The sequence below is a fragment of the Dysgonomonas sp. Shenzhen-Wh21 genome (assembly GCF_043392705.1).
Taxonomy (GTDB): Bacteria; Bacteroidota; Bacteroidia; order Bacteroidales; family Dysgonomonadaceae; genus Dysgonomonas.
In genome coordinates this window covers 1-57,671 of sequence record NZ_JAIXHZ010000068.1, presented here as the reverse complement: position 1 = coordinate 57,671, position 57,671 = coordinate 1, and the positions used below count along the sequence as shown (strand labels likewise).

The 57,671-nt window shown below is 38.2% G+C and carries 33 protein-coding genes (1 of these 33 running past the window's edge); 15 read left to right on the top strand and 18 right to left on the bottom strand.

The features are described 5' to 3' along the window. Together LDB17_RS04050 and LDB17_RS04045 are read right to left on the bottom strand one after the other, a co-directional pair. On the bottom strand, nucleotides 1–18 hold the 5' end (the start) of the coding sequence (locus tag LDB17_RS04050; RefSeq protein WP_353846905.1) for a DUF3408 domain-containing protein. Its footprint begins 408 nt before the window's first position; the window shows 18 of its 426 coding nt (coding positions 1–18); its start codon is at nucleotides 16–18; its stop codon lies off the left edge, out of view. Continuing rightward, nucleotides 2–787 (bottom strand): ParA family protein, encoded by a 786-nt coding sequence (locus LDB17_RS04045; protein WP_252636701.1) that lies wholly within the window; start codon nucleotides 785–787, stop codon nucleotides 2–4. The genes LDB17_RS04050 and LDB17_RS04045 overlap by 17 nt, the downstream gene beginning before the upstream one ends. A gap of 1,172 nt (nucleotides 788–1,959) precedes the next feature. Here LDB17_RS04045 and mobA point away from each other — a divergent pair. Genes mobA through mobC form a run of 3 tightly spaced genes read left to right on the top strand, consistent with a single transcriptional unit; the run spans nucleotide 1,960 to nucleotide 5,645 of the window. Beyond that, nucleotides 1,960–2,388: a conjugal transfer protein MobA gene (gene mobA, locus LDB17_RS04040; protein WP_252636700.1), complete on the top strand. Its 429-nt coding sequence runs from the start codon at nucleotides 1,960–1,962 to the stop codon at nucleotides 2,386–2,388. Next, nucleotides 2,378–3,613: a conjugal transfer protein MobB gene (mobB, locus tag LDB17_RS04035; RefSeq protein ID WP_252636699.1), complete on the top strand. Its 1,236-nt coding sequence runs from the start codon at nucleotides 2,378–2,380 to the stop codon at nucleotides 3,611–3,613. Before mobA ends, mobB begins: the two co-directional genes overlap by 11 nt. 28 nt (nucleotides 3,614–3,641) lie before the next feature. Beyond that, nucleotides 3,642–5,645 carry a conjugal transfer protein MobC gene (mobC, locus tag LDB17_RS04030; RefSeq protein ID WP_252636698.1) on the top strand — a complete coding sequence of 668 codons (2,004 nt, stop codon included), beginning with the start codon at nucleotides 3,642–3,644 and terminating at the stop codon, nucleotides 5,643–5,645. Nucleotides 5,646–5,740: 95 nt separating this feature from the next. On the opposite strand, the gene galB is transcribed toward mobC, so the two are convergent. The 16 genes from galB to LDB17_RS03950 form a co-directional block, all read right to left on the bottom strand. After that, entirely contained in the window at nucleotides 5,741–8,188 is a 2,448-nt protein-coding gene (galB, locus tag LDB17_RS04025) for a beta-galactosidase GalB (RefSeq protein ID WP_252637008.1), read from the bottom strand. A gap of 79 nt (nucleotides 8,189–8,267) precedes the next feature. Next, on the bottom strand, nucleotides 8,268–9,449 hold the full coding sequence (locus LDB17_RS04020) for an anaerobic sulfatase-maturation protein (RefSeq protein ID WP_252636697.1): 1,182 nt from the start codon (nucleotides 9,447–9,449) through the stop codon (nucleotides 8,268–8,270). A gap of 32 nt (nucleotides 9,450–9,481) precedes the next feature. Beyond that, a complete protein-coding gene (locus tag LDB17_RS04015) occupies nucleotides 9,482–11,257 on the bottom strand; it encodes a glycoside hydrolase domain-containing protein (RefSeq protein ID WP_252636696.1) in 1,776 nt (591 codons plus the stop codon). A 119-nt stretch (nucleotides 11,258–11,376) separates the two neighbouring features. Continuing rightward, nucleotides 11,377–13,644: a beta-N-acetylhexosaminidase gene (locus tag LDB17_RS04010; RefSeq protein ID WP_252636695.1), complete on the bottom strand. Its 2,268-nt coding sequence runs from the start codon at nucleotides 13,642–13,644 to the stop codon at nucleotides 11,377–11,379. Between the two features lie 74 nt (nucleotides 13,645–13,718). Continuing rightward, a complete protein-coding gene (locus LDB17_RS04005; RefSeq protein WP_252636694.1) occupies nucleotides 13,719–16,049 on the bottom strand; it encodes a glycoside hydrolase family 20 protein in 2,331 nt (776 codons plus the stop codon). 66 nt (nucleotides 16,050–16,115) lie between these two features. Beyond that, nucleotides 16,116–16,871, bottom strand: a complete 756-nt coding sequence (locus tag LDB17_RS04000) for a creatininase family protein (protein WP_252636693.1) — start codon at nucleotides 16,869–16,871, stop codon at nucleotides 16,116–16,118. Between the two features lie 71 nt (nucleotides 16,872–16,942). After that, a complete protein-coding gene (locus tag LDB17_RS03995; protein ID WP_252636692.1) occupies nucleotides 16,943–19,174 on the bottom strand; it encodes a beta-N-acetylglucosaminidase in 2,232 nt (743 codons plus the stop codon). A 14-nt stretch (nucleotides 19,175–19,188) separates the two neighbouring features. Then, complete coding sequence (locus LDB17_RS03990) at nucleotides 19,189–20,787, bottom strand: sulfatase (protein ID WP_252636691.1); 1,599 nt, start codon at nucleotides 20,785–20,787, stop codon at nucleotides 19,189–19,191. Then, nucleotides 20,784–23,837: a glycoside hydrolase family 2 TIM barrel-domain containing protein gene (locus LDB17_RS03985; protein WP_252636690.1), complete on the bottom strand. Its 3,054-nt coding sequence runs from the start codon at nucleotides 23,835–23,837 to the stop codon at nucleotides 20,784–20,786. The genes LDB17_RS03990 and LDB17_RS03985 overlap by 4 nt, the downstream gene beginning before the upstream one ends. Before the next feature lie 128 nt (nucleotides 23,838–23,965). Beyond that, nucleotides 23,966–25,360: an arylsulfatase gene (locus tag LDB17_RS03980; RefSeq protein WP_252636689.1), complete on the bottom strand. Its 1,395-nt coding sequence runs from the start codon at nucleotides 25,358–25,360 to the stop codon at nucleotides 23,966–23,968. A gap of 118 nt (nucleotides 25,361–25,478) precedes the next feature. Then, nucleotides 25,479–27,380 carry an alpha-L-fucosidase gene (locus LDB17_RS03975; RefSeq protein ID WP_252636688.1) on the bottom strand — a complete coding sequence of 634 codons (1,902 nt, stop codon included), beginning with the start codon at nucleotides 27,378–27,380 and terminating at the stop codon, nucleotides 25,479–25,481. 259 nt (nucleotides 27,381–27,639) lie between these two features. After that, the gene (locus LDB17_RS03970; RefSeq protein ID WP_252636687.1) at nucleotides 27,640–29,523 is read right to left on the bottom strand and encodes a RagB/SusD family nutrient uptake outer membrane protein; all 1,884 of its coding nucleotides are present in this window, start codon (nucleotides 29,521–29,523) and stop codon (nucleotides 27,640–27,642) included. A 13-nt stretch (nucleotides 29,524–29,536) separates the two neighbouring features. Continuing rightward, nucleotides 29,537–32,992, bottom strand: coding sequence for a TonB-dependent receptor (locus tag LDB17_RS03965; protein ID WP_252636686.1), 3,456 nt, complete (start codon nucleotides 32,990–32,992; stop codon nucleotides 29,537–29,539). Between the two features lie 226 nt (nucleotides 32,993–33,218). Continuing rightward, nucleotides 33,219–34,160, bottom strand: coding sequence for a FecR family protein (locus LDB17_RS03960; protein ID WP_252636685.1), 942 nt, complete (start codon nucleotides 34,158–34,160; stop codon nucleotides 33,219–33,221). 64 nt (nucleotides 34,161–34,224) lie between these two features. After that, nucleotides 34,225–34,788, bottom strand: coding sequence for an RNA polymerase sigma-70 factor (locus LDB17_RS03955; RefSeq protein WP_252636684.1), 564 nt, complete (start codon nucleotides 34,786–34,788; stop codon nucleotides 34,225–34,227). A 75-nt stretch (nucleotides 34,789–34,863) separates the two neighbouring features. Further along, on the bottom strand, nucleotides 34,864–35,613 hold the full coding sequence (locus tag LDB17_RS03950) for a FadR/GntR family transcriptional regulator (RefSeq protein ID WP_252636683.1): 750 nt from the start codon (nucleotides 35,611–35,613) through the stop codon (nucleotides 34,864–34,866). Nucleotides 35,614–35,914: 301 nt separating this feature from the next. On the opposite strand from LDB17_RS03950, the gene LDB17_RS03945 reads away from it, so the two are divergent. From LDB17_RS03945 to LDB17_RS03890, 12 genes are all read left to right on the top strand, one after another. Further along, on the top strand, nucleotides 35,915–36,832 hold the full coding sequence (locus LDB17_RS03945) for a dihydrodipicolinate synthase family protein (RefSeq protein ID WP_252636682.1): 918 nt from the start codon (nucleotides 35,915–35,917) through the stop codon (nucleotides 36,830–36,832). Between the two features lie 18 nt (nucleotides 36,833–36,850). Further along, nucleotides 36,851–38,041, top strand: coding sequence for an AGE family epimerase/isomerase (locus LDB17_RS03940; RefSeq protein ID WP_252636681.1), 1,191 nt, complete (start codon nucleotides 36,851–36,853; stop codon nucleotides 38,039–38,041). 40 nt (nucleotides 38,042–38,081) lie between these two features. Continuing rightward, nucleotides 38,082–41,357: a TonB-dependent receptor gene (locus LDB17_RS03935; protein ID WP_252636680.1), complete on the top strand. Its 3,276-nt coding sequence runs from the start codon at nucleotides 38,082–38,084 to the stop codon at nucleotides 41,355–41,357. 18 nt (nucleotides 41,358–41,375) lie between these two features. Beyond that, nucleotides 41,376–42,965 carry a RagB/SusD family nutrient uptake outer membrane protein gene (locus tag LDB17_RS03930; RefSeq protein ID WP_252636679.1) on the top strand — a complete coding sequence of 530 codons (1,590 nt, stop codon included), beginning with the start codon at nucleotides 41,376–41,378 and terminating at the stop codon, nucleotides 42,963–42,965. A gap of 121 nt (nucleotides 42,966–43,086) precedes the next feature. Continuing rightward, on the top strand, nucleotides 43,087–44,721 hold the full coding sequence (locus LDB17_RS03925) for a sialidase family protein (protein ID WP_252636678.1): 1,635 nt from the start codon (nucleotides 43,087–43,089) through the stop codon (nucleotides 44,719–44,721). Next, nucleotides 44,718–46,721 (top strand): family 20 glycosylhydrolase, encoded by a 2,004-nt coding sequence (locus LDB17_RS03920; RefSeq protein ID WP_252636677.1) that lies wholly within the window; start codon nucleotides 44,718–44,720, stop codon nucleotides 46,719–46,721. The genes LDB17_RS03925 and LDB17_RS03920 overlap by 4 nt, the downstream gene beginning before the upstream one ends. Continuing rightward, nucleotides 46,718–47,374, top strand: coding sequence for a GDSL-type esterase/lipase family protein (locus tag LDB17_RS03915; RefSeq protein WP_252636676.1), 657 nt, complete (start codon nucleotides 46,718–46,720; stop codon nucleotides 47,372–47,374). Before LDB17_RS03920 ends, LDB17_RS03915 begins: the two co-directional genes overlap by 4 nt. A 1-nt stretch (nucleotide 47,375) precedes the next feature. After that, nucleotides 47,376–50,546, top strand: coding sequence for a cyclically-permuted mutarotase family protein (locus LDB17_RS03910; RefSeq protein WP_252636675.1), 3,171 nt, complete (start codon nucleotides 47,376–47,378; stop codon nucleotides 50,544–50,546). A 7-nt stretch (nucleotides 50,547–50,553) separates the two neighbouring features. Beyond that, nucleotides 50,554–51,792 carry an MFS transporter gene (locus tag LDB17_RS03905; RefSeq protein ID WP_252636674.1) on the top strand — a complete coding sequence of 413 codons (1,239 nt, stop codon included), beginning with the start codon at nucleotides 50,554–50,556 and terminating at the stop codon, nucleotides 51,790–51,792. Nucleotides 51,793–51,820: 28 nt separating this feature from the next. After that, the gene (locus LDB17_RS03900) at nucleotides 51,821–53,209 is read left to right on the top strand and encodes a Gfo/Idh/MocA family protein (protein WP_252636673.1); all 1,389 of its coding nucleotides are present in this window, start codon (nucleotides 51,821–51,823) and stop codon (nucleotides 53,207–53,209) included. 181 nt (nucleotides 53,210–53,390) lie between these two features. Next, nucleotides 53,391–56,828 carry a glycoside hydrolase family 2 TIM barrel-domain containing protein gene (locus tag LDB17_RS03895; protein WP_252636672.1) on the top strand — a complete coding sequence of 1,146 codons (3,438 nt, stop codon included), beginning with the start codon at nucleotides 53,391–53,393 and terminating at the stop codon, nucleotides 56,826–56,828. Nucleotides 56,829–57,077: 249 nt separating this feature from the next. Further along, nucleotides 57,078–57,560 (top strand): hypothetical protein, encoded by a 483-nt coding sequence (locus tag LDB17_RS03890; RefSeq protein WP_252636671.1) that lies wholly within the window; start codon nucleotides 57,078–57,080, stop codon nucleotides 57,558–57,560. Nucleotides 57,561–57,671 lie beyond the last annotated feature (111 nt).

The following is a 57,671-nucleotide window of genomic DNA, read 5'->3' as shown; positions in this document are numbered from 1 at the left end:
ATTATCTTTCTTGCCCATCTGCTTTCAGTTTTATCAGTTCTTCAATCTCATCGGCCAGCAGGTCCAGATTGGTATTTTTTAGCAGTTGCTTGTCTACAGGAAATAGTGTACTGCGAAAGACAGGTCTGACCTCTTCGGTCAGTTCGTGCCGGAAACGCTTACGGTCGGGTATGGTTGTTTTCAGTGTCTGCAACCCCAGTTCACCGATTAATTTATTGAAGGTATCGTACAGGTCGGTTCGCTCGCGGGCATCGACCTGATTCCAGAGAAGGTACAATCCCTGAATATTACTCTTCCCGGTGGAGATCACATTGTCATTGAGCAGGGATGCAAATTCCAACGAACTCTGTAATACCATCCGGTCGGCAGTGATCGGAGTAATAATAAAATCTATCATGGACAGAGTTTTTATGACCCCCTCGCTATTAAGCGTACCGGGTAAATCGAAAAACAGTATATCCAAATCTATCGGAGACTCTTCGATCATTTTCTCGGCTGCAACGATAGCATCAGCAGGGAAACTTTTAAGGATCGGATAGGGTTTCCTGTTCTGTGTTTTCAACTGGTTGTAAGCCATCAGTTTGTAATGGTCGATTGTACTTGCGATCTTCCGGTCCCGGTCTCGCATATTATAAGTGCTGAACTGCGGGAAGTCACAGTCTATCACTCCTACATTATATCCTATAACATAATGGAAATATCCGGCGGTCAGTACCGTCAGGACAGTTTTACCTGCTCCGCCTTTTTGAGTGGAGAAAGCAACTAATAAGGTCTTTTTTTCTTTCATTTGGTAATGAATTAGTTAGTTAATAAAATGGATATTTAATATGATGAATAATTACAACAGTGTATTGTCATAGCAGTCGATAGGCTCATCGGTACTCAAAGGGTTATCGGGCTATCAGGTTATCTGCTTATTAAAGGATATAATACCGTAAGTATCTGCATATCTGTATTCGCTTATATCCGGTTCAACAGCAATGTGTAAATACGATTTCCCGCTGATACAAAGAGCCACATTATAACTTCACAACTTCATGACTTCTTAACTACAGTACATTTCCACTTCTATACTTTTTTGCCAATACGGCAATTCGTCAATACGGGTAAGCTGATATCCGATACATTATATAGCCGTCTGCCCAAAGTAATACTTCTGTTCTTTGCTAATGAAATGGTTATCTGAATCAACCGTTTGGCAAATAAATAATAAAGATTCCATAAAACGCTCATTTTCAGAATAGGTGGCAGTGTTTGGCGTTCATATGGTAGTCTGTCATTGGAAAAGGGAGAGAAATATTCGGAGAAGAATCGATTTTAAGCCAGCTACTTTTTTGTAAAATAGCCTCGAAAAGGACGTCTCGTTTTTACCATTTTATTGTTGCTTTATATTCGAAATCAGAGTAAATATTGTAACCCCATTTCATTTGAAAGCCGGAAGTATCAAATCAACATATCTAAATATCTATTTTGGGGTGAAATGCTTATCAATTTCTACTTTCTCCTTATCTGACAGTTCTAATTTCCCCTTTTGGCAGTGTTTGGCGTTCATTGTCTACCCCTGATTATTAGCACACTAATAATGAAGCCTCTAACTTTGTCCCCGACAGAACAGTTTTCGGTTTTTATAGCATGCAAAGAAAAAAGAATGGCAGAATTGAGGTATCTGCATTTATAAAAATCACTCCTATTCTGCTTAGCTAAAAGTCATCCCCTTTTAGCTACAACGACAATCCGCCAGCGAGCGGATTTTTAATGTCGTCAGACATTAGCAAGATGTGTTTTGAGTACCCTCAAAACTGTTTCAAGGCACTTGAAACCATCTTGCCCACTCCTTTGAAAAGTCGGGGGGAATCTTACTCCGAAGTCGCAAGATTTGAAGTTCTCGATTGAATGTAAAATAATGAGGCTATCTGTATAGCCTTTGTATAGTCACTAATTATTCAAACTATCCAATGTATGAAAACAAACAAACGCAGGACCGGACGCTTGCCCAAGCAAGATCCGGCGAAAAGAAAACATGTATTCTACCTTAATGAAGCCGATGAAACTCGCTTCTTATCTCTTTTTGAGCAATCGGGAAAGACGGCAATGGCTCATTTCATTACCTCCTGTATCTTCGATAAGCCACTAAAGATCGTCAAAATTGACAAGGGAATACACGATTATTACATGCGATTGACCACATTCTTTGGTCAATTTCGGGGAATTGCCAACAATTATAATCAGATTGTACGATCACTAAATGTCAATTTCACAGAGAAAAAAGCACTCGCTTTTCTCTATAAGCTGGAACAGGCAACCATCGAATTGGCTCAGTTAAATAAAAAAGTAATTGCACTTACTGCCGAGTTTGAAGCTAAATATCTACAGTATCATGATCGCTAAGATTAACAGCGGGACTTCACTCTTTGGGGCTTTATCCTACAATCAGGAGAAAGTAGAACAAGGCGAGGGGAAGATACTTTTCGGTAATCGTATCATTCAACAAGTGGATGGCACATATAATATGTATCTGAATATAAAATCCTTTGAACCTTATCTCGAAGCCAATAAGCGAACCGAAAAGCCGGTTCTGCATATCTCACTTAATCCCCATCCCGATGACAAGCTAAGTAACGAGCAGCTAAGCAGTATTGCACAGGAGTATATGGACAGGATGGGCTATAGTGATCAACCCTATCTAGTGTATAAACACGAAGATATCGACCGCCACCACCTACATATTGTTTCTGTACGGGTAAATGAGAACGGCAAAAAACTGGATGACTCTTATGAAAAAAGACGTTCAGAGAAGATTTGTAAGGAACTGGAACAAAAATATAATTTGATGCCTGCCGAGAAACAAAAACAGTCCGATACTTATTCTCTAAAGCCCATAAATATCAAAGAAGGTAATATCAAAAAACAAGTTTCCAATATTGCCAAATCTTTAATACGAGACTATTACTTTCAAAATATCAATGAGTATCGGGCATTGCTTACTATATATGGTATAACGGTAGAGGAGGTGAAAGGCGAGGTTCGAAACAAAACCTATAATGGGCTAGTATATTCAGTATTAGATAAGAAAGGCAAAAAGGTCGGCAACCCATTCAAGGCATCTCTGATTGGTCGGGAGGTTGGTTACAATGCTTTGCAGAAAAGAGTGGGTATATCCAAAGATATGCTAAAGGACAAGAAAGCATATAATCGGACAAAGCATATAGTGTCTGCTCTAATAAAAGACAGACCCTCTCGCAAAGCGTTTGAAAAAGAGTTGGCGAGGAATAGTATCTCAGTATTATTCCGAGAAAATGATGATAAGCGTATTTATGGTGTAACCTTTATTGACCACGGGGAAAAAGCAGTATTTAATGGCTCACGTATGGGTAAAGAGTTTTCGGCAAATGTATTTCATAATCTATTTTTCGGCAACAAAAATGATAATCACATTGAGAATAAAGATCAGAACAAAGGTTTTATATACAATCATTCTCAGGAACAAGGCAGTTCCGTTGAATCCCTTGCCGGACTTTTCTCTATGGAACAACATGGTGATGACTATGAAGAGATTGCCTTTTCTAACCGGATGAAGCGTAGGAAGAAAAGACCTCGTGGTCCAAAAATATAATCAAAGTATCAATTAAAATTTAGAAATTATGCAACAAGAAGATGATTTGAGAGGTTTAGCCAAAGTGATGGAGTTCATGCGGGCCATCAGTATATTATTTGTAGTCATTCATATATATTGGTTCTGCTACCAATCCATTCGAGAGACAGGTATCAATATAGGAGTCGTAGATAAGATTCTGCTCAACTTTCAGAATACAGCTGGCTTATTTTCAAATATCCTTTGGACAAAGCTGTTTGCTGTTGTGTTTCTGGCATTGTCTTGTCTGGGAACGAAAGGTGTAAAAGAAGAAAAGATTACATGGAGCAAGATATATGTATTTCTGTTCTTTGGCTTTATCTTCTTTTTCCTTAACTGGTGGATATTGACCCTGCCTCTGCCTTTGGTAGCTGATGCAGCTTTTTATATTTTGACGATGACAGTTGGATATATTTTATTATTAATGGCTGGATTGTGGATGAGCCGTTTGTTAAAAACGAATTTGATGGAAGATGTCTTCAATCTGGAAAACGAATCTTTTATGCAGGAAACACGATTAATGAAGAATGAATACTCAGTGAATTTGCCAACTCGCTTTTTCTACAAGAAGAGATGGAACGATGGGTGGATCAATGTGGTCAATCCGTTTCGGGCATCGATCGTGTTAGGGACTCCCGGTAGCGGAAAGTCGTATGCAGTGGTAAATAATTACATTAAACAGCAGTTATCCAAAGGCTTTAGCATGTATATTTACGATTATAAATTCGATGATCTAAGTACCATAGCATACAATGAATTACAGAAGAATCTGGATAAGTATGAAATCCCACCTCAATTTTATGTTATCAATTTCGATAATCCGGCAAAGAGTCACCGATGCAATCCCATAGTTCCGGAATTTATGACAGACATATCGGATGCTTATGAATCAGCCTATACGATTATGTTGAACCTCAATAAAACGTGGATACAGAAACAAGGGGACTTCTTTGTCGAATCTCCAATAATTCTACTCGCTGCTATTATTTGGTACCTGAAAATCTATCAGAATGGAAAATATTGTACTTTTCCCCATACCATTGAGTTTTTGAATAAACGTTACGAAGATATTTTCCCTATTCTGACATCTTATCCACAATTAGAAAACTATCTTTCGCCTTTTATGGATGCTTGGCAAGGAGGTGCTGCTGATCAGTTGATGGGGCAGATTGCATCCGCTAAAATCCCTTTATCCAGAATGATTTCGCCACAGCTCTATTGGGTAATGACCGGAAATGATTTTACGCTGGATATCAACAATCCTCAAGAGCCGAAGATATTATGTGTGGGAAATAATCCTGATAGGCAGAATATCTACTCGGCAGCATTGGGTTTATACAACAGCCGTATAGTGAAACTTATTAACAAAAAGGGGCAACTAAAATCGTCAGTTATTATTGATGAGTTACCGACTATGTACTTTAGAGGATTGGATAATCTAATAGCTACAGCACGTAGTAATAAAGTGGCTGTATGTTTAGGTTTTCAGGATTTTAGTCAGTTGTATCGTGACTATGGCGATAAGGAAGCGAAGGTAGTTATTAATACCGTGGGTAATATATTCTCCGGTCAGGTTGTTGGTGAAACCTCCAAAACGCTTTCGGATCGCTTTGGTAAAGTATTGCAGAAACGCCAGTCACTCACTATCAATAAGCAGGACACATCCACTTCTATCAGTACGCAACTAGATGCTTTGATTCCTGCTTCCAAAATATCGAATCTTACTCAGGGAATGTTTGTAGGCTCGGTGTCCGATAATTTTGATGAGCGGATTGAACAGAAAATATTTCATGCTGAAATTGTGGTAGATAATGCAAAAGTAGCTACTGAAACCAAAGCTTATCAGAAAATACCGATTATTACTAATTTTATAAATGAAGATGGTGTTGATAGGATGGATGCGGAGATTGAGAATAATTATCGGCAGATAAAGCTAGATGCTAAAATGATTGTGGAAAGAGAGCTAGATAGGATTAAGAAAGATGACAGTCTGAAGCATTTAATAAAGAACTGATAACTATCTATGTAATGAAGCAGAGATTAATTCCCTGCTTCATTACATAAATTGTGCAGATTATGCACTAGTGCTTAATAAAAGAGCCTGCAATTTTATTTCACCTGAATCTCTATATTACTTTTTGGAATTCCTTTCATTGAAGCTTCTAATACTATCTTTCCTGCCTTATCGGAAGATTGTACAATAGCAACTAACATTCCATTGAAAAGATGCATCTGTGGCTCATGAAATAAGTCTAATGACACACTATTGCCATTTGCTCCCGCTCTGTAACTACCGGCACCGTTAACTTTAAACTTAACCAAATCTTGTGCATTAGGACACAAGTTACCATCTTTATCTACCACCTTTACAGTAACAAAAGATAAGTCTTTACCATCTGCTTTTATGACAGATCGATCAGCCTCCATTTCTATGTGATGTGGTTTGCCTGCAGTATGAATCTCCTTCTCTGCTACAGCTTTTCCACTTTTGTCATAAGCAATAACCTTCACTGTTCCAGCCTCATACTTAGTATACATCCACATTAAGCGATAACGTTCTTGACGTTTGAAGTCTTTGCTGTCGCTATTATGGACTGTTACTGAAAGATCTTTTGTTCTCACACCTTGACTTTTACCATTTATAAACAATTCGGCAGAAGGATAATTGGTGTATACAAAGACAGGAGTAACCTCTCCTTCGCGTCCCTCCCAGTTCCAATGCGGAAGAATATGTAATGTTTCTTTCTCTCTGTTCCAATGGCTTCTATACAAGTAGTATCTGTCTTTTGGAATACCTGCCATATCAACAATTCCAAAGAGTGAAGAGTGACTTGGCCAATCGGTATAATACGGAGTGGGCTCTCCTAAATAGTCAAATCCAGTCCATACAAATTCGCCGATACAATATGGTAAATCTTCATGTTGTATAAAATCGTCCTCGGGCAGGTTAGACCATCCACAATGTTCTACATCGTAAGATGACGATTGATGGTCTGCATACTTTTTCATCTGCTGACGCTCCACAGGGAACTTATATACTCCGCGAGAACTAACTGTAGAGGTAGTTTCGCTACCTAAAATTATACGTTGAGGAAGCTTCTTATAAGCCTCTTGGTATTTGTGTGGACGATAGTTAAAACCAAGTACTTCCATCACTGCCCCAAAGTTATTATTCATCACAGCATCAGGAGCATCCATTCCTTGCGTTACAAAACGAGTAGGATCTTCACGTTGACAAATATTTTGTAACCATAACGATAGTTTCGATCCTTCATCACCTCTATATTGATCTGGTACTTCGTTACCTATGCACCACATCACTATACTTGGGTTGTTACGGAATTGATGAATAAGATTTATCAAGTCTTTCTCTGCCCATTCGTCAAAAACGAGATTGTAGCCGTTCTTCATTTTGGGAGCTTTCCACTCGTCAAACGACTCTGCCATTACCATCATCCCCATTTCATCGCAAGCTTTTATCAAGTCTGGTGCAGGCATATTGTGCGATGTTCTGATCGCATTTGCACCCATCTCTTTCAAGATGCGTATTTGGCGACGAATAGCTGCATCATTTACAGCTGCACCCAATGGTCCTAAATCGTGATGCATACACAACCCCTTGAAGACTGTTCTTTTTCCATTCAAGAAAAAACCTTTATCTGGTATTATTTCTATGGTTCTGATTCCAAATGAGGTTGTATATTCGTCTTTCAAAACATCACCTTCGTAAAGTTTAGATACAGCCTTGTATAAGTTTGGGTTTTCGGTATCCCATAATAGAGGATTTTCTACCACTAAATCTTGTTCAAGAATTTTATTGTCGAATTTCGTTAGTGATTTTTTGTTTGATGCTACAATCTTATCATTCTTATCCAAAAGTTCGGTTATAATGCTATAACTACTTGCAGACTTTCCGGTTGGATATTCAACTTTAGTTTTTATATTTACTTTTGCAAAGTCATTCTCAACAATAGGAGTTGTCAATTGTGTACCCCAAGTCGGAATATAAGCATCCTGATTAATGACTAAATGCACATTGCGATATAATCCTGCTCCAGGATACCAGCGAGACGATTCGGGCTTATTTTCCAATCGCACAGCCAAAGAGTTTTTACCCTCGCTTTTCAGACATTTAGATACATCAAAGTGAAAACTATTATAACCATAAGGCCAGTGTCCGACTTTGGTTCCATTGACATACACTTCGGCATTACTCATAGCCCCATCAAAAATAAGCGTAGCAGTTTTGCCTTTCGTAAAGTCCGGAGTTTCAAATTCTAATCTATACCAGCCTACTCCCACAAAGGGAAGTCCACCTGTACGACCAGCGTGTTGCTCTGCTTTGGTTTGCCCATCTTGAACAATAGCCATTTCTTGCATGTCATTGTCACTACTGAAAGGACCATAGATTGCCCAATCGTGAGGCACAGTTACACTTTGCCACTTGCTATCATTAAAATCCGAAGTGTTAAAATCGGGGTTGTCTTCTCTCGAAAACTTCCATCCTTTCTCAAAGATCAACTCAGTACGCACTTGTGCTTGTGCTGTAAAAAACATTCCTCCCAGAAGAGTCAGGAGGCAGTGAATAACTAATTTCTTCATGTTTTATTTTGATTTAATTATTATTTTTCTTTTTCTATAGTCTGTTCTTAATCCATTCCATCACATTGGCAGGAGGACGTTCATTCGATAATTCATTCTTCATGAAATCCATATAAGGAGCTATATGATCATAGAATTTATAAAACCCTTCGCATAGGTAGTTGAGTCCTGGCTCTCCGTCCATAGTATTGATGATACGATTCTTCGGACATTCGCCATTACAAGCAAATTGATATTTACAAGACTTGCACTGCCGGGGTAATAAATCATATTTATCATTGCCAAACTTTATTTGCTCAGGTGAGTGCATCATCTCTATAAGTGTTTTGCTATATATATTTCCTAACTTATACTTGGGATATACAAAATGATCGCAGCTATACACATCACCGTTGAATTCCATCACTCCTGCGTGACCGCATTTTTTCGCAAAAATACAAACCCCTGGCTCTACTCCAACCCAGTTTGCCAGCATGGCATCAAAAATTTGAATATATGTTTTACCTACATCTTGTTTGACCCATTCATCAAATATTGTAATCAAGAAATCGCCCCATTTATCAGCCGGAACATTCCAAGGAGCCATCTCTCCACCTATACGTTCTACGATGGGAGAAAACTGAATAAACTGAACGCCCAAACTTTTAAAGAAATTATAGAAATCAAGTGGATAGTTTACATTATAATCATTAACAACAGCCAAAATATTGAATTCAACTTCATGCTTTTTCAACAACTCGATCCCTTTCATCACTTGATAAAAAGAGGGGCGTTTATCTTTTGTTTTTCTATACTTATCGTGGCAATGTTGAGGCCCATCCAGAGAGATACCTATCAGGAAATCATTATCCTTAAAAAACTTACACCATTTATCGGTTAGCAACGTGCCATTGGTTTGTAGCGCATTCTGTATTCTATGGTTCCTTCCATATTTTTTCTGAAAGTAAAGAGCCTTCTCGTAAAAACCAATATTCCGCATCAGAGCTTCACCACCATGCCATGTGAACAAAACATCCGGCATTGATTGAGAATTGATATATTCTTCAATAAATTTTTCGAGCAAGCGATCAGACATTGTATAATTCTTGTCTTCCGGATACAGTTCTTTTTTTTCGAGATAATAGCAGTAATTACACCTCAAGTTACAGATGGCTCCAACAGGCTTCAGCATCACATAAAGAGGCTGTGCAAAAGGTGCAAATGTGGATTGTTTCATATATTTGAAGACTATTTTAATTCTTGATTCTACTATTCGGACAATTTATTTAATAATGCTTTCGCTGCATTCAAGTCTGTATTCCATGTATCGGTTCGCTCTACAGTGCCTAATTTGGCTATAGCTGCATTGAGTCTATCTAGTTTACTTCTATCTGCTCCAATGTTGCTTTTAAGCAACTGTTTCTTTATGATTCGTATTTTCTCATAATCCTGAATACCCTCTACCAGTCTTTCGTAGCGTATCGAACTTCGAGCCTCAGGATATACAATGTACGTATCTCCGGCAGGCCACGTGCGGAAACGTGAGTCGGTCTCAGGGTTCTCTACCCATGAATTGAAAGCCCAACGTAAAAAACCGTCAAAGTTATTGGCAGCAGTAAACCAACCTATATAAGCCGATTCGGCACTATCAGAAAAAGTGAATTGATTGGGAAAAGGATGTGCACAACATATATAAAAAGTCGTGATAAGTCCTTTTGCTCTTCGTTGTTCTATATCTTGCAAATCTACGGGACTTTCGGCACCCACACACATATCTTTGATAAAAGGATATTTTTGGTAACTTTTGTGATTGTCGGCCAAGGCTACCCCCAATTCGGGAGCGTATTTTTTCAATGCATCCAATGTCGCTTTCATCGCTTCGGGGCTGCGTTCGTCCATCGCAATGTTAGTTATTTCGAGCCAACCTTTTGCTTTTAGATGCTTGACAAAATCCGGCAAAAATGGCCCCCACATTTGTTCAAATTCAGATGAACCCGGTTGGGCTATTACGGTAACTGTTTCTTGCGATTGGGCGTCCTTGTAATGTAGTTCGTCATTCCATGGTGCCATAGAATAACAATTTATCATTTTCTTTACACCCATATCCATCATGAATTGTACCCATCGGTCAAATATAGAATAATCATAAGTCCAAGTACCATCGGTGTTTTTCGTCCATACAATCATGTCTTCATAGGCATCGAAACATTGATGATTCCATGGGTCTTTATTTATATTGGCTGTAATAACTTTTTGTCCGGCATCAGCCAGCATTTGCATCACAGGCTTCATCTTTTCGAAATGCTCGTCACTCCATGGTTTCAGGTTGAGAACTCGAGCTACCGCACTTGGGTGCTGCCATTGGTCTAAATGAAATTGCCACTCGGAAGGTGGTGGAAGAGTTTTATCCAATACCTCCATTTGTAATTCAAAGTTTTGAGTTTTATGACCTTGTGCATATAAACTAATATTTCCGGTATAACTTCCCGGCTGTGCTGTACGTGGAATTTCAACGGTAATCCATACTGGTCTTACCGTTTTGGCTTCTATGTCAAAACAGTCTAAGTTGTCAAGCATATCGGGTGCTAAAGAGGCTGCATAGTTTTCCGGCTTACGATGGCCGCAACCGTCGGCAAATTCGTCGGTCATCACATATCGGACAAAACGAGCTTTGGCTATTTCTGACGGAAGGGTTTCTTTTTCCGACTCGAAATCGCCAAATTCTAACTCAACCTGATTTACATCAGATGCCGACCATAATAATAGCTGAGCTGAAAGTCTTTCGCCTTTCCATCCTGTGATTTTTTGGATAGCTACGCTTCCATTTATAACGGGTATTTCAGACTTTGGATACTTGTTGTCGATACTGACAAATGAGGCTAGTAAACTTTCATTTGCTACGCTACTCCAGTCTGAAAGAGTATCCTTGGTCGGATCTTTCATTTCCTGGAATGTATGACAGGTTTTAACAGGTCTTTGTTTTGTGCAATTAGTCAATACTAATAACAGGCATAATGCTATTATAGATAAAAATAGTTTTTTCATAAATATCTTATTTTATTAAATCAAGATCGAAAATCTATCACACACTCCTCGTAAGTGATTATATTATAGTATATTACAATTGGATACATACCATTAGATACTTTCATTTACTATGGTGGTCAATTTATAATTAACTCATCTGTGAATATAAACCCACTCTTATTTTTGGCAAATACTTTTAAGTACCTTACTTTTTGCTGCTGCAGCGTCCCACTAAATTTCTTGAATACAAGTCTGTCATGCTCCCGCGGAATATTATTATCTATTTTTAAAAGGGGTGTAAAGTTTTCACCGTCATTTGATCCGAATATCTCAACATAAACAGGCATATATACTCCGGGGCCGGTCAGCTGCATAAAGTTAGCCGAAAAGGCATTTACTGTTGTTTCATTTTCAAAATCAATAACTACTTCCATATCTGAAGTGAATCCTTGCCAGAGCCCGTCGCTATAGGTAGAACTCCCTACAAGCACATCAGTCAGAGCGGTTTCTCCTCCGGCAGGATATGATGTCCATTTTTTTAGATAGGTGACTTTTTTACCTGCAGCTAAGTGAAATCCTACATCTTTGGTAAATAAATGTTGTGGCTTGTCATCTTTAAAAATAGCGGCATTGAGAGTCTTGGAATTTTCTACAACTATAGTATCAAGGTAGAGCTGAGAATTGGTATCCGGAATACTGCCATCCAAGGTATACCGGATTTCAGGATTTATCTGCTCAGTTTCGAAATGTATTTTCACAACTCTTTTTGTCGTGTCGATAACCTGAAACATATCTAACTCATAACCAGGCTTGCGATAATTGACACCCAGATAATCTAATTTTACAAATTGTGCCGCCAGGCGTTGCTTGAAACCATCCCAATTTCGACTTTTCGAATCGGACCATAGCACCTCGGATAATGCTATTGCCCGTGGAAAGGCCATATACTCCATGTGGCTGTAGTCGGGAATATATTCAGCCCATAAGTTGCCTTGGCCGCCTATAAATTTAGAGGCTAAAGAATCGCAGGGAACCACATTGAAACTATATACTTTCCGCAGAGGAAGATAACCTCCGATAGCTTCAGGTTCGGTAGTAGGATCTGCCTGATAACTATCGAAGTAGCAATGAGAGCCGGGCGTCATAATAACATTGTGTCCTTGCGAAGCCGCTTTTATTGCTGTTTGGGGATCTCTCCAAAGCATCACAGTAGCATCTTTAGCCAGTCCGCCATCTATAATTTCATCCCATCCTATAAGTTTTCGTTCGTTTGCAGTCAGATACTGAGACACCCGTTTAATAAAATAACTTTGAAGTTCATCTATATCTTTCAAATTTTCCTTTCGTATTCTCTCCTGACATTTACGACAAGTCTTCCATGCTGTTTTAGCTGCCTCATCCCCTCCTATATGTATATATTCGGATGGGAAAAGTTCAAGTATTTCGTCCAACACATCTTCTATAAAGCTGAATGTTTCTTCGTTTCCAGCACAAAAATCACTGTCTTTATACGGAATACCTGAGCACGATAAGTGAGGATAAGCAACAAAAACTTCTTCTGAATGAGCCGGCATTTCTATTTCGGGTATAATGGTTATATACCTGTCTTTGGCATAAGCTACTATATCCTTTATCTCCTCTTGTGTGTAGTAACCGCCGTAAGCTCCGGGGGTACCTTCGTCCACAAATTTCCGTCCTCCTTCGAACCAAAACTCTTTCCATGTTTTTTGTGCCCTGAATGCTGTTTTTTTGGTCAGCAACGGATACTTTTTTATTTCGACACGCCAGCCTGCACCATCTGTCAGATGCCAGTGAAAAGTATTGAACTTATACATAGCCAGCATATCTATATATTTTTTCACCTCTTGGGCAGTCATAAAATTGCGGGAAACATCGAGGTGCATCCCTCTGTAAGAGAATTGAGGCTTATCGTTAATTGAGACAGCCGGAAGGACAAAACTCTCAGGCAGTTCCTTACTCTCGTATACTTCCGGGGGCATCATTTGTAATAAAGTTTGTATCCCGTAAAAGATACCCCTGCCGCTGTTTGCTTTTATCGAAACCTGTTTTTCACTAATATCCAACGTATAGGCTTCCGCTCCTTCTATTGCAGGGTCGATAGTCAGGAAAACTGCGTTATCGGTTTTCCCTTCTACTCTTAATTCAATCGGAGAATAGGAAGATGTATTCAATATTTGTTGGAAATGCTCTCCACATTGCCTAAGGTCGGCATCACCCTCTGACAGAACAATAGAGGTCTGCTTGTCCCATGTAAATTGACCGTTTTTTGATATTATTTTTTTCGGTATGGGGATTACGGGTACCTCAGACCGTCCGATATCCTTATTAATGCATCCGGTCAGAAGGATGCAGATTAAGAATAAAAATGTAAATATATTTTTCATCTGACTATATAAATTTGGTAAAATATAGGGCAAACCCTTCTACAATATATTAAGAGAATCTATGGTCACTAATCTTAATTAACTCGAATCTCATCTATAAACATGAAAGCCGGACTTCCTGCACCTGAATGCCAAGCAGGTAATTTATTTGTTTTACCTATTTTGATTTTTATATACCGGCCATTTACAGGTAAAAATGAGGTTTTGATTTTTTTTACTTCTTCGGTATGATTATCGGAAAGAGGATATTTTTCGGCTGATATAATTTTATAATTTTCACCGTCATCAGATACTGAAATCGTTAAACTCTCCGCACCAAAGATCCAATCACCGGTGCAAATATAAGTTCCGACTTCCACCTCGGATATCCCGGTCGTTTCTCTCAGGTCTATCAGTGCTTCAATATCATTATTGTAAAAACCAATCCAAGAGCCATCTTTGTAGCCGTTATTATTGCCTTGGATACCATCTACAAGAGCCGATACGCCAGAGAATGTATAAGAACGGTGTGGCTCAACGTTGAGTTGTATTGGTTTCATTGTTGCCTTGTTGATGTGAAACTCCTGACTGTAAACTGGTGTCTGTATATTGGGTCTTATGGCTATGGCTTTTACATTTACGGATTCTGAAAAAGATAGTGTTTCTACATATTTATTGCTTTTCTGGTTAGGCGTTGTTCCATCAAGTGTATAGTAAACAGGTGCATCATCTATGGTGGACAGGCTCAATTCTATAACTCCCTTATCGCTATTACTCTTTGTTTTAGCATTGATGTCGAATATCGACTTAGAATAGTTATAGCCTTTTCTATCATACAGTTTTATCATTTTGAATAAACGATTCAGAAAAGAATTGTAATCTTTCTTGTCGGACATCGTCCACTGCACTTCCGACAGGGCATCTATACGCGGCATTATCATATACTCTACTTGTTGGGTCGAAGGAATATATTCAGTCCACAGGTTAGCTTGTACTCCGATGATATGTTTTGCCTCGTTTTCACTTAAATTAGAAGGTACAGGTTCAAAACCATAGACCTTCTGCAACGGGATATATCCACCTATCGATAAAGGTACATTTTCGATATCCGTAGTTTGATAATAATCGAAATAAAGATGAGAATTGGGAGTCATAATGGCATCATGCCCTTCTTTGGCAGCAGCTATTGCCCCTTCTATACCACGCCATGACATAACGGTGGCATTAGGAGCCAGACCACCTTCCAGTATTTCATCCCAGCCTATTATTTTACGTCCTTTATCATTCAACATTTTTTCGACACGAGAAATAACATAGCTTTGAAGCCGGTCTTCGGCCGAATGATTTTTATCTGCTTTCAGATTCTCTTTTTTTATTTTTGCCTGGCATTTCGGACATTCTTTCCATCTGCCTTTCGGACATTCGTCTCCTCCGATATGGATATATTCTGAAGGGAATATTTCGATAATTTCTGATAATATATTATCCAGAAAAGTGTATATATCTTCGTTGCCCGCACAGAGAACATCGTCAAATACGCCCCATTCTCCAATAACCTCATACGGTCCACCCGTACAACCCAGATTCGAATAAGCCGTTAGTGCTCCCAGCATATGTCCCGGCAGGTCTATTTCTGGAATCACTGTTATAAAACGATCTTGAGCATACTGTACTATTTCTTTGGCTTCTGCTTGCGTGTAAAATCCTCCATAAGGCTTTCCGTCGTACTTACCCGAATTACGACCAATAACGGTTTGTTTTCTTATCGAACCTTTTTCTGTCAGTTCGGGATACTTCTTTATTTCGATACGCCAGCCTTGATCTTCGGTCAGATGCCAATGAAACTTATTCATGTTATGCAAAGCCATGATATCAATATATTCTTTAATGAACTCTACAGGGAAGAAGTGTCTGCCGACATCCAGATGCATACCTCTATAGCCAAAACGGGGATAGTCCTCAATGCTGACAGCAGGAAAAAGAATATCTTTACCTTCTGCATCAGCACAAATAGATTTCCGTAGTGTTTGTATACCATAAAAGACTCCTGCTCCGGAAGCTCCGTTTATAGTAATTCCGGCATTTGTTATATTCAAGGTATAGGCTTCTTTATTTTCATGTTCAAGTTCAGACTCCAGCAAGATGGTGTTTTCATCTTTTTTTGTGTCCGAAACCGTCAGCGTTTTACCTGTAGAAAATTGAATGAATTCAGACAGAAAACGGGCTATTCTCTCCAGCTCTGCATTGCCTTTCGGAAATACTATCACGGTAGAATTATTCAGAACAAAGGCTCCTCCTTCTACAATTTCAGTTTTCTGCGGAAGAGGAATTATTTCATAATCAGCTTGTGATATTTCTTTTGCCCCACATGCCGTTAGTATAGTTAGTAGAATAGTGTATAAGATTAATTTGGATTTTTTCTTCATAATGTATAATATTATCTGAAATAAGAAATCGGTTTAACTAAAATATAGAAATCGTGAGATTAAGTATCAATAGATATCTTCTTTAACTACCTCTATAAATAATTGGGATAGTTTATCTGTTACTACATTTGCATATTTTTCTCCTTTTCCGGCTGTTGCTTTATGAGGATTACCAATGCCTGTGTCTTTTGATACTTTCATCCAATTTCGGGGAGTCCAACCTGTTCCTGAACGAAGAGACTTCGAACAGAAAGGAGTGTAAGTTCCATCTCCAGCCAATGTTAAATCTACCAGCTGAGGATAATAGTGCATCATTACAGATGTTTCCATTTCACCGGCATGGTCATCTTTTTCTTCAAAATAACCGGCTTGAGGTTCTATAGCGAACAAATCGCTGGAAATGATAAGAAAATGAGGGTAATCAACAGCCAGATCTCTTATCATATTTTTAAAATTATTCCCGCCATGACCATTAACAATGAATAATTTTTGGATTCCCTGATAGTCCAATGAGGCTACAATATCAGTGAGTATAGCTTTTTGAGTTTCGTAACGGGCATGCAGGCAGAAAGGTTGTTCCCGTTGCCCCGGATTTTGAGAACCCAATGGAATGGCAGGGAGTACCATCCCTTTTATTTTTTCTTTATTATATGCTTTTATAACTGAGTCTATTGATATACCATGAGACATATAACAATCAGTCAAATAAGGCAGATGGTAATTATGTGGTTCGGTTGCCCCCCAAGGGAGCACTGCAAAATCATATTTCTGATCTTTGGTTTCATGATAAATTGCTGAGAGCAAATCAAACTGTGAATTCATAACTGTTTTATTTTAGTGATATAATCGTTTTTTACAGGTATCAGAGTCAGTTCTCGAATAAAAATAACAATTTAGTGTACAAACTCTATTTCGCATCTATTGAACTTAATCTCTTTTGCCTGTCCTTTATTTACCAGTTTCAGATATTTGATGCCTGATTCTGTTAGTTTCAACTGTTTGTTTAATTCTATAGGTTGATCATAAACAATCCATTGGTTTCCATCTTGAGATGTTTCTACAGTCCATTCCGAAGGGTCTTTATCTTCCATATTGATTCGGATTGCAGAAAATAAGTAAGAATCATTGGACTCGACCAAGATATAATCTCCCGTTTTCCATCTGATTATTTCATTAACGGGAGGGATAATAACTTTATTCAGTTTTGTTTGTAGTAAAACATTCTTCAGTTGAGTCACAGATGTTTCCATCTTGAAAGGTGAATATGAGCTTTTATCTTCCAAATTGGCATTATATGTCAGATTGTATTGTTTTACAATTGTTGTAAAAATATTATTTATCAAAGGAGTAATATGAAGAGAAGCTGTTTTTACTCCCGGCTGATACGGATTCTGGTTATATTTCTGATCTATATTAAAGTTGATTTTATTCAATGCTTGTGTCAACTTATATTTCCTCAAAAATCGGATTTTTTTATTTTCTTTCAGTGCTTTATACATATCCATTACAGCAAGCCCTGTCTCTCCGACATTTTTAAACTGCATAACCCAAGGCTCTATTTCCGAGAGCAAAGTTTTGTTATCCTCGCTAGCCATAAGTATATTGGATGCTTCTACTATAGAAACAAATTCAGAATAAAGCGTATCGTAATTTTTGCTGTCAATCTTTCCACTCTGACTCAGCGTATTGTTCACTGAGTTTATTATTGGTAAAATATGCACTGACTCTTCTCTTCGATATAAATGACCGTTGGCTCCCAAATCCGAGTTATGCTTGGCAAACTTCTTTAAAGCTTCACTGTTATTGGGTATTAATAACGATATAGCTTCACCCCAGCTTTTATCAGCATCGTATTTTTTCATATTCCAAGTATAGGAGGCTACGCTGTAAATTGCAATTTTGGAAGCCTCGGCACGCTCCATCGGATTGCATACAAAGCCTGACATCAGATGGGCAATATCCGTATCATTTCCATATACACATCCCATCAACAGATGATCTCTTACATAATCGCTGACAGGAAAATTCCACCACACAAATGCCGGACGATCAATCAGCGGGTTAATCCACTCCAACGATGTGCGATGGATATCCGTGCAAACCCGATCCCCTGTCCACATGATGTGTATGTCATCATCCAACTCTTTACCCAGAGTAGGCAGATAGCCCTTCTCTACATTTGACCAGCTCTTATTATATTCGGTAGGGCACATGATCAATGGCTTTATATCTTGCTTAGATTTGATAAAATTTCGATTGACATAATTGAGCAGTTCTGCTTGTTTGTCTGCCTTTGTACCTTCACCGCTTATATCATCAAAAAAGACAGCAAAAGAACGCACTCCCAGATCATACATTTTCTCAAATTTCACAATTAGGCTGTCTCTATCCGATTGATTCCATTTAATATCTTTTCCGGGATGAACAGCCCATACAAAATCTACATTGTTAACGTTAGAGCAATCTACCAAGGCCTTGATAGCAGTTGCTTCAACATCAGGGTATGGATAACGCCAATGCGGAGAGCTATGATAGGGATCGTCTTTTGGACCGTAGATATAAGTATTTAATTTGTTTTCACCATAGAATTTGATCTGAGACAGGCGTGCCTCAAAACTCCAGGGCGTGCCGTAGAAGCCTTCAACCACACCTCGATACGCAACGTCGGGCCAATCTCTTATCTCTACAACAGGAATCGAGTCCGATTCTAAAAGTTGAGATAAGGTTTGCAGACCGTAACGAACACCTCTTTCATCTGCACCCGCTACAACGATACGTTTTTCATTAATGGATAGGTAATAGCCCTCGGACTGTAGAGGTATGTTCTTAGAGAAAGGTTTTACAGATTTATCTCCTTTTATCCCGACAATAGCAGGGTAACTTTTATGGGCTACGATGTTTGTGAATAATGTTCCGACCTTTGCGGCAACAGCATCAGCCTCGGGTATATCTTTCACTATCTGAACCGATGAGGGAGTTTTGATGAGTCTTCCGTCCAATTTTATCTCCTGAACTGTTGGATGTATATTTTGTGAAAATACAGGCATACAGGCATACCACAATAAAAGTGTAAATATCAAAATGGATAGCCTGGCGGTATTTATAAGTATTGCTTTAGAAAACATATCTAGCTGATTTATTAATTTCCTCCTAACTTTATTTTTTCTTCTATAGGGTCATCATATAGTTTTTGCAAACGGGCTAATTCTTTTTTCATATCTGCTATTACTATGTCGTACCCGGGGGTGTTGTACAGATTATTCATTTCGTGTGGATCGTTTTGCAGATCATACAGTTCCCACTCATCTATATCATTATAGAAATGAATAAGTTTATATCTGTCGGTACTTACTCCGTAATGTCTTTTCACAGCATGCTCTGCCGGATACTCGTAAAAATGATAGTACAGCGCCTGTCTCCACTCTGTGGGATTTTCTCCTTTGAGCAGAGGAAGATAAGACTCACCCTGCAAATCTTCGGGGAGAGATGTTCCGGCTAATTCGAGGAAGGTGGAAGCATGGTCGATGTTTTGTACCATTTGGTTAATAATCCGATGTTTCCCTCCCGGGAAACGTACCAACAGCGGGGTTCTGTAAGATTCCTGATACATAAACCGCTTGTCGAACCATCCGTGTTCGCCCATATAGAAACCCTGATCGGAGGTGTAGACTACGATGGTGTTTTCGAGCAACCCGTTCTCTTCCAGATAATCGAGTACACGCCCTATATTACGATCTACCGAATGGATTACACTCAGGTAGTCTTTCATATATCTTTGAAATTTCCAGTTTGCAAGTTCCTTTCCCTGTAATTTTTTGTCTTTAAAATCTTTGATAATAGGCTGATAATACTTGTCCCATACGGCCTTTTGAGCTTCATTCATTCGCCCCGAACCTCCTGTTCGGTTATACATATCACGTCCTCCCGCTTCCAAGCCTTTCCGTGGAGTATGGATTTCGTTTTCGGCATCTGCCATTTTCAAGTCATAGACCAAATCCATATCCTCGATAATACTCATTTCCTGCATACGGGCAGCCGTACGACCATTATAGTCATCAAAGAAGTTATCGGGTAAGGGAAACTCTATATTATCAAACATACCCAGATCGCAGGTATCGGGCATCCAGGTACGATGGGGTGCCTTATGGTGTAACAACATGCAGAAGGGTTTATCCTTATCACGGCCATTACTCAACCAGTCCAGAGCTATATCGGTGGTGACATTAGTGGCATAGCCTTCCATCATCTTTTTTTCACCATTGTCGATAAATATGGGATTGTAATAATCGCCTTGTCCGGGAAGAATATTCCAATAATTGAATCCTGTAGGATCAGAGTGAAGATGCCATTTTCCAACAATAGCCGTTTCGTATCCTACTTGTTGCAACAATTTTGGAAACGTCTGTTGACTGCCGTCAAAAGAGGTGGAGTTATCCATGAATCCATTCTTATGGCTATGTTTTCCCGTTAATAGACATGCTCTACTGGGACCACTGATCGAATTAGCAACAAAGCTGTTGCTAAATAGGACTCCTTCGTTAGCCAGTCGGTCTATATTCGGCGTCTCGATATATCGTCGGTCGTAAGCACTGATAGTTTGATACGAATGATCATCACTCATAATATAGAGGATGTTCATCAGCTTTATATTCGGTTCTTCTGTTTTCTTTTGGGCATATGCCGTACTGCCGGTTAATAATACAACAGTTCCGGTCAATAATAGACAGTTCGTTTTCATGGGGTATATTTTGTAGGGATTAACTTAAATTCGAACTCGTATTTTTTTAAAGGAACTCTATATTGGGGCAATACTCCTGGGCCACAAGTGGCAGTTCCCACTCCGGACTGTTCCGCATCTAGATGGATGGTAACATTACCGGTTTGCTTCAATTCATTTAAATGTTTAGCCTTGTCCAGTATCACATCATCATAAGGACTTACGCTGAACTGAAAACCTTTTGGGCCAATAAATTTAAAACCAAAACCTTCCTTGTCTGTCAATATAGCCCAGCGCATATCGGTATGGTTGCCCGTAGACTGAGGTTTAGCGTAACAATGAAATGTTTCGTTTACTGATGTATTATATATTCCAATCGTGCCATTTTCTTTACGGTCTGCATAAGTCTCACTTTCACCCCGTCCCAGATATGTAATATTTTGATAATTGTCCGGCATCTGAAATGTAATACCTACACGTGCCATTGATTTTATGATTGAGGTATCGGGGTCGAATGAAGTTCTGACACTTAATATCCCATTATTTTTTAATATATATTCAAATATAGCATTTCCTACAATCGTATTTTTGTCGTTTAGTATGTCAATAGAGGCAGTGGTAATATTTTTCGATCTCTTTATTGTTTTCACACGTTGTGTAAGGTTATTCAATCCGGCTTTTTCCCACATCCTCGCTCCGTATGCATCTCTACTGTCGTTATCTGTTACAGGACGATACAGGCTGAGGGTAATGGGTGAGCTCAACATCTCGATAGAATTGAACCTATAAGACATTAATGCTCCTGTTGCATCATCGACTAGTATAGCAACTTTACCCTGAGCCGCAGTTTCAGCATATATGTGTTTTTTATTCACATCGATTACAAACTGATCGTATGCCACTTCATAACTTGTATCAACAAAAGGCTTCGAATTCTTAGGCTTCCAACTCAGATTCAGATAGGCTTCGCCAATATTACCGGGATAGGTAATTTTACCGATTTCCACAACTGCCGATTGCAAAGGTGCACAATCAACTGTCCGTACCCCTTCTTTTATAATAGCACCATTATCCCCGACAACTTTCCAATAAAGATTATATTCGTTAAGGTCAGTAAAATTGAACCAGTTTTTCACTTCTACCGTCAAGTTATTACCAGATTTGAGAGTAGCCTTAATATTCTGATATACTTTCTTTACCTCGTGTGCATGCGGGTGAAGTTCTCGGGTAGCTGTTACTATACCATTAAGGTTGAAGTTTCCGAAAGAGGGTACATCCTTTGGACCATAGTCACCCCCGTATGACCAAAACCATTTTCCGTTGGGATCGATTTTTACAAAAGACTGGTCTACCCAATCCCAAATACAACCACCCTGTGCCATTGGATGATTCTCAAAAATATCCCAATAATCTTTTAGAGCCCCGATACTGTTACCCATAGCATGTACATACTCACACAAGATAATAGGACGGTATATATCTTTTTGGTTAAGGTAATTATTTATAAAGTCGAGTGTACGGTACATCGGACAATAAATATCGGTATTATAGTTTTGTTCTGCACGCTCGTACTGAACAGGACGTGTACTCTCTACAGACTTAAGCCAATCATATGTTTTCTCAAAGTTAATACCATTGCCAGCCTCGTTACCCAAAGACCAGATAATAACTGCCGGATAATTTTTTGAGCGTTCATACATCCGCCGGGTACGATCCAGATGGGCTGTAAGCCAAATAGTGTCTTTGGCCAGTGATGCTTCTCCATATCCCATTCCGTGCGATTCTATATTAGCTTCATCTATCACATATAAGCCATACCGGTTGCACAGTTCGTACCAATAAGGATGAGTGGGATAATGCGAATTACGTACAGTGTTGATGTTTAATTGCTTCATCAGTTGAATATCTTTCAGCATAAGTTCTTTGCTGAGAGCTCGTCCTTGTTGCGAAAATTCGTGACGGTTTGTCCCTTTGATGAGTATAGGTTGTCCATTTATACACAACCTTCCGTCTTTGATTTCCGATGTACGAAACCCGATATTAGCACCTGTCAGGTATGTTTTATTTCCTGTTTGCAGTTTTAGAGACAGTGTATATAGTTCAGGACTCTCGGCACTCCATACTCCTATATTGGGGATGTATTTTTCTTCAAATCGAACAACTCCCGACTTCATAATCTTTTTCTCCCCTTCCGACACTGTGATACCTGCATTATCTTGCAGGGTATATGTTATTTTAGAATCAGACTGATCTCCATCAATCATAATATCGAGTGCAAAGATGCCATCTTTGTAAGTTTGTTTATCCAAAGACGATGTCACTTTAAAGTCTGCAATATACTGTTTAGGAGTGCTATATACATATACATCGCGCTCTATACCACTCATTCTCCACATATCCTGACATTCGAGATACGAACCCGCACTCCAACGATACACTTCCATAGCCACAATATTTTCACCGTCTTTCAATTTATCGGTTATATCCCATTCTGCGGGAGTTTTAGAACCCTGATTGTAACCGACAAATTCGCCATTGATCCACAGATAATAGAAAGAGGCTGCTCCTTCGCAGCAAAATACTACACGCCGGTCTTTCCACGATGCGGGCAATGTAAAAGTTCGGCGGTAAGATCCCACTTCATTTTCGTGGTAAGGAACAAGAGGTGGATTTTTTTTAAAGTTGAATAACTTATCATCAAACTCATAAGTTTCGTTTACATATATAGGATAACTATAGCCTTGTCGCTCCCAGTTGCCCGGCACATTGATATCAGCCCAATTACCTACAAAAAAATCTGTTTGGAAAAATTCTTTCGAACGATTTTCGGGATTCCTCACCCACCTGAATTTCCATTTACCATTCAGACTAAGGTAATAAGGAGAATCATAATGGTTTCGTTCTCTGACTGCCCCCTCGTCAGCATAGGGCAAAACATAGGCGTGAGGAGTCACTTTATTTTTACCGATAGCATACTGGCTCTGCCACTCAGGAAGTTCATCTTGTGAATAAAGATGATTACTAACAGATAATAAAAGAGTGAAAATAAGGAAATAAGAGTATTGTTTCATATTTTATGTTTTTTAGGAAATCAGATGGTTATACAAATGAGTAATTAATAGTTTTATCTCAGTTTTTTGTTTTCATAGCCTAGTATAACATTTTATTCTTTTTCTCAGACCCAATTTAAGCTTTAGTGTTAAAACTCGCCCTTAAACGGATATACTGAATTGGGTATATGTGCTCGGTCTATGATTGGGATCAGTTCTCTCAGTTTATTTTCATATTGCTTTGATACATCAAGTACTTCGGTCGGATCCGAATTAAGGTTGTACAACTCATAACAAGTTTTCTCCGGGTTATTTACATTTAATTTAATCAGCTTCCAATTATCTTTCAATATGGCTTGCTTACCTCCTTCTTCATGAAACTCCCAATACAAGTATTCGTGCTTCATTTGTTCACCCTGTCCGATTAGTGAGGGTAGATATGAGATACCATCAATACCCAAAGGTACACTCTGCCCGGTCAGGTCACAAAGTGTAGGTAAGAAATCCCAAAACGCAGAAACATGGTAATTGATAGTACCTTGTCGAATTTTCGCAGGCCAGTGCACAATGAAGGGTGTGCGGATTCCCCCTTCGTAGAGGTCTCTTTTCGTCCCTCTGAAGCCACTGTTGCTATCGAAAGCAAAAGGGTCATGTCCGCCTTCGATATGAGTACCGTTGTCAGATGTAAATATTACAATAGTATTTTCAGTCAGACCTTTACGCTCGAGCAAGTCCATTATTCGTTGTACATCTCTATCAAGACGGCTTACCATTGCGGCAAATGTAGCTCTAGGCTTATCTTGTGCGGTATAACCTCCCCTATATGGTTTTTCATCGAACATACCATCATATTTGCCTAATTCTCCTTCGGGAAGAATAAGATCCGCATGAGGTATGGTAGGTGTCAGGTAGAGAAAGAAAGGTTTGTCTGCATTATTTTCTATATAAGCTAATGCTTTGTCCATTACCAGGTCATGAGAATATACGTTTTTGTTCAGCATTATTTTCTTTTCGTTCTCGTATAAAAACTCGGGGTAATAACGATGTGCATGAAGTTGTCCCAAATATCCATAAAAGTAATCGAAACCTTGCTTGTTCGGATGCCCTTCCGAATCGGGGCCACCTAATCCCCATTTACCAATACAGGCTGTCGAATAGTTTCTGTTTTTCATTATTTCTCCGGCAGTCAATTGTTCATCGGCAAGAGGGTAATCGTAAGATTCTCCGTCGGAACATATGACATTTTTGTTTCCTCTGATATACGAATGTCCGGTGTGCATACCTGTCATTAATGAGCCGCGCGATGGAGCACTGACTGTACATCCAGCATAATGTTGAGCAAAACGCATCCCATTAGCTGCCAGTTTATCTATTGCGGGTGTTTCTATAAACTTTTGTCCATAGCACCCCAGGTCACCTATACCTAAATCATCTGCCATTATATAAATAATATTGGGAGGTGTATGTATGGGGCTCTCCTGAGCATTAAGCGACAAAGTAGAAACTGCTAATAATGTAGAGTTTATAAAAATTTTACAATTCATATTCTATTCTTTATTTTATTTTTATAACTATTTTATCAGTATATGTAAATATTCAGCCAATAGTTAGTATTGATTTACAATCGCAAGATAAATACAACTATTATCATAAATTTGATCATCATAATAAAAGTCCAAATTTCCCAATAGAGTAATATCTTTTATTATCGATGGTGCTGATAACTTCTAATTTCACAAAATTAATTTTATATTTCTCTTCAAACCTAACATACTGAGGAATAGGGTTATTTTCAATATTGCTGAACTCCTCTTCGTTTATTATTTTTTGCCATTTTACTCCATCGTTGCTTATATAAAAATTATATCTAAAAATAGTGCCAGACTTATTACCTCCAGCAACCGGAGTATAGGTAAAACCTGAAATATCAGTAGGCTTACTAAGATTAATAACTAGAGGTGACAAATCTATGCTCTTCCAATTTATAATAGACTGTCCTTCATATATCAATTTAGATACATTTACTGGATTCATTATCTGCCAGTCTTTTGAATCTATTTCATTAAATACTTTTGTATTTGTTTCTGTTATTAAAGGTGGAGCATAAAAGACTCCAAAATTAGAAATGTTTGCTATATTTCTTGCTTTCGTTACGGTTATTCTCATTTTAGAAGGGGTGAATTCAGAGAGACGTAATAGTCTTTTATATCCAACAGTAGTACCATTTGCGACTTTCACCCACTTGTTATTTATATATGCTTCGACAATAAACTGCTCGACACGCTGCCCCTTAGATATATCTTCTTGTATCAAAATGGTATTTATAGGAGAATTATCTTTTAATGAGTATTCAATAGAGTTCCCTTCTTCCAACGTTAATTGTTGGCTTCCCTTGTTTATTTTATTATTTTTAAAAGTTTCCTTTATATATTCAGAGAATTCTTTCAGACGGTCAAGGTCATGTTTATTTATCGATCCTGATTTATCAGGAGGAATATTTAATAACAGTAACGAATTGTAACCGACGGACTTAAAATAAACATCAATTAATTCTTCTAAAGATTTGACTTTATGATCTTCTTCTTTATGATAAAACCACCCAGGTCGTATAGAAACATCTACCTCAGAAGGATACCAGAATAGTTCGGTCGCGTGTTCCAGAAGTTCTCTACTCCCTAAATCTTTTGATTTATTATTTATTCCCAAATTCTCATTTTGGATAATTGCTCTTTGATAACATGTTGGAGTTAATACAGTCGCACCCCATTCTGTTTCGCGTCCAATACCACTTTCATTCCCGACCCACCGGACATCATCACCCATGATTGCGGTTACTGCTTTGGGCTGTAGTTTTCTTATTGTGGATAAGATTTGATCCCAATCGTATTCCTGTTTTTTCCCATTTGGCCCTTCACCATTAGCTCCATCAAACCATACCTCATAAATTTCACCATAGTTTGTCAACAGCTCGGTCAATTGTTCAATGAAAAACGAATTATACTCTAAAGTTCCATAACATTTAGCATTTCTATCCCAAGGAGAAAGGTATACTCCGAAGCGTATATTGTATTTGTCACAAGCATTTTTTAACTCCCTAACGACATCTCCTTTCCCGTTTTTCCATAAAGCACTTGCTACTGAATGGGATGTCGTCTTTGTCGGCCATAAGCAAAAGCCATCGTGATGCTTAGCTGTTAACAGAATCATCTTAAACCCGTTTTCTTTCAATACTTTCACACATTCATCGGCATCAAAATTTCTCGGATCAAATATTTTCGGATCTTCGGTACCAGTTCCCCACTCTCTACCTGTAAATGTATTGATACCAAAATGTAGAAAAGCGGCAAGTTCCATACTCTGCCAATCAAGCTGTTGAGGAGTTGGGACTAATCTTGAAGCCATATCTATCTTTTTCTCAATATTCAGATTTTGGGGGAATTTTATTTTTTTTTCGTAATACTCTATTTTTTTTGTTGAAGAGCACGACACTGATAAGTATATCAGTATAATACCAATAAAATTGATTCGAGATAAAAAATGAATTTTAATAAAGGGCTTATCCATAATAAATATAGGCTATTATATAATATTTCAGAGAATAGAGAGAATAGTTATAATTAATCTATTAATTCTGTTAATAAATTTTCATGAAGTTTTGGTTGGAAAATTATTACGTCTATTGACAATCTTTAATACTATTAAAAGAGGTTGTCTCAAAAAACAATTACTCAAAACTCTAGGTGGAGCTACTTTGAGACAACCTCTTTTATTAAATAACTAATTCGTATTTTTTAGTAAAGGAGTTTTCTAAATATAAATTTATTTACCAGCCAGAATTCTGTTCTAGGTTCGGATTTAAGGCAATTTCATTAGTAGGAACCATATATAAATAATACTTCTCCAACCAGCCTTTGCCTGCTTTTAAAGGATCATTATACATATATATATATCCTTCTGTTTTACCTGTCTCATCGGCAAAACCTGTTTCTACATTTACAAATTTACCATTGGTTCCTATATCTTCCTTTTGAGCCCATTGCCCATATTGTAACTTATTAACAAACCACTCTGCTTTTTTCCATCGTCTTATGTCATAAAATCCGAATCCTTCTCCCATCAACTCTATTATACGCTCTCTACGTATTTCCCACAAAACAGGAGATACAGACATATCCCGATTCGGGTCAAATGATTCATTAATCTCACTTAACGTCATACTTGTTACATTTACTCGCGCGCGTAACTTATTAATAGACTTATCAATAGCTTGTTGATCCAATTCTCCTTTTTCATATAAGGCCTCAGCATAGTTCAGCATAACTTCCTCTATCTTAAATATTGGGACATCTGTCGTCCCTTCATTTTCTTTAGAATTATCCCAGACGTTATAATGTTTATAGACATAATACCCGCTGCGCGCTACACAAAATCCCTGTCCAAGATTATTAGTAGAAAAGTGAGGAACTTGTTGTAATACAAGTGCAGCCCAATTCATTAACGGGAGGACTTTGTGTTTTCCACTTTCTCCATTTCCACCTCCATATCCAGTGTAGGTTGTATAACCTAATATATCCATGTATTCTCTATCTGCTGGTGTATCCGTAAAGCTCCATTTAGTGTCGTTCTCTTTTCTTATAACCTTATAAGGGGGGGCTACAGTCTCCAATAAACGTAAGTCTCTATTTCGAAAAGTAGAATACATTGTTTTGTCCTTCTTTCCCCATTCATAAAGATTACTATTGGATATTGTTTTCCCGTCTTGACATAAATACATGTCGACTATATGTTGCGGCATTTCCACATTATGTGTAGAGGTTCTCTCCACATGAGATAATACATAGTTAGACATAATTTTAGGTACGTATTCTTTATAAAGGATGACTCCAGATATACCTTTCAGATCAGATGTAAATAATTCTCCATAATCAGTATGGATAGACGGAAAGTCTGTTATCAATTTCTCAGAGGCTTCTATACAAGCGTCAAAGTATTTTTCATAATCACCTAATTCATGGTATTTTCTCCATGTTCCTTCAAATAATGAGAAACGGGAGATTAGAGCTCGAACCGCATGCACATTGATTGTATTTTCTCCGTCTCCTTTCGGTTTGATATTTTCTTCGGCATATTGGAGGTCAGCCAATACATAGTCTGCTACTTCTTTTCTAGGGGTACGACTTCCATAAGCAATCTCCTTATCACTATCCCCGATAACATGATCTACCCAAGGGACATCTCCAAATCGGGCAATAAGTTCCGAATAATAATATGCCCGGAAGAAATAACCAACTGATCTCCAATGTCGCTTATCGGCATCATTCATAGATGAATTCTCTATGTTATCAAGCATAATATTGACACTTCGTATATAACTGAAATCCCAACCATTGCCAGAAGAAGCATTAGAAATATTTTGAAAAGCATAGGAGTTGCCACTTCCATCACGTCGCATTAAGTATCCTGCAGAAATATCACTTCCATAAGAGATTGCACTAGAGTATCCAGCAACACCTGGTCTACGAGAAATATTCCCGTTAGTAAACACACCATATAAGCCCCAAGAATAAGTCTGGAATGTTTTATATGTATTAAATACAGTACTTTCGGTCAATGAGTCTTCAGGCAAACGAGTCATAAAACTATCATTGCATGAAGTGAGTTGAAAAGACATCACTACAACCGATATTATAATATAAATATATTTCATTATTTTTCGTTTTTTAAAGAGTTACATTAATTCCAAATGATGTTGTACGGTAGAAAGGATATCCCCAAGAAAGACGTTCAGGATCATATCCTTTAGGTAGAGACGAGAACGTATGTAGGTTCTCGCAGCTAATAAATAAGCGCACAGCTCTTAAATTTACAGGTGCTATCCACGATTTGGGCAACGTGTATGCGAGTGTAATGTTTTTTATACGCAGGTATGAACCATCAAGCAGATATTTAGTCTGTCTCCTTGTATTTGACCCGGCATTCTCTCGTTGGTTATATATGCGGAAATATTCAGGATTTGAGTTCAATGGAGTCCAGTCGTTATTCTGAGGGTCGGTTGGTTGCCAATAATCTAATTGGTCTTTGAATATCTGTCCAAATTGCCCTGAAGCAAATGCCCATCGACGAGCATCACTGAGCCACACATCTCTTTTACCTACTCCTTGAAAAAGAACATTCAGGTCAAAGCCTTTGTAGTTAGCCCCTATAGAAATACCATACTGCATTCTGATTGCACTATTCCCAATAATTTTCATGTCTCCCGGATTACCAAGAGTTCCATCTCCATTATCAATTCTATTGATACTATTTTCATCATCCTTAAGATTCTTAAATTTAATATCACCTGGGCGAGGGCTAACTCCATTTATGGAAGTAATACCGTCCTTTAGTTTCCATGTGTTTGTATCTTCAAAGTCATCGATAGTATAAAATCCATCTGTTTCGTAACCCCAGATTGTTCCTATTTCGTAACCATTAAAATAATTATTACCTCCATTAGAATTGAATAAAACGAAAGATTTGTTATCATATTTCGTTATTTTTGATTTATTATCAGATAAATTAAATCCAATATTATATGAGACCTCTCCTATCTGATCTCTCCAGCTCAAGCTAATCTCCCAACCTTTAGTTCTGAGATCTGCTGTATTCTGTAGTGGTGCAGCAGCCCCTACTACCGCAGGCAATTCTAACCCTGGTGCTAACATATCTTTGGTTGTACGTTGATACCAGCCCAAAGTACCGCGAAGCCTTCCATTAAGAGCTGCAACATCTAATCCTAAATCCAATGTTTCTACTGTCTCCCAAGTAAAGTTATCGCTTACCAATCCGGGAGCATATAACGTTACAGGTTTATCTCCATTCACAATCCAAGGTACATTTCCTTTAGCATATGCTCCCATTATAGGAGTATACTGGTAGGGGTTAATAGCCTGATTGCCTATTTGTCCCCAAGAACCGCGTATTTTGAGTTCATTTATCAGGTCTTGATAAGAATTAAAAAATGATTCTCTTGCAATATTCCATCCTCCGGAAAAAGAAGGAAAAAAGCCGAATCGGCTATTTTGGGGAAATTTGGAAGACCCATCATAACGGCCATTTGCTTCGAATAGGTAACGACCCTCATAATCGTAGTTTAATCGGTAAAAAGCTCCACGAACGGTATAACGGGATATACTTTCTGTTATAGTTTTTGATTCTCCCGTAGCAGTGTTAAACGAGGGCAATTCATCATTTATCAAATCATAAGCATATGTATATAGGTTTTCATAATCACTTGATTCCTGATTGAATCCACCCATAATTTTAGTGTTATGTTTTCCTAATGAAAGTGTATAGGTCGCGTAAGCATTTATGGCATTATAGTCTGTATTCTGTTTGGTCCTCTCAATTGAAGAGGATGTTGCTGTCAATGATTTTGCCAATTGAAGATTGGTGTACTCTTTCTGGGCTTTATTGATTCTATTTTCATATATTTTTTTATCAAATGTATATTCTAATACCATCTCAAGTCCTTTAAACGGTTTGATAACGGTCTGAGATAGGATTCTAGGATTATCTGTTCTCGATCTATTATCTGTTGCCAGTTCTAACATATTTTTTGGAGTGTTTGTCAAAAACTCAACCCCGTCCGACAAGCGCAGATATCCTTCAGGATAAAGGCTTGGTAGACGCATGTCATATAGAGTTTCTTTTTCTGATGTTACAGGCATATTTCTTTTACTGCGTGAATAGCGAAAATCAACAGACTGAGAGAGCCATGGAGTGATCTCAGTATGAATATAGGCACTTGTGGATAATCTCTCATAACGATCTTTATCTGAATAAAGAATACCATCCTCTTCATTATAGCCTAGAGATAAACGGTATGATACCTTTTCGGCTCCACCACTCATCGATAAGTTATGGTTCTGAAGGAATCCATAATCATCAAACATATTAGTATATACATTCTTTTCATTCAGATAGTAATTTATACCTGTATCTGGATCTACATATACACCATCTCCATAAGTCTTAAATTGGCTAGGGTCTTTTCTGTATGCTTCCAGGTATTTCATCCATGTATCTATATTCTGTCCTGTATAATATGAGCCTGAGCCAAATTCTGCATTCTTATACGCCTGAAGCCATTGCATTCCATCGGCTATGTCTGGTTGATTAATGGATTTCTGAAAACCAAAATTATTATTGTAGTTTACTGTAAATCGTTCTCCTTTTTTAGCTTTTTTGGTCGTGATTAGGATTACTCCAAAGGCAGCCCTTGCGCCATATATGGCAGAAGATGCAGCATCTTTGAGTACAGAAACACTTTCAATATCCTCGGGGTTAATCATATTTACATCACCTGGAACATTATCAATTAAGACCAACGGGTCTCCTCCATTAATAGAGGTTGTCCCTCTGATATTTATCGTTTTAAATTGCCCTGGTCCATCAGCATTAGATGTTATTAGTAAACCAGGCATAGCTCCTTGTAAAGCATTCATAGCATTGACCACCGGCCGTGAACCCAATACATCCGCCATTTTAACTTGAGAGACAGCGCCAGTTAGGTTCTCTTTCTTTTGAGTACCATATCCTACAACTACAACTTCATCCAGTAACTCTGTATTTTCAAATAAAGCAATATCTAATACATCTTGACCTGTATATTTTATTCTTTGAGATCTATATCCCAGAAAAGAAACCTCTATTTCATTACCAGATTCTAATTCTAATGAGAACCTTCCATCTATATCGGTCATTACTCCAATAATGGTTCCCGGCACAAAAACACTTGCTCCAACAATAGGCTCGTTAGTCTGTTTGTCGACTACTATACCTGATACTTTCTTTTTGGGGTTAACTCCGTTTACAGATGCTGTTTTGGTAGGAAATTTAGCTTTCAGAAGCATAATACTATTACCCTCCATGGCATAGGAAATATCTGTCCCACTAAAAACATCTCGCAAAACAGACTCTACTGTTTTATCGGATACGTTTACCGAAACCTTCCGGTTAAGGTCTACATCATTTTTCTTGTATACAAACAAATAATCTGTCTGCTTTTCTATTTCTGATAAGAGTTGTCCTATTTGTTTATTTTTTAAAGAAATAGAAATATGAGCAGACTGGGAATTCAGATTTGTTGCGAACATACTCATCGAGAACAAAAGAAGAAGGATTGTTGATCTCATAATATTAAAGGTTCGTTTAAAGTCTCTTCGAGGAGATACAATATTTTTCTTATACAATATTTTTTGCATAACTTTACATGGTTCTTTAGTTAATATTCTACTTAAAACACGTGGAGTATTAATTCAGGTCGATAGCATATTGGAGAGTATTCTATCGGCCTTTTTTCTTTTTATAATATCTTCATAGGCATATGGTTTTTCATAAAACTTTAGGTTAACAACTTGTTTAGTATATTTCTATACTATTATTTTTCTCATCTTTATGGTACTTAAAATTGTTGCTCAATTGTAGTGTTTTCAGAATATGTTCTATTCCATCTTTGGTTCTAAATTTTCCTGTGTATTTGTGTGCTTCTAGAGATTTATTGTTAACGTGGAGATTAATATCAAAAAATACTTCTAGTTGTTTAAACAAGTCCAAAAGTAGGATGTCATCAAAACAAACTAGTCCCTCTTTCCACAAATAGTAGTTATAATTAGCTATCGGAGAGACTGTATACTCTCCTTTCTCTATTTTTATTTTATTCCCAGGCTTTAAAGTAAGTATTTTTCTGTTATCTGTGTATAATAGCTCTACTGAGCCTTCTATAAGATCTGTTTCAAATATTGGGTTCTGCGGATAAGCTCGTACATTGAATTGTGTACCTAATACTTTCACTATATAATCGCCTGACTGAACAAAAAATGGCTGAGAGATATTTTTACGTACATCGAAGTATGCCTCTCCTCTAAGGACAACAGTTCTATTGGTCTTATCAAATATTGACGGATAAGTGATTGATGAGTTAGCATTTAGCCAAACATTGGTACCATCTGCCAATATAAGCTCGGCTCGCTGACCGGAGGGAACATTTAAAGTATGGTATAGAATCTCTGGTTCTGTACTTTCACCTATCTTATCAAGCAAGAAGAATGAAAGGCCAAATGCAAATATGAATATTCCCGCTATCCTCAAGGCATTTATATATAGACGAGTTTTTTTAGGATGAGTATTCTTTTCAAAAAATATGTTATTATCGTCTTGCCAAGTTAAAATATTATAGGTTTTACGATATTCAATAAATTCCTTTTCATTTTCTTCTGCTTCCCGAATCCAAAGGATAACCTCTTTTTTTTCCTCTAAAGAAGCCTCTCCTTTTATATACCGATACAGTACTTGGTATTCCATGTTTGTTATTCTGTTTTATATAAGACGATAAAAATAACAGATACCCTAGTCAATATTTCTTTTTTTACAAGAAATAAGTTAAGACAGGAATAAGAAGTAAATAATCTGATAATTCAAGGCGTAGTATTTTGAGAACTTTTGCTATATGATACTCAACACCTTTTATGGTTATATTGAGTTTTTCAGCTATTTCTCTGTTAGTCATTCCTTCAGAACGACTAAATTTGAAAACCAATGCTGATTGCTCGGGCAGGTTACTTACAACCTTCTTTACAATATTTTCAATTTCTGAAAGAAAAATATGCTCAGGGCTACAATCCTCCAATGTCGCAATTCTGAAATCAAGTTCCCATTGCTCTGACAATTCTATATTTTTAATTTTATTTAATCTGTTTTTTTCTGCTTTGAGATAATCCAGTGATTTATTTTTCAGAATTGTAAATAATAAGGATGGAATGTGATATATCGAATCTTCTTTTAATATATTCCATATCTTTAATAAAGATTCTGAAACAATATCCTCTGCAACAAAATCATCATGGACATATGATTTTGTAAACATAAACGCCTGCATATAATATTGCTGATATATAGCATTAAAGGAATTAACAATATCCTTTTCTTTCATTTATGAATTAACCAGATTTTTATTGTTACATCTTTATATAATTATAATCAGAAGATGATATCTATAACTTATGTACTACTTTAATTTTTGTTTTGGACAAGACATATCCATATTCAAGGTTGTTTTATCATAATATGCTTTTAGATACTTATCCTTGTTTTCAAACTGATAAGTAAGATGCAACCTCATTGCTGAGCGAAATCCATCCGGATTTCCATTCTCCAGAATACGGTACAGGCTACGATGAGTAATAATCTCATGCTGCCTCCAGTTTTTGGGTCTTTCTTTAGGATAAAGTGTGAATATTTTCCCTATCAAGCTTTGAAAACCTGAGAGACTACGGCTATTTGCCATTTGATATAATATAGCATGAAATTCAATATCAATATCAACTAAACGTTCAGAATCTTCACAAGCTTCTTCTTCTTCTACTAGGCAAAGGAGTCTTGACATACTTTGTTTATCTTTCCGTTCAAAAATAAAATCAGCTAAACCAAGCTCTAACATCAGCCGTAATTCATATAAATCTCTAACCGAATTTTCATCTAAAGCACCCGAATTGATTATTATTTCCATAATCCCGAATGGTTGTGGAGAAATTAGTATAGTACCTTTCTTTTTCTTCGTTTCTAAGAAACCTAAAGCTCTCAAGCGACTTAGAGCCTCTCGTACGACAACTCTGCTCACGCCAAGTGTATTCGCTAACTCATCTTCCTTCGGTAAAATCGAATTCGACTGATATCCATCTTTGGTCACATGATTCAATATTTGTTGTTGTGTAACCTCTACTAAAGTTAGGTCCTTTTTATCATATTCATCTTTCATCAGAACAACTAAGATTAAACTTTTAAGTATTATATAAACAAAATGTTTCTAGTTTCTAAGGAATAGATACATAACTATATTTCAGCACTAATATGTCATATATCAACTGCAAAGTTAATATTTTATTCCTTCAAGGTTCTATTTTTTTATATTTTCAATAATGTAGTACTTGAAATTATAATTTATATGTTTTAAATCATATTTATGAAAATAAAGACCTATTATGTATTACTTAATAAAATATTAGTTATATATTCGCAAAAAATATATAATACATAATTAAGAATTTAAATCTGAAAACATGGAAAAAATAGAAGGATTGATCAATGCCCCTTTTACTCCTTTCGACAAAAATGGTAAGATAAACCTCGATCCTATTGAATCATATTCAAAACTGTTGATAAATAATGGTGTCAGAGGTGTATTCATCAATGGTTCTTCGGGTGAAGGATATTTATTGACCGACGAAGAGCGGCGGATGCTTGCCGAAAAATGGATGGAAGTATCTCCATCTCACTTCAAAGTTATTGTACATGTAGGTAGTACCTGTATAAAATCGTGCAAAGAATTAGCTGCTCATGCACAAGAAATCGGAGCATGGGGAATTGGCTCTATGGCACCTCCTTTCCCTAAAGTAGGCAGAGTCGAGGAATTGGTAAAATACTGTGAAGAAATAGCTTCGGGAGCACCACGATTGCCTTTCTATTTCTATCATATCCCTGCATTCAATGGAGTATACCTTTCTATGGTTGATTTTCTGAATGCTGTAGATGGGAGAATCCCAAATTTCGCAGGAATAAAATATACCTACGAGAGCCTGTATGAATATAACCAATGTCGGCTTCTTAAAGGCGGAAAGTTCGACATGCTTCACGGACAAGACGAAACCATACTTCCGTGCCTAGCTATGGGCGGAGCACAGGGTGGGATCGGAGGTACTACCAATTATAACGGCAGGGTTCTGAATCAGATTATAGAATCGTGGAAAGCTGGAAAAATAGATGAAGCACGTGAGTTGCAAAATTTTGCACAGGAGGTAATTAATGTTATCTGCCATTACAGAGGAAATATTGTTGGTGGAAAACGTATCATGAAATTAATAGGACTTGATTTGGGAGAGAATCGTACACCTTTTCAAAATATGACCCAGGAAGAAGAACTACTGATGAGAAAAGAACTGGAGGAGATACATTTTTTCGAAAGATGTAATCAGTTTTAAGAAAACAGAATAACTATCATGAAAACAACTGAGTACTTAAAGAACTGGTCTAATATTTATAAAAAAGACCTGATTGAGGATATTATGCCGTTTTGGCTAAAATTCGGTGTGGATAAGAAACACGGAGGATGTTACACCTGTGTGGACAGGGATGGCTCATTGATGGATACGACCAAATCGGTATGGTTTCAGGGACGCTTTGCTTTTACCTGTGCTTATGCTTATAACAACATAGAGCAAAAACAAGAATGGCTGGAGACCTCTAAACAAACTATAGATTTTATTGAGAGATATTGTTTCGATTCTGATGGACGTATGTTCTTTGAAGTGACCGAGGAGGGTATACCTCTTAGAAAACGCCGGTATGTATTTTCAGAAACTTTTGCGGCTATAGCCATGTCCGAATATGCCATAGCATCGGGAGATAAATCCTATGCCGAAAAAGCATTAAATCTTTTTAGGCAGATTCTGAAATTTGTAAATATCCCCGGAGTTCTTCAACCTAAATACGAAGATTCTCTCCAGACGAAAGGGCATTCCCTTACGATGATACTGATAAATACAGCTTCACGTATCCGCGAAGCTATTCAGGATAAAATCCTTGACGAGCAAATCAACAAATCGTTGGAATCTATCCGAAATGATTTTATGCATCCGGAATTTAAAGCATTATTAGAAACCGTAGGCCCAAATGGTGAATTTATTGATTCGATCATGGGACGAACAATTAATCCCGGTCACTGTATCGAAACAGCCTGGTTTATTCTTGAAGAAGCAAAATACCGCAATTGGGATAAAAATCTTGTTGATACGGCAACTACTATTCTGGACTGGTCATGGCAGTGGGGCTGGGACAAAAAGCACGGAGGCCTTAGTAATTTTAAGGATTGTAAAGGTTTTCCGTCACAGGATTATGCACATGATATGAAATTCTGGTGGCCACAAACCGAAGCAATTATAGCTACTCTATATGCTTATCAGGCTACACAAGACAGTAAATACCTAGAGATGCATAAAATGATAAGCGATTATACATACTCTCATTTTCCCGACAAAGAACATGGAGAATGGTATGGTTATCTGCATCATGACGGAACCGTATCCCAACCAGCTAAAGGGAATCTATTTAAGGGCCCATTTCACATACCTCGGATGATGATTAAGTCTTATACCTTATGTGAAGAATTAATACGATTGAGAACTACATAAAACACTGTTCAAGCGTTGTTTAACCATTATTATTATTTTTATGAGGAACATTTTATTATTTATTTGTTTTTGTTTGTCAGTTCAGATAATTGCACAAACAAAGTCGATTACAGGAGTTGTGATCGACACCCAGAATGAAGCAATCACGGGTGTATCTGTGATAGAGGAAGGTACGACCAATGGGACTATTACTGATTTAGATGGCAACTTCTCTTTAAATCTATCTAATTCTAAGAACAATGTGGTATTTAGATTTATGGGATACAAAACCCAATCTATCGTTGTTGGCGATAAATCGCACTTCAGCATTGTGATGCAAGAGGAAGACAAAACACTTGACGAAGTCGTGGTAACCGGTTATTCCGGAACGCAACTCCGTAGTAAAGTTACCTCCTCTATATCTAAGGTAGGGAAAGAGACACTTGAAGTCGGTTTGTTTTCAAATCCGGCGCAAGCCTTATCCGGTGCTGTCTCCGGATTGAGGGTAATTCAATCGTCCGGAAATCCAGGAGCAGCCCCGTCTATTATCCTTAGAGGGGGAACAAACCTTGATGGTACAGGTTCTCCGCTGATAGTAGTAGATGGGCAAATCCGGTCATCAATGAGTGACATCAATCCTGAAGATATAGAATCAATGGATGTATTGAAAGATGCGGGGGCTACAGCCATTTATGGAGCGCGTGCCAGTAATGGAGTTGTACTGATAACTACAAAAATGGGTAAAAGTGGTAAAACTCAAATAAACTTTAAAGCAAAGGTAGGTCTGAATTACCTAAATTCGCCATTCAAATTCGTAGGAGCAAGGGATTATTTACACTACCAACGAACAGCGGTTCAGGCTGCGAACGAACTAGGTTATGGCCCTAATGATCTTGCCGGACAACGACCTTATGGTACAGGAAATAAATATGGCGTATCTCCCTGGAGTACTATGTATTTAGATTCAGATAACGAATGGTTGCTAGGTAAGGGATGGGAAACAATGCCCGATCCTTTAGACCCAAGCAAAACCTTAATATTTAAGAATACAGACCCTGCTGACACGAATTTTAATTCACCTGCAATTTCACAGGACTATAATATAAATATGTCGGGAGGTAATGACAAAGGATCATATTATGCCGGATTAGGATACAATCACTCGGAAGGTTTACCTATAAAATCCTTTTATAAGCGTTATAATTTTACATTTAATGGAGATTATAAAATTACGAGATGGTTAAAATCTGAATCTAAATTCAACTTTACCAAAGCTGAATGGCAGTCTATGCCAGGCTCTCAGACCTATGAAGCTCACTATTTCGGGCGTATCTTATCCGTTCCTCCAACAGTCCGTTATCACGACGAAGATGGGAATCCATTGTTAGGGCCTAGTGCAAGTGATGGAAATCAAAATTACCAAGCTGATAAATGGCAAATAGATAATGAGTCAGAGAAATTCTCCATGACGCAGGCTTTGCAGGTGGATTTTATGAAAGGTTTATATTTGAGAACTTCAATGAATTGGTACTACAGTGATTCGTATTATGAAAACTTCACGAAAGACTATGAACAATCTCCTGGCGTATTCAATAAAACACGTAGCACAAGTGCTGAGTTTCATCGGACATTCGATCAAACCTATAATGCCGTTTTGAATTTTAACAGGCGTTTTGCCGAAAATCATAATGTAAGTGCATTGGCAGGTACTGAATTTTATAATACTTATACCCGGTTTATCAAAGCCTCAGGATCGGGTGCCCCTACCGATGATTTTGGAGATTTAGGATTGACTGATGCCGGAGCAAACAAAAGGTCTATAGATACTGATCACCAAAGAAGAAAAATATTTTCTTATTTCGGAAGTCTTTCATATGATTTTAAGGATAGATATCTGGTAAATGCAATATTCAGAAGCGATGGATATTCAACTATACATAAAGATAACCGTTGGGGATTCTTTCCTGGGATATCGACGGGATGGATATTCAGCCGGGAAGATTTTATGGAATCATTGAATGATAGGATTAAGTTGTCGTATGGAAAGTTACGTGTAAGTTATGGAGTTAATGGTAATGCTTCAGGAATAAGCACTTACCAGGTACAAGGTTCTTACAATACAGTGAAGTATGATGGTGAAACAGGATTCCTTGTAGGTAATCTTCCGCTGCCAAACCTGAAATGGGAAAAGACAAAAACATTCGAAGTAGGCTTGGAAACACATTTTCTTGATCATAGATTAAGAGGCTCGTTTACTTATTACAATCGTTTGACTACAGATAAACACTCTTATGTAAGTTTCCCTACATCTACAGGGGTTTCCCAAAGCTTGACCAACAATGGCGATCTCCAAAACAGAGGGATCGAAGTTGAAATAGGTGCTGATATTATAAAAACAAAAGACTGGACATGGAATGCATCTATGAATTTTGCCTACAACAAAAATACAATTAAGAAATTACCTTTTAACGATTTGGAAAGAAACAGGCAGGATGCGGTACAAATATATACCGGGAAAACTTTGCCGGATGGTAGTTATGAGAAAGTCTGGGTAGGCGGTTATCAGGAAGGATACGAGACATCACAGCTAGTTTTATATAAATCGGATGGTATATACAGATCTTGGGATGAGATACCCGGGGATCTTGTTGTTGAGACAAATGGCTCTAATGCTCAAAAATTATATGGACCTGATGCATGGGCGGCACTGTCAGATGCCGATAAAGCCAAGAAAAGTAATATGCCGATACAACCTGGTGACATGAAATGGCACGACGTAAACGGAGATGGAAAAATAGATCAGTATGATAAAGTCCTTGTAGGCAACCGGATACCACATTGGACTGGAGGTTTTAATACACAATTATCATGGAAAGGACTGACTTTACACGCCCGTTTCGACTTTGCTCTCGATTACTGGATTGCCCAATCGACCGGATCAGGACAGTCATTGCCTTGGTTTTTAGGAGATATGCAAGGAACATACAATATGACTACTGATGTATTTGATACATGGACTGAGAATAATCCAAATGCAAAATATCCTCGTTATTTGTGGGCGGATCAGCTTGGTAAAGCAAACTATAATATGCCATCTACCATGTTTGCTCAAAAAGGAAATTACCTCGCCTTCCGAGAAGTATCATTAAGTTACCAACTGCCAAAATCCATTGTAAATAAACTGGAAATGCAGGCATTAAGTGTTAGCATAACCGGGCAGAATCTGGGATATTGGACATCGAAGAAAAACACAGTTTCTTCTCCGGAAGTTACAGATGCTGTTTCTGGATATGCATTGCCCAGAACACTTATTTTTGGTTTGAATGTGACATTTTAATTAGAAAAGTAAAGAATTATGGAATCAATAAAATCAATTATAAAAGGATTAACGATCGGTATCGTTTCTCTTTTCTTCTTCTCATCATGCGACCTTGATGAGGCCCCGATAGACTTCTATGGAAGTGAGTCTTACTGGAAAACAGAAACCCACTTTACTAATTATATGATTGGCTTACGTTCCGATCTCAGAAAAAGAAGTTTCTTCCATATCTTTGATCTTGGAGAAGCCCGGGGTGGCTCTATCAAGACTGGTACCTCTATTGGCGGAGAATCATTAAGCTATGGAGTATTGGCCAATCAGTCGCTGCACACAGGACAAACAGGAATCACCGGATGGGGAGATATATATGGACGTATTACCAATGTGAACCTCTTTATTCAGCGTACCGAAGAGACCAATGTTTTAACAGATGATAAGAAAAAGAAACTATTAGCTCAGGCTTACGGGATACGCGCTTTTTGGTATTTCGATTTGTATCGTGCTTATGGTAGCTGTCCTTTACAATTAACAGCCAAAGTTGTTAATGGAATTGTTGTACCCGAAGAACTTTATGAAGGCAGAGCAGATGCTTCTAAAGTTATGCAACAAATAAAAGGAGACTTGAAAAAATCATTGGATAATTTTGGTGATGATGTCTCTTTTGACAGACAAAAGTCGACTTGGTCTAAAGCGGCGACTGAGGCACTAGCTGCTGATGTTTATCTATGGACTGCTAAAGTCAGTACATTAGATGATACAGCAAATCCTGCAGATATTGACATAGCTAAAACACACCTGCTTAGTTTAACTAAAAATTATGGTTTGGATCTCCTTCCCACTTTTACGGATATATACAATGCCGACCCGACAAAAAAAGGGCATACAGAGGCAATTATGGCTATCAGATATTCTGAAGGTGAAGCTGGAAACAGCATGGGGTCTTTTGTATACAACTGGACCACCAGCCAATTTAATGATGCCTGGTTGTATGAAGATGGACGAGTTACCAGTAATGATACACTACAAGTATTATCTAGCGGTCAGTTACGTGTAGAATACAAAAAGCAAATGTTCCTGAATTATGATAAAGAAGATGCTCGGAGAGATGCTACGTTCTTGTCTGTATACAAAAAAGACACTAAAGAACTTGCAGGGCTAATACTCAGAAAAAATCTCGGCATTTATAACAAAGACAAAAATCAGCGTATTTATTGCGGCGATGAGTTATGGTATAGACTGGCTTGGGTATACCTCGCATTGGCAGAGGTAGAGAATTTCCAAGGAGGAGACCCTGCCAAATACATAAATATCGTTCGTAAAAGAGCATATGGAGATAAATGGAATGAAAGCAAATATGGCTATGTGAACGCTGATTTTACAACGAATGAATTGGCTATATTAAAGGAAAAAGATAAGGAGTTTGTTTGTGAAGGACAAAGATGGTGGGATGTAAGGCGTATGACATTGACTAAGGGAGGAAAACATCTTGTTTTTGTACCGGAAGGAAATGTAGAATCGTCCGAGCCAATATTGAATGAAACAACAGAAGCTCACAAAGTATTATACCCTATAGAAACTAATATGCTGAATAAAGACCCACTACTGACCCAAACTCCGGGTTATTAATATTAAACCTTAAAAGAGACAAGCCTGATCTAATCTAACCTAATCTAACATTAGACCTTTAGGCTGTCTCTTTTATCATTATATTTACAACTTTGATCAGAACCTACTAATACTTTCTTTTATGAAAAAAATAGTTTTTATGTTTGGTTTACTATGCATGTCTCTAATCATTCAGGCACAGGATATAGTACAAGTAAAACAATCTCAAACCCCTATTCTGATAGACCGGCAAGACAATGTCTTGCTATATATCCGTCTGGATGCGAAAGACAGTCAGAAGCTAGATGAAATAACTATTGATATAGACGGAGATACGCGTCTTTCAGATATAAAATCGCTAAAACTTTACTATAGTGGCACAGAAAGCGCAAAGAGAAAAGGAAAAATTTACTATGCTCCGGTACAGTATATTTCCCGGGACAATCCTCTTTATACCCGTTCTGCCAATAAATCATACTCCATAAAAAAGTCGGAGATAAAAAATGTAACTAAAAAAGTTATACTGAAAGCAGACCAGAAATTATTCCCCGGAATAAATTATTTCTGGGTAAGTATAGAAATGAAACCTGAAACATCCATTCTGTCTACACTTACAGCTTCGCTAACTGGAGCAAAAGCCGACGGAAAGGATATCGAAATAGAAAATGATGAAACGAATAATATTATTCGCCGGCTGGCCATAGGCGTACGACATGCCGGAGACGACGGGGCGGCGGCTTACCGCATTCCGGGTTTGGCTACTTCAAACAAGGGGACCTTATTGGCTGTTTACGATGTGCGATATAATAGCAGCGTCGACTTACAAGAATATGTAGATATAGGCATGAGCAGAAGTAACGATGGAGGTCAAACATGGGAACAAATGCGCATACCTATGCAATTCGATGAATATGGAGGATTGCCCAAGGCTCAGAATGGCGTTGGCGATCCTGCCATATTAGTAGATAAGAATACAGGTACTATCTGGGTAGTAGCTGCATGGACTCATGGTATGGGTAATGGCAGGGCATGGTTCAACTCGCAACAAGGTATGGATATGGAGCATACGGCTCAACTCGTTTTAGCGAAAAGTGATGATGATGGAAAAACATGGTCGAAACCAATAAATATTACTTCGCAGGTCAAAGATCCCTCATGGTATTTTCTGCTACAAGGACCCGGTAATGGCATCACTATGGATGACGGGACACTTGTTTTTGCAACACAATATATCGGTGCAGATATGGTTCCCAATGCCGGAATCATGTATAGCAAAGACCACGGAAAAACATGGAAGATTCATAATCATGCCCGCACTAACACTACTGAAGCTCAGGTAGCGGAAATAGAACCGGGAGTATTAATGCTCAACATGCGAGACAATCGTGGTGGAAGCCGTGCAGTATACACCACAACCGATTTGGGCAAGACATGGAAAGAACACGAATCCTCGCGTACAGCTTTGCAGGAGCCTGTTTGTATGGCCAGCTTGATAAAAGTGAAAGCGAAGGACAATGTGTTGGGTAAAGACATATTGCTGTTCTCCAATCCGAATACAACTAAAGAACGTAAGAATATCACTATCAAAGCCAGTTTAGACGGAGGCCTGACATGGCAAGAGAGTAATCAATTGTTACTTGATGACGGTCATGGTTGGGGATATTCATGCCTCAGTATGGTAGATAAAGAAACTGTAGGCATAATCTACGAGGGCAGTACGGCACATATGACTTTTCAGGCAATTAAATTAACAGATATCGTAAAAACTTTAAAATGATAAGAATTCCCATACTTCTTTCTTTTTGCATTTTTACCCTGGCTGGCTTTGCCGGAGTCGGACATCTTCTGCCCAAACCTCAGCATGTGCAAAAAAACAATCAGAGATTTTATATCGATAGATTAAAAGTTAATAATATCGCGACAGAGTCTCAGTGGGTTGACTTTTTGAACAAAGCAGGAGTAAAGATTGACCAATCGGCTCAAAAAGAAATGACAATCAGCCTTGTTGACGATTTACCCGGTATTACGCTAAATAAAGAAGAAGCCTACCGATTGTCCGTTACATCCCAACGGATAGAAATACAGGCTATTACAAAAAAAGGTATATATTGGGCAATGCAGACATTACGTCAGCTAATTGTAAAAGAGAAAAGTAGAAACTATTTTGAAGGCTGCGAAATAGTCGATTATCCTGCCTTCAGGATAAGGGGATTTATGCAAGATGTTGGGCGTACATACATCTCAACGGACGAACTGAAACGAGAGATAGCCAAGCTATCCGAATATAAAATCAACGTTTTCCATTGGCATCTGACCGAAAATCAGGGATGGCGTCTTCAAAGCAAAATATTTCCAATGCTGAACGATAGTGCCAACTACGAGCGTATGCCCGCAAAGTTCTACACATTGGATGAAGCCCGCGAACTGGTAGATTTCTGCAAACAGCACAATGTCCTGCTTATCCCTGAAATAGATATGCCGGGACATAGCCGTGCTTTTGTGAAAACATTCAGGCACGATATGCAGAGTAAGGAAGGGATGGCTATACTTAAGTTGTTGATAGATGAGGTCTGTGAAACATTCGATGTTCCCTATCTTCATATCGGAACAGATGAAGTGAAATTTGCCAATCCCACGTTTGTTCCCGAGATGGTCGCTCATATCCGCTCTAAAGGTAAAAAGGTTATTTCGTGGAATCCCGGCTGGAACTACAAACCCGGCGAAATAGATATGACTCAGTTATGGAGTTATAGGGGTAAGGCTCAGGCTGGCATTCCTGCTATAGATTCACGGCTGCATTACATCAATCATTTCGATGCCTTTGCCGATATTATTGCTTTGTATAATAGCCGTATTCTTGATACTGAGCAAGGTAACTATGATATGGCAGGAAGTATAATCGCCCTGTGGAACGACAGATATATCATGTCCGAAAAAGATATTCTGCTCCAAAACAATTTTTATCCGGCTATGTTGGCTTTGGCCGAGAGATGCTGGATGGGAGGTGGTTCGGAATATTTCGATAAAAACGGAACTGTGTTACCCAACCGGAATGACCCTGTATTCAAATCGTTTTTTGATTTCGAGAAACGGATGCTTTGGCATAAAAAGAATAATTTTTCAGAATATCCTTTTGCGTATATCAAGCAAACTAATGTAAACTGGAGAATAACCGACCCTTTCCCTAACAAGGGAGATTTATTAACGTCATTTCCGCCCGAAAAAGAACTTTCCGACGTATATACATATAATGGCAAAGACTATAAAACCCGTGATGCTATAGGTGCAGGTATTTATCTGAGACATGTATGGGGAAAAACAGTCAAGTCTTTTTATGATGATCCGCAACCCAATCATACGGCTTATGCCTATACCTATGTGTATTCTCCAAAAGAACAGGAGGTTGGTTTGTGGGTAACGTTTCAAAATTATAGCCGTTCTGAGAAAGATCTGCCTCCGCCACAAGGTAAATGGGATTATAAAGAAAGCCGTATCTGGATAAATAATAAAGAAGTGAATCCTCCCCTTTGGAAATCACAACACTCAGTTTTATCGAATGAGATACCTCTGAGCAACGAGAATTTTGAAGTTCGTGAGCCTTTGCCTGTACAACTAAAAAAGGGTTGGAACAAAGTGCTTCTGAAACTTCCTGTCGGGCAATTTTCGACACCCGAAATACGATTGGTAAAATGGATGTTCAACTGTGTATTTGTTACGCCCGATGGTAAAGATGCTGTTGAGGGACTTATTTACTCACCGAACAAATTAATGAAATGAGACAATTATTAGCCACTTTATTCATAACGCTATCTTTGAATGGACTAGCCCAAGAGCGTAAATATTCCACATTTTACGAGCAACGGGCTAGCCTATTCGAAGTATTATCCATAACCTCCGAAGATATTGTCTTCATCGGGAACAGCATTACCAATGGCGGAGAATGGATCGAGCTATTCAATGATAACCGTTTGAAAAATAGGGGAATTAGTGGAGATGTATCCGAAGGGATTTATGACCGTCTGGGTAGTATAACAAAAGGAAAGCCGAAAAAAATGTTCCTGATGATAGGAATAAATGACATAGCAAAGAATATTCCTGTAGATACAATTTCTAAGAATATAGAAAAGATAATCCTCAAGATAAAGAAAGACAGTCCGCAAACAATTGTTTATTTGCAAAGCGTATTGCCTGTTAATCCCGATTTCGGAATGTTTTCCAGACATATGAAACCTGACAATATCAAAGGATTGAATAAGCAAATAGAGAAATTGTCTTGGAAATATAATACGACTTACATCGATTTGTATTCCCGGTTTGTAATAGAAGGAACCGATAAACTCGCTCCCCAATATACCAACGATGGATTACATCTGTTAGGACAAGGTTATATCCATTGGGTCGAGATAGTAAAATCATATATAGAAGATTAATATGAAGAAAGAGATTTTATTATTCATATTGGCTTTTATCTCGGCACATATATATGGACAACAAAAGAAAATAAAAGTAGCCTGTGTGGGTAATAGTGTTACTTATGGCTATTTGTTACCCAACAGAGAGCAGAATTGTTATCCGTCGCAGTTACAAATGATACTTGGCTCCCAATACGAAGTGCAGAATTTCGGTAAAAGTGGATCTACACTTTTGGAAAAGGGACATCGTCCGTATATTGAACAGCAAGAATACCATGATGCCCTCGAATATTCTGCCGATATTGTTATCATACATTTGGGACTGAATGATACCGATCCTCGCAACTGGCCTAATTATAGAGATGAGTTCTTGGGTGATTACCTGAAACTGATAGAATCTTTCAGAAAAAGGAACACAAGTTCACAGATTTGGATCTGTAAGATGTCTCCTATAACGTACAAACATGCCAGATTCATTTCAGGAACACGCGATTGGTATCAACAAATACAGACAGTCATAGAACAAATCGCGGAATATGGCAATACAGGCATTATAGACCTCGAACAGCCTTTATACAACCGCCCCTATTTGCTTCCGGATGCTCTTCACCCCAATGTCGAAGGCGCAAGTATAATAGCACGAACCGTTTTTTCAGCCCTCACAGGAAAGTACGGCGGATTGCAGATGCCCTCCATATACAGTGATAATATGGTATTGCAGCGCAACATTCCGCTTACAATACAAGGCATAGCTGATGCTAATGAAAAGATAGTTGTAGAGATTGGTTCGCAAAAACATAGTACTGTTACATTACTTAATGGAAAATGGCAAATCGCACTTAAACCGTTGAAAGAAGGAAAAGTGTATACCCTCAGTATATCATCGCCTACCCGCTCTCTGACATACAAGAATGTAGCTGTCGGTGAAGTTTGGTTATGTTCAGGACAGTCAAATATGGCTTTTCCGCTACATAATGATGCCGATTATACTAAAATAACAAGCCAATTGAACAATCCCGACATCCGTTTTTTTAATATGAAGCCCCGATACGAAACCTATGCTCAGGAATGGGATAAGCAGTTTCTCGATTCTCTTAACAGGCTGGAATATTACACCAATAGTAGTTGGGTCAAGTCTGAAAAGGAGTCTGCATCTTCATTTTCCGCTGTTGCATACTATTTCGGGAAAATGTTGTCGGACAGTTTACGTGTGCCCATTGGGTTGATACATAATGCTGTGGGAGGTTCTCCCATCGAATCATGGATAGATAGGCAAACTCTCGAATCTGCCTTCCCCGAAATAATGACCAACTGGACAAAAAATGATTTCATTCAGGATTGGGTTAGAAACAGAGCACTGTTAAACATAAAAAAATCAGACACTCCCGATCAGCGACACCCTTACGAACCTTGTTATCTTTTCGAATCGGGTATAATCCCGTTGGCTGGTTATCCTATCAAGGGAGTGATATGGTATCAGGGCGAATCGAATGCTCACAATATAGAAACATATGAGAAACTTTTCCCACTATTTATTGATAGCTGGCGAAAAAAATGGAAAGATACAGAATTACCTATCTATTATGTACAATTATCGAGTATCGACCGGCCCTCATGGACATGGTTCAGAGACTCTCAACGCCGGATGATGGATAAGATACCCCATACCTATATGACCGTATCGAGTGACAAAGGCGATTCGCTCGATGTACATCCGCCTTACAAGAAAGAAATAGGGCAAAGATTAGGAAGATGGGCTTTGAATAAGACGTATGGGAAAACCCGGATTATACCTTCGGGACCTCTATTCCGAACAGCTGTTTTTAAGAAGGGAGCCGCTTTCATATCTTTCGATTATGCTGATGGTTTATCCACTCTTGACGGAACAGAAATAACAGGTTTTGAACTTGCCGAAGTCGAAGGATTATACTATCCGGCTCAGGTTGAAGTATACGACGATATGTTAAAAGTATGGTCTAAGGATATCGCTAATCCAAAGTATGTCCGTTATGGCTGGCAACCTTTTACGCAAGCCAATTTGGTTAATAGTTTGGGCTTGCCGGCATCAACATTCAGAACAGAAAACAAAAATAAATCAGATAAAATGAATAAAACAGTTGAAAGATTACCCGATTATCCAATAAAAGGAGGTGTATCTGCTCCTTTTGCAGGAGTTCATGGCAACAAACTAATAGTTGCCGGAGGATGTAATTTCCCGGATACTCCAGCTTCGGAAGGTGGCAAAAAAATTTTTTATGACGATATATTTTATTTAGACATATCAAAACCTGATAATAATTGGATAAAAGGAGAGTCATTCCCCTATAAAGTAGCATACGGTGCATATGTAACCACAGAAGATGGTATAATATGTATAGGTGGTCAAAATGAAGAAGGAGCAATAAATAAAGTTGTCCGTATTTATTTTGATGAAAAAGCACAGAAAACAATGGTCAAAAATTTACCGGCCTTGCCCGTTGGAATATTTAATGCCGGAGCAACAATTATCAGCAGAAGTATATATGTAGCAGGAGGAGTGTCTTCGATGGACAAGTCCCATTATATATACAGTCTCAATCTTGATAAGATACAAGAAGGCTGGCAAAAAATAACAACAAACCAACAGGAAGAACGTCAACAGCCAGTCGTTTTTGCACAAGATAGAAGTCTGTTTATGGCAGGAGGTTATGATGAAAAGAATGCTATTGCTTTTTCTGATGTATTACAGTTCAATTTTTCAGACAACAAATGGTATCAGTTCTCTGATATAATAGATAAAAATTACAAAACATTTGTTGGAACAGGTGGAGTAAACTCGACTTCTTCGTGTACATTGTTTGCAGGAGGGGTCGATTATGAAATATTCTTATCAGCTTTGCAACGTATCAAAAGAAGACAAGAAGCCATTAAGTCAGGAGATACACAGCTCGCAGAATCATTACAGAAAGCGGGTAAAGAATATATGTCTCAATTCCCTGAATGGTATAAATTCGCAACAACTCTATTATCATTTGATACCCAAACCAAAGAGTGGAAAACATTGGGGGATTATCCGCAACTGGCACGTGCCGGAGCAGGGATAGCTATCGAAGGGAACGAACTATATATCATTTGCGGAGAAATAAAACCGGGAGTTCGTACACCAGACGTTTATAAACTAGTGTTGAAAAATCTTAATTCAATAAAATAGTAAAAGCATGAAACTAGAAGATAAAAAAATATATCCGTGGATAGTAGTCGGCTTGCTTTGGTTTGTGGCATTACTTAACTATATGGATAGGCAGATGCTATCGACCATGCGTAACTCTATGATGATAGATATTACCGAACTCGAATCTGCTGCTAATTTTGGTCGGTTGATGGCTATCTTTCTCTGGATTTATGGACTGATGAGTCCCGTAGCAGGAGTAATTGCCGACCGGCTGAATCGTAAATGGCTCATTGTGGGAAGCCTGTTTGTGTGGTCGACTGTCACATTATTGATGGGCTATTCTACCGATTTTGATCAATTGTATGTTCTTCGAGCTCTTATGGGGATTAGCGAAGCACTTTATATTCCGGCAGGACTTTCTCTAATTGCTGATTTTCATTCCAACAAGAGTCGCTCTCTGGCAATAGGCATCCATATGACCGGTCTTTATACAGGACAGGCAATAGGCGGTTTTGGAGCGACTGTGGCAAAGGCTTATTCGTGGGAAGCTACTTTTCATTGGTTTGGAATTATAGGTGTTGTTTACAGCATCATTCTCATTCTGTTTTTGAGGGAAAAGAAAGTCGAAAGTAAATCTCAAACAAAAGATGAGAAAAAAGAGAAAGTTCCTATATTCAAAGGACTGGCAATGCTAGCTACAAATATCTGGTTTTGGATAATTCTGTTATACTTTGCCACACCAAGTTTACCAGGCTGGGCTACAAAAAACTGGTTACCTACCCTATTCTCAACTAACCTATCCATTGATATGTCGCAGGCAGGCCCTATGTCTACTATTACTATTGCCTTATCTTCATTTATTGGTGTTATATTGGGTGGAATCTTGTCTGACAGATGGGTACAAAAAAACATCAGGGGGCGTATTTATACAGGAGCTATAGGTCTTGGTTTAACCATACCAGCATTATTGTTGCTTGGATTTGGAACAAGTTTTCTCCCTGTAGTAGGTGGCGCTTTATGCTTCGGCTTCGGATACGGGATGTTTGATGCTAACAATATGCCTATTTTATGTCAGTTTGTTTCATCAAGATACAGGGCAACAGTTTATGGACTGATGAATATGACCGGAGTCTTTGCCGGAGCATTTATAACCAACCTTCTAGGCAAATCAACCGATTCCGGAACCTTGGGAAATGATTTTGCTTTACTAGGTGCATTGGTTTTCGTTGTACTTTGTGTACAATTACTTTGTCTGCGTCCTAAGGTGGCGAATATGGAAGATTAATTATTTCAACCTAAATATTTATTTTATCATGAAAAAACTCATTACTTTATTTTCTGCCTGTTTGCTTCTTATCAGTTGCAGCAGTCAACAGCCTAAAGAGCAATCTCGTGTAATCAGTACTCCGGCACCCGAGCGAGTAGCCGGACAAACCGATGTTTTGGAATTACATACAGATCCGTTACCAATAGTTCGTGTAGCCTTTATCGGGTTGGGTATGCGAGGCCCGGGAGCAGTCAACCGCATGACTCACATTCCCGGAGTAGAAATCGTAGCTCTGTGTGATGTGGAACAAAAAAATACAGAGAGAACAAACAAAATGCTGGAAGGAAGAGGTTTCCCGAAAGCTCAGGAGTTCTACGGTGATACAACCGTTTGGCGTAAAGTAACGGCCTTACCCAACGTAGATCTGATTTATGTAGCAACAGATTGGAAAAGTCATGCTACTATAGGTGTACAAGCGATGAAAGACGGTAAACACGTAGCTATAGAAGTGCCTGCAGCTATGACAATGAACGAAATATGGGCATTGATCAATACCTCGGAACAAACCCGTAAGCATTGTATGCAATTAGAAAATTGTGTATACGATTTCTTCGAATTGACAACCCTCAATATGGTTCAACAAGGATTGTTGGGTGAGGTTATTCATGGGGAAGGGGCTTATATCCATGAACTTAAAGGGTTTTGGGATAGTTACTGGAATAACTGGCGTATGGACTATAATGAGAAACACAGAGGCGACGTATATCCGACACATGGTTTGGGGCCTGTATGCCAAGCGATGAATATCCACCGTGGAGATAAATTAAACTATTTGGTAAGTGTAGACGCAAAACAAATCTCCAGTATCAATTATCTGAAAGAAAAGAGAGGAGAAGATGTAACTGAGTTCCGCAACGGGGAACATACTAGTACACTTATATCTACCGAAAAAGGACGTTCGATTCTTATCGAACATAACGTAAACTCACCGCGTCCTTATAGTCGCATGTATCAAATTACCGGGTCAAAAGGTTTTGCTAATAAATACCCAATAGAAGGTTATGCATTGGATGGTGGAGAACTTGATGCTGAATTATCTAAAGATCATGAGAATTTGAATGCACATAGCTTTGTTCCCGATGACGTCCGCAAAGCCTTGATGGAGAAGTACAAACACCCGATTGCAAAAGACATTGAAGAACAAGCCAAGCAAGTAGGTGGACATGGCGGTATGGACTTTATTATGGACTACCGTCTGATTTACTGTCTGCAAAGAGGCCTTCCTTTAGATATGGATGTATACGACTTAGCCGAATGGTGCTGTCTGATTCCGTTGACTGAAATATCTTTGGATAATAACTCTGCCCCTGTCGAAATACCAGATTTCACTCGCGGAAGTTGGAACAAGTTGAAAGAACTAAGATTTGCACAATAACTTTTCTTCTTAATTGACACTACTTTTGATTAATTAACAGATTCGGAATTTGCCATCTGATTCCGATCTGTTAATTAAATTTCTTATTTTGAACTGATTAGTCTTTTGTTATTACGATAAACAGGATAGCAAGAGTTCATTATGCCTTATAAATATATCATTACTTTTTCATAATTAAATCATGCATATCATTCTCAAAAAAATAAGTTTGACGTTATTATTGATTCCTTCTATAATAAATGCACAAGAAGTACTTCCATACTGGAAAGATGTTAGTGTAGTAGCCGTAAACAAGGAAGCTCCCCGTACTACCTTTATGAGTTACGATAGTACTGACGATGCCCGACAGGCTATTCTTCCGTTCTATACAGATTATACGAAGAGCAAATATTTCTATTCGTTGAACGGTACTTGGAAATTCTATTTTGTCGGAGCATACAAAAATCTTCCTGATAATATTACAGATACTAATATCAACACCGATAGCTGGACAGATATAAAAGTGCCTGGAAACTGGGAACTGCAAGGTCATGGAGAAGCCTTTTATGTCAATCAACCTTATGAATTTGCTACTTATAATCCCACCCCGCCTTTATTACCGGAAGAGAATCCTGTGGGCGTATACCGCCGCGATATAGATATTCCGTCGGATTGGATGAGCCGTGATATTTTTTTGCATCTGGCAGGAGCCAAATCGGGTGTGTATGTATATATTAATGGCAAAGAAGTGGGATATAGTGAAGACTCTAAAGATCCTGCAGAGTTTTTGATAAGTCCTTACCTCACTGCTGGTAAAAATGTATTGACACTGAAAATATTCAGATGGAGTACAGGCTCATGGCTCGAGTGCCAAGATTTCCTGCGGATGAGTGGTATCGAGCGCGATGTGTTTATCTGGTCTCAACCCAAAACAGCCATAAAAGATTTCCGTGTAGTGTCTACATTGAATGATACATACGAAGATGGAATCCTCAAATTGGGTATCGACCTCAAAAACACAAACTCTAGTAATAAAAATATAACCATAAAATATGACCTTCTTGATTCAAATGGAAATTCCATTACATCCGAATCTAATGATCTAACCGTAAAAGGAAATAGTCTGTCTACAGCCAATTTTGAATATAACATCAAAGATGTATCTACTTGGACATCCGAACATCCAAATCTTTACAAACTGATGATGACTGTGATAGATAATGGAAAAATTGTAGAAGTTGTTCCATTCAAAGTCGGGTTCCGTAAAATAGAGATAAAGGATAGCAATATTATTGTTAATAAAAAACCTCTTCGTTTATTTTATGTCAATGGACAACCGATCAAGATGAAAGGTACTAATATCCATGAGACAGTAGAAGACGGTCATTATATCACTCCTGAGCAAATGCGTCGCAATTTTGAGTTGATGAGACTCAATAATATCAACTCTGTTCGTTTGAGTCACTATCCACAAGACCGAAAGTTCTATGAAATGTGCGACGAGTTTGGGCTATATGTATATGATGAAGCCAACATAGAATCGCATGGAATGTACTATACCATCTATCAAGACAATATGCGTAAAGGAGCAGTCGGACATATTGATGGAGGTAAACGTGGAACACTCGGACACAATCCTGATTATCTCGAAAGCCATTTGAGCAGGATAAGAAATATGTTTGAACGGAACAAAAACTATGCATCTTTAACCATCTGGTCGTTGGGTAATGAAGCTGGAAACGGATATAACTTCTACAATGCATATAGCCTGATCAAAAACCTCGATAAAAATCTGATGGCACGCCCTGTAAACTACGAACGGGCATTGGAAGAATGGAATACCGATATGGTAGTACCACAGTACCCGTCCGCTAAGTCTTTCGAGTATTATGGTAAAAATGGACGCAGAACAGAAAGTGCAGATAACCGTCCTTACATTCCTTCCGAATATTCACATGCTATGGGTAACTCTAGCGGAAACTTATACAATCAGTGGCAGCAAATCTACAAATATCCCAATCTGCAAGGAGGGTATATCTGGGAGTGGATCGATCATGCAGTGAAAATAAAAGATAAAAACAGAAAGTACTTTTGGGCTTATGGAGGCGATTTTGGCAAGGACCAGCCATCTGATGGTAATTTCGTAGCTGATGGTATTATAAATCCGGACCAGACCCCGCATCCTGCAATGGCAGAAGTAAAGTACACGCATCAGAATGTTGGTTTCGAAGCAGAGGATCTGAGCAAAGGACAAATAAAAATAAAGAATCGTTTCTACTTCTCTAATCTGTCGAAATATACTGTTAAATATAAGATTCTGGAAAATGGGATCTCAATCAAAGAAGCCGTATTACCACTTCAGATTGCACCTCAAGATTCAACGATTGTAACCATTCCGGTATCGAAGCTAAAGACCAAGCCGGGCACAGAATATTTTGTAAACTTTGAGGTGACAACAAAACAGCAGGAACCTCTCGTCGCTGTAGGACATATCATAGCTTATGATCAGTTTGAGCTGCCTGTAAGAGTAGAAAAACAAGCCTATAAAAATACAAGCGGCTCTAAACTGGTTGTTTCGGAATCGGGGAATACATTATCTGTATCTTCTTCGAAAGTGAATTTTGTATTTGACAAACAAAAAGGTATCGTTACGTCTTATAAAGTGGACGGGACTGAATATTTCACGGAAAAATTCGGTATACAACCTAATTTTTGGAGAGGACCTACAGATAATGACTACGGTAATGGTGCCCCTAAACGTTTGCAAATATGGAAACAGTCGAGCAAAGATTTTAAAGTATCGAAAGCTACTGTAGCAATGACCGGAGATATAGCCTTGTTGTCAGTGGTCTATAAACTCGCAGCAGGGAATGATTATATTGTTGATTATAAAATCTATACATCCGGTATTGTGAATGCATCAATGAGGTTTACATCAACCACGGCAAAAGAAAATAAGGCCGAACTGACTGCCGAAGCCAAAGAAGCTACACAAGCGGATAGTAATGAGAAGCAAGCCAGAGAGGCTGCCATGCTGGAAGTTCCTCGTATTGGTGTACGTTTCCGCCTGCCTGCAGCTATGAATAATGTGCAATATTTAGGCCGTGGCCCCGAAGAAAACTATCTGGACAGGCATAAAGGAACCTTGGTAGGATTGTTCAAAACTACCGCCGAGGATATGTATTATCCATATGTACGTCCACAGGAAAACGGGCATCATACCGATACACGTTGGGTAGCTTTAAATAACAGTACCGGCAAGGGACTATTGATAGAAGCAAATACCACAGTCGGATTCAATGCATTAAGAAATTCGGTGGAAGACTTCGACTCTCAGGAATCGGATGCCGACTATCAATGGCGTAATATGTCTCCGGGCGAAATAGCAAACAAAGATCCCGAAAAAGCAAAAGACGTACTCAGAAAGCAAACACATGAATATGACATCGTTCCGAGAGACTTTGTAGAGGTATGTGTAGATATGAAACAGTATGGAGTTGCCGGATATAACAGTTGGGGCGCAAGGCCCGAGCCGGAATACAGCATTCCGGCTAATCAGGAATACAGCTGGGGCTTTACATTGATACCTATCTCAAAAGAGAACGAAATAAGACAAAAAACAGGATTCAAATACGAGTAAGCAAAGTAAATGGTTTGTTCCGCTACAGAGTTTTACTCCGTTGGCGGAACTACCATTTTAAATACTCAAAGTCATTAACAACGGCACTAAGGTCGTAGACCTATTTATTCAATTCATTAGTCGCTTATCGCGATTCGGCATAGTTCAAGTACACTTGACGCTGCTTTCATTGCTTTGGTAAGTATATAAGCCAAAGGATACTATGAATTGAAAATATATCATTAAATACTTTCATTTACTTATATGAATATGGAAAACCAATTGAAGCGAATAGCGAGAACCTTTATGTTTGAGGGAACAATCAAAGAAATACGTCCGGTCAAAGGAGGGCTGATCAATGATACATTCTTTGTAGAAACAGAGGGTGATCAACCCAATTATATTTTACAACGAAAAAATAAGAACATATTTAAAAATGTTCCCGCAATGATGGACAATATTTATAAAGTAACTACCCATCTGAAGCAAAAAATAGAACAACAGGGAGGAAACCCTTTACGTGAAGCACTTACAGTAGTCCCTACCTGCGACGACAAACTCTATAGTAAAGACGAGTCCAATGAATACTGGGCTGCCTGTCTGTTTATAGAAAATACTGTAGCTTATGAATCTGCCGATTCGCCTGCACTAGCGGCACAAGGGGGCAAGGGTATAGGCAAATTTCAAGCAATGCTGGCTGATATGAAAGAGCCATTGGCTGATATTCTGCCCGGATTTCATAATATTGTATAATATAATTGAAAAGTAGTCCACTAAAATAATTGAAAAGTATACCACCCGTTAAGTAAAATCTAAGAGCGATTATAATAAAGCTCTGTATTTTACTAACAAATATTAACATTA

Coding starts and splice junctions, on each gene's coding strand:
- LDB17_RS04045 (WP_252636701.1), bottom strand. CDS start 787: ATGAAAGAAAAAAAGACCTTATTAGTTGCTTTCTCCACTCAAAAAGGC.
- mobA (WP_252636700.1), top strand. CDS start 1,960: ATGAAAACAAACAAACGCAGGACCGGACGCTTGCCCAAGCAAGATCCG.
- mobB (WP_252636699.1), top strand. CDS start 2,378: ATGATCGCTAAGATTAACAGCGGGACTTCACTCTTTGGGGCTTTATCC.
- mobC (WP_252636698.1), top strand. CDS start 3,642: ATGCAACAAGAAGATGATTTGAGAGGTTTAGCCAAAGTGATGGAGTTC.
- galB (WP_252637008.1), bottom strand. CDS start 8,188: ATGTTTTTTACAGCACAAGCACAAGTGCGTACTGAGTTGATCTTTGAG.
- LDB17_RS04020 (WP_252636697.1), bottom strand. CDS start 9,449: ATGAAACAATCCACATTTGCACCTTTTGCACAGCCTCTTTATGTGATG.
- LDB17_RS04015 (WP_252636696.1), bottom strand. CDS start 11,257: ATGAAAAAACTATTTTTATCTATAATAGCATTATGCCTGTTATTAGTA.
- LDB17_RS04010 (WP_252636695.1), bottom strand. CDS start 13,644: ATGAAAAATATATTTACATTTTTATTCTTAATCTGCATCCTTCTGACC.
- LDB17_RS04005 (WP_252636694.1), bottom strand. CDS start 16,049: ATGAAGAAAAAATCCAAATTAATCTTATACACTATTCTACTAACTATA.
- LDB17_RS04000 (WP_252636693.1), bottom strand. CDS start 16,871: ATGAATTCACAGTTTGATTTGCTCTCAGCAATTTATCATGAAACCAAA.
- LDB17_RS03995 (WP_252636692.1), bottom strand. CDS start 19,174: ATGTTTTCTAAAGCAATACTTATAAATACCGCCAGGCTATCCATTTTG.
- LDB17_RS03990 (WP_252636691.1), bottom strand. CDS start 20,787: ATGAAAACGAACTGTCTATTATTGACCGGAACTGTTGTATTATTAACC.
- LDB17_RS03985 (WP_252636690.1), bottom strand. CDS start 23,837: ATGAAACAATACTCTTATTTCCTTATTTTCACTCTTTTATTATCTGTT.
- LDB17_RS03980 (WP_252636689.1), bottom strand. CDS start 25,360: ATGAATTGTAAAATTTTTATAAACTCTACATTATTAGCAGTTTCTACT.
- LDB17_RS03975 (WP_252636688.1), bottom strand. CDS start 27,380: ATGGATAAGCCCTTTATTAAAATTCATTTTTTATCTCGAATCAATTTT.
- LDB17_RS03970 (WP_252636687.1), bottom strand. CDS start 29,523: ATGAAATATATTTATATTATAATATCGGTTGTAGTGATGTCTTTTCAA.
- LDB17_RS03965 (WP_252636686.1), bottom strand. CDS start 32,992: ATGAGATCAACAATCCTTCTTCTTTTGTTCTCGATGAGTATGTTCGCA.
- LDB17_RS03960 (WP_252636685.1), bottom strand. CDS start 34,160: ATGGAATACCAAGTACTGTATCGGTATATAAAAGGAGAGGCTTCTTTA.
- LDB17_RS03955 (WP_252636684.1), bottom strand. CDS start 34,788: ATGAAAGAAAAGGATATTGTTAATTCCTTTAATGCTATATATCAGCAA.
- LDB17_RS03950 (WP_252636683.1), bottom strand. CDS start 35,613: ATGAAAGATGAATATGATAAAAAGGACCTAACTTTAGTAGAGGTTACA.
- LDB17_RS03945 (WP_252636682.1), top strand. CDS start 35,915: ATGGAAAAAATAGAAGGATTGATCAATGCCCCTTTTACTCCTTTCGAC.
- LDB17_RS03940 (WP_252636681.1), top strand. CDS start 36,851: ATGAAAACAACTGAGTACTTAAAGAACTGGTCTAATATTTATAAAAAA.
- LDB17_RS03935 (WP_252636680.1), top strand. CDS start 38,082: ATGAGGAACATTTTATTATTTATTTGTTTTTGTTTGTCAGTTCAGATA.
- LDB17_RS03930 (WP_252636679.1), top strand. CDS start 41,376: ATGGAATCAATAAAATCAATTATAAAAGGATTAACGATCGGTATCGTT.
- LDB17_RS03925 (WP_252636678.1), top strand. CDS start 43,087: ATGAAAAAAATAGTTTTTATGTTTGGTTTACTATGCATGTCTCTAATC.
- LDB17_RS03920 (WP_252636677.1), top strand. CDS start 44,718: ATGATAAGAATTCCCATACTTCTTTCTTTTTGCATTTTTACCCTGGCT.
- LDB17_RS03915 (WP_252636676.1), top strand. CDS start 46,718: ATGAGACAATTATTAGCCACTTTATTCATAACGCTATCTTTGAATGGA.
- LDB17_RS03910 (WP_252636675.1), top strand. CDS start 47,376: ATGAAGAAAGAGATTTTATTATTCATATTGGCTTTTATCTCGGCACAT.
- LDB17_RS03905 (WP_252636674.1), top strand. CDS start 50,554: ATGAAACTAGAAGATAAAAAAATATATCCGTGGATAGTAGTCGGCTTG.
- LDB17_RS03900 (WP_252636673.1), top strand. CDS start 51,821: ATGAAAAAACTCATTACTTTATTTTCTGCCTGTTTGCTTCTTATCAGT.
- LDB17_RS03895 (WP_252636672.1), top strand. CDS start 53,391: ATGCATATCATTCTCAAAAAAATAAGTTTGACGTTATTATTGATTCCT.
- LDB17_RS03890 (WP_252636671.1), top strand. CDS start 57,078: ATGGAAAACCAATTGAAGCGAATAGCGAGAACCTTTATGTTTGAGGGA.